This is a genomic window from Lacibacter sp. (genome assembly GCF_057361365.1).
On record NZ_JBMQSG010000015.1, the window covers coordinates 230,686 to 278,920 of the forward strand.

Here is a 48,235-nt window from a genome sequence, read left to right on the forward strand (position 1 = left end):
TCATCAGCACTGTTATTTTTTCTTCAGCATTAATTGCTTGTGAAGAACCGTCAAAAAAAAAAAGACACCCGTAATTGCTTCTTCCCGGTATGATCTTCAAAACCCTGTCGTCATTACTTTACCCGATGCATTGTCCGAAATTTCAGGCATCGTATTTTATCCCAAAGACAGTTCTCTTTTTGCTATTAAGGATGAAGCAGGAATTCTCTATAAAATATTTCTTACAAAAGAAAATGTGATCTCTCACTGGCGATTCGATAAGAAAAGAGATTTCGAAGACCTGGTGATGCTGGACAGCATTTTTTATGTGTTGGTGAGCAATGGTGATATTGAAACCATCCAGTTTGGTAAAGACAATGCTGTTACCACCAGTCTTATAACGTTTCCTGATGAGTACAAATCAAAGAGTGAATTTGAATCGATGTATTACGACGACAGTTTAAAACAGTTGATCCTTGTATGTAAAGACTGTAATAAAAATGCAGAAGATTCTGTGGCCGTATGGGGTTACAGCCTGGAAACAAAAAAATATACTTCCATGTCATCAGTGATTAATATATCACCAGTAACTGATCCCAAAGATGCGAAACTGATTAAGTTAAGGCCTTCAGCAGCCGCCATTAACCCGGTAACAAATGAGTTGTATATAGTGAATTCGATAAACAAATTATTGGTGATCACCGACCGCAATGGTAAACTTATTGCAACCCATGAACTTGACCCCGACTTATACCTTCAGCCTGAGGGTATTGCTTTTACTCCATGGGGCGACCTCATTATTACAAATGAATTTGTTGATAACGTATCTGCTAATGTTTTAGTCATAAAGAATAAAAAGAAAGGTTTATGAAAACGATCGCTATCGTATTGTTGAGTATAACGGCTTTGCAAATGACCCTTCGTGCTCAGGATAGTGTGCAGGCGAAGGTTATTTTAATTGGTGGAGGCAAACATGCCGGAGGCATTCAACCAATAATGAATGCAGTGAAAAAGAACATAGCGATTGATAAAAACACCACCATCATTTATTTAGGTAATAATTTATTTAAAGGAGGGCTGCCGGATAATTCTTCATCAACTTATGAAATTGCAAAAGAGCCACTTGATTCGCAAATACAAATAGGTGCAAATACAGAAGCAAAGGTCTTTTTTATTCCCGGTAATAATGAATGGGACATGGGTGGAGCTGATGGGTATGATGCTGTTTTAAGACTTCAATCTTTCATAGATGCTGCAGGATATAAAAATGTAAAACTGTTGCCGGGCGAAGGTTGCCCTGGTCCGTATGAAGTAAAATTGTCGGATGATGCCGTGTTGGTGGTCATGGACAGCCAATGGTGGTTACAGGAAGGCGATAAGCCGGGAGTGGAATCAGATTGTCCTTATAAAACACAGTTTGATATACTGACGGAGTTAGATGATATTCTTGCCGATAACAGGAATAAAGTTGTGTTGCTTGCATTGCATCACACATTCAGAAGCACCAGTGCACAGGCTGCCTATTTCCGGTTGAAGCAACATATATTTCCATTGACCGATCTGCGGCCCAATCTTTATCTTCCTTTGCCGGTTGCGGGTACATTATACCCCATTACAAAATCTGTTTTTAGTGCAAAGCAGGATCTGCGTCATCCATTGTATCAACGCATGATCACATCTATTGAATCAGTAGTTAAAAATTATCCTTATGTAATTTATGTTGGAGGACATGATCCTTCTTTACAAATCATAAAAGATAGTGGCTATAACTATATCACCAGTGGCGGCGGTCATAAAAATTCAAGAGTGTCAAAAGGAAGCAAAAGCTTATATGCTTCATCCGAAACAGGGTTTGTTACAGTTGAAGTGTCAAACAAAAAAAAGGTGCAGGCGAATGTTTTTGTGGTTGATGGCGATGTAGCAAAAAAAGATTTCTCCCAACAAATACTTGACTTTTCAAAACCGGTTACACTTGAGGCTGATATTACAAGAGATGTTGAATATAAATTTAAAGACAGTGTGGTACTATCGGCCAGTGAGGAATATAAAACGTCGTCGGGTTTTAGAAGATGGTTTATAGGGAATAATTACCGTAAGGAATGGAGCACACCTTTCGCAATGAGGGAGTTTAACGTACAAAAAGAGAGAGGAGGTTTTAAGATACAAGGTACCGGAGGCGGTAAGCAAACAAAATCGCTTCAGTTACTGGATAAAGATAGCTTAGAGTGGGTGATCAGGTCAATTGAAAAAGATTTGAACAAGGGTATGCCACAACATTTTAAAAATTCGTTGGCTGCAGAAATTGCGCAGGATGTTCTTTCTGCAAGTCATCCGCATGGGCCATTGGTAGTTCCGCCACTCGCAAGAGCTGTTGATATTCCCACATCGGAATATGAATTTATGTATGTGCCTGATGATCCTGCACTGGGTCGTTACAGGAAATTGTTTGCCAATACGGTAGTGATGCTTGAAAACCGAAACCCCGGCGCAGGCACAAAAGAAGTGAAGAGTACACCGAAGCTCATCAACAAAATGCTGGAAGATGATGGCAATTATGTTGACCAGGAAAAAGTATTGAATGCAAGATTGTTTGATATTCTTATTGGTGATTTCGACCGGCATGCCGATCAATGGAAATGGTTAGAGACTGATACAGGGAAGGGGAAACTTTATATTCCTATTCCAAGAGACAGGGATCAAACTTTTTTTAATTCAGATGGATTCCTGGTAAAGAAATTATCAAAGCGTTTACTTCCATCATTGCAAGGTTTTAAACCTGTCATTAAAAATGTAAACGGATTTAATTTCCAGTCGAGAGAAGTTGACCGCATTTTTCTGCATCAACTTGAAGAAGAGGATTGGAAAAGGGTTGCCGCAAACTTCACGGTGAAGATGACGGATGAAGTGATCGATAGTGCGATGAAAAAATTTCCTGAACCCATTTATGCGCTGGATGCAAAAATTATATCCGATAAGTTAAAAAGCCGTCGAGATCATCTTATTACTGATGCACTGACGTTCTACCGCTTTCTTTCAAAAACTGTGACCATACCAGGTACCGGTAAATCAGAGTTTTTCCATGTTAAAAATCATCCCGAAGGTTTACAGGTTACTGTATATAAAATGAAGGATGGCAATGATACAACGGCAGTATTATACCAACGGGTTTTTCAAGACGATGTAACAAAAGAAATCAGGTTGTTTGGCTTAAATGGCGATGATAAGTTTGAGATAGATGACAATGTTAAATCAAAGATCAAACTACGTATCATTGGTGGTAAGGGTGATGATACATTTGACTTAAAAGGTAAAGTCAAAAATTATGTGTACGATCTCTCAACGGAAGACAATAAGATCATCAATTTAAAAAGAACAAACAGGGAGTTTTCAACTGATCCTGCAATCAACGAATACAAAGGGCCGGCATTCAAATACAACATGAAAAAGTTTCCGCAGATTGATATTGGTATCAATCCGGAAGATGGCTTGTTACTTGGTGCAGGTTTTACTATAAAAACACATGGCTTTAGAAAAGAGCCTTTCGCTACCGAACAAAAACTCGTTACCCTGTTTGCACCTACAAGAGGTTCATACAAGTTGCGCTATACAGGAATTTTTAACCAGGTATTGTTTAAGAATGATCTGTTGCTCCGTGCCGAACTGGTAAATCCAACTATTGGAAACTTTTTTGGACTTGGTAATGAAACAGTTTTTGATAAGGACAAGGGATTAAATTTTCATCGTGTGCGTTACCGCTTTTTTGAAGCTGACCTGTTGATGCGTAAACGCTTCAATGAAAGTGTTTCCTTCTCTATTGGTCCAACTTATTACCAGTATTGGAGCAAGTATAAAGATAACAGCAAGCGAATTCTTGCTAATCCCGCAGTAATTGGCACAGACTCTGCAAGTATATATGGAGTAAAGGAATACCTCGGAGCCAAGGCTCGTTTCGATATTCATTTTGTGAATAATGAAGTTTTTCCCACCCGTGGTATTACATGGCTAACCGATTTTACTACACTGTACGGATTTAGAAAAAGCAGTCATAACCTCAGCAAGCTATCCTCTGATGTAACGGTTTATGCTGCTTTAAGAGATCCTGGACGCTTAGGTGCCATCTTTCGTTTTGGTGGCGGGCATATTTTCAGCAAGGAGTATGAATATTTCCAGGCTTTAAACCTTGGTGCGCATAATTTTTTAAGAGGTTATCGTAAAAACAGGTTCTCCGGTTCGTCCATGGCTTATGCAAGTAGTGAATTGAGATTAAAATTATTTAAATCGAAATCATTTGTACTTCCTGGCGATGTTGGTTTGATGGGCTTTTATGAAACAGGAAGAGTATGGCATAAAGGAGAAGATTCAAGACGTTGGCATCCGGGTTATGGTGGTGGATTGTATTTCGTGCCTTATGGAATATTTATGATGTCGTTCACGGTTGCTTTTTCGCCTGAAGAAAATATGTTGTACAATTTTTCACTGGGCACAAAAATTAAACTGGTTTTTTAATGATATGAAAACAGATTTCACTCATACGCTAAATACAGGCAAAACCGCCTTCACCTTTTGTATTCTTTTTTTATTACATGCAGTGGTTAATGCACAGGATACACTGCAGGCAAGAATTATTTTAATTGGCGATGCAGGGCAGCTCACGAATGGTAAGCACCCTGTTGTAAACTCGGTAAAGAAAACAATTCCTTTTAATGAGAAGACGACGATCGTTTACCTCGGCGATAACTTGTACAGAACGGGTTTGCCTGATAATTCAATACCAACTTATGAACAGGCAAAAGCACCGTTAGATTCACAAATTCATATAGCAGGAAAAAGCAAAGCCAAGGTATATTTTGTTCCGGGCAATCACGATTGGGCGGTAGGTAGTTCAAACGGTTATGAATCTATTTTAAGAGAGCAGGCCTATATTGATTTTTTAGGAAATGAAAATGTAAAAATGTATCCACGTGATGGGTGTCCCGGTCCTGTTGAAGCAAAAATTACCGAGGATGTTACATTGGTGATGATGGATACGCAATGGTGGTTACACCTCGGCGAAAAGCCAGGCCTTGAATCGGATTGTGCTGCAAAAACGAAAGATGAAGTATTGATACAGTTAGAAGATATACTTACCAAAAATGCAGGCAAGCTGGTAATCATCGCTTTTCACCACACATTCAGAACTTATAGTCCGCACGGTGGATATTTCACCTGGAGGCAACATATTTTTCCGTTTACTGATATGCGGGACTACTTATACATTCCATTGCCATTAGTTGGTTCTATCTATCCTTTAACAAGAGCGGTATTTGGTGTTGAACAGGATTTAAAAAGTCCTCCTTACCAGGAACTGATCACAGCTGTTGATAATGTTGTAAGAGGGCATCAGAATGTAATCTTTGCTGCTGGTCATGATCATTCAGTTCAAATAATTAAGGACAGTGGCTATAACTATATTACCAGTGGCAGTGGTGCAAAAAATTCAAGGGTATCAAAAGGTAAAAATAGTTTGTTTGCATCGCCTAAAGCAGGTTATGTAGTGTTGGATATTTCAAAGAAGAAAAAAGTTCAGGCCAGTGTTTACATAGTTGATGGTGATTCAACGGCAAGAGAATACTATGATCATATGCTTGACTTTTCAACAGTGCCTGCTTCAGCCGTTGAAAAAAAAGAAGTGGCTTATAAATTCAGGGACAGTGTAGTAGTAGCTGCAAGTGAGAAATATAAACCGAAGACAGGGTTTCAGAAATTTTTTGTTGGAAGTAATTATCAGCAGGAGTGGAGCACGCCCATTGCTATGAGAGATTTCAATATCAGTAAAGAAAGAGGCGGATTTACAATTAAAGGTTTAAGCGGTGGCAAACACTCCAAAACATTACAACTTGCTGATAAGAATGGAAAAGAATGGATACTACGGTCCGTTGATAAAGACGTTGAAAAAGTAGTGCCGCTCCAGTTAAGAAATTCTTTAGCACCTAAAATGTCGCAGGATCTTGTTTCAACAAGTCACCCACATGCGCCATTAGTGGTACCCGGCTTAGCAAAAGCTGTTGGCGTACCTGCAGCAGCACCAGAATTTTTCTATGTGCCAGATGATCCTGCATTGGGATTATACCGGAAAACATTTGCCAACACTGTTGCATTGCTTGAGTTCCGTGATCCCGGAACCGGGGTGGTTGATGCAAAAAGCACAGGTAAAATTATTAATACGATGCTGGAAGATAATGAGCATCATGTCGACCAGGAAAAAGTACTCACTGCACGTTTGCTTGATATGCTTGTTGGTGATTGGGACCGCCATGCCGATCAATGGAGATGGGGAACTTCTGATACGGGTGTTGGTAAATTATATTATCCCATACCAAAAGAAAGAGACCAGGCATTTTCTTACTCGGATGGATTCTTGGTAAAGAAAGCATCGAAAAAACTAGTTCCTTTCTTACAGGGGTTCACTTCAGATATTGAAGACATCAACGGATTTAACTATCAAACAAAAGATTTCGACCGCTTCTTTATCAATAATCTTGATGAAAAAGCATGGCAGCGAATTGTAAAAGATTTTCAGCGCAGGATGACGGATAGTGTAATTGAAAATGCGGTGAAAAAATTCCCTGAACCTATTTATAAATTAGATGCGCAAGTAGTAACGGATAAATTAAAGAGCCGAAGAGATGCACTTTATAATGATGCGCTTACTTATTACAATTTTATTTCAAAAGTGGTAACGGTAACGGGCAGTAATAAGTCAGAATATTTTCATGTAAAGAAACATCCCGAAGGTTTACAGGTTACGGTGTATAAGAAACTGAATACAACAGATTCGGCATCGGTGATGTTTACGAGAGTATTTAATGAAGCGGTTACAAAAGAGATACGTTTATTTGGATTGAATGGCAGTGATAAGTTTGCGATAGATAACGATGTTAATTCAGGCATCTTACTACGCATTATTGGAGGCAAGGGTAATGATACATTTGATCTGAAAGGAAATATTCGCAATAAAGTATATGATCTGTCGCTGGAGAAAAATGCAAGCATCAATCTTGTAAAAAGTAAAACTGAATTTTCAACCAATCCCCGTATTCATGATTACAGCATCACAGGATTTAAGTATAATGAATTTAAGTTCCCTCAACTTGAATTAGGTTATAATACTGAAGATCTGTTTTTAGTTGGAGCAGGTGTTACACTCCGCACACATGGTTTCAGGAAAGAGCCATATGCAACAGAGCAGCGGTTAAGAGCATTGTATGCTCCGGGAAGAGAAGCATTCAGAATTAAATACACAGGCAACTTTACCAAAGCCATTATGAATAGCGATCTGTTGGTTCGAGCTGACCTGGTTTACCCTACCAATAATAATTTTTTCGGATTCGGTAACAAAACTGTTTTTGACAAAAACCTGCCAATTGATTTTTACAGGGTACGGTATAAATATCTTGAAACAGATGTGTTGTTGAAGAAGAAAATGGGCAGTATGATTGAAATAGCTATTGGCCCAACTTATTACCGTTACTGGAGCGATCCAAAGGATAACAGCAAGCGCATCATGAATAATGATTTGCTGATGGGTTCTGATTCCGCTACTACTTACAGCACAAAACAATACCTGGGAGCAAAAGCAAGATTCGATATCAATTATATAAATAACGAATTGTTTCCAACACGTGGTATGACGTGGTACACCGAGTTAAGCCCTATGTATGGAATTGGAAGCAATGCTAAAAACATGGTAAGGTTTACAACCGATGCTACTATTTATGCCAGCTTAACTGATCACGCAACAATGAACGCCATCTTCCGACTTGGTGCAGGTCATATTTTCGGAAAGAACTATGAATACTTCCAGGCATTGAGCCTGGGTGCTCACAATGTTCTCAGGGGCTATCGTAAAAATCGTTTTTCAGGTTCTTCGTTAATGTATGCTAGCACAGAATTAAGAGTAAGGATCATTAAGTCGCAATCGTATGTATTGCCCGGCGACTTTGGCGTGATGGGTTTTTATGATTTAGGAAGAGTATGGCATAAAGGAGAAGAGTCACGCAAATGGCATGGCGCATACGGTGCAGGATTATATTTTATGCCTTATAATTTAACGATGCTTTCATTTACTGTTGGTTTTTCTCCGGAAGACCGATTACTCAATTTCACACTTGGTACAAAATTTAAACTTGTTTATTAATGCTCACAATCAACTCCACCGATCTCTACAAGAAGACCGAACAATATGTTACCGGTCTGTTCCAGGATCACCCACGGCATGAATTGTATTTCCATAACCTGGCGCATACAATTGAGGTGGTCGATCGCACAAAAGAAATTGCCGGTCATTATTTTTTAAGTGAAGCCGATATGCTTGCTGTGTACGTGGCTGCATGGTTCCATGATACAGGCTACCTGTTTGCAGAACCTGAGCAGCATGAAGAAAAAAGCGTGGAGCTGATGGAAGAATTTATGAAAGAAGAAGGCGGCGATGCGCAACTGATTGAAAAGATCAGGAAATGTATTATGGCTACTCGTCCTCCACGTAAAGGAAGCAATTTGCTGTACCAGATCATTTGCGATGCAGATACTTATCATCTTGGAACAAAAAAGTTTGAAGAAACAAATGAATTGGTATGGCAGGAGTACAAAACAAAAGATCCTGATCTTGACGAAAATGAGTGGCGCACTAAAACAATTGACTTTTTAAAAAAACATGAGTTTTATACAAAGTATTGCCAGGACTTACTTGATAAACGTAAAAAAAAGAATATGAAAAAGCTAACTAAAAAAGTAGAGGAAACTGACAAAGCGGAAGCAGAGCTTAGCCTTGCAAAGTTGGATAAAGACAGCTCGGGGTTAACATCAAAAGGTATTCAAACCATGTTACGTCTTACATCAACCAACCATTTTCATTTGAGTGATATGGCCGATAGTAAAGCGCATATTCTTATATCGGTTAATGCCATCATCATATCTGTTATTCTGAGTGTTCTGATAAGAAGATTGCAGGAAACACCTTATCTCACTATTCCAACCATTCTCTTCCTGGTGGTTGCTGTGTCAACAATTGTTATTTCCATTATTGCCACTAGGCCTAAAATAAGCGAGGGTACGTTTACCAGCCAGGATATTTCCGATAAAAAAACGAATCTCCTGTTCTTTGGTAATTTTTACAAAGCGACTTTCGAAGAATACAATGCGGCCATGAGGGAAATGATGAAAGATACCGATTACCTGTATGGTTCACTCATAAAAGACATTTATACGTTAGGAGTTGTGCTTGCAAGAAAATACAAGCTTGTGCGACTTGCCTATAATGTGTTTATGATCGGTATTATTGCCTCGGTGCTGGCTTTTGCGGCAGCTTATTACATGTTTCAGGCATCTTCAGGTAATGCTGTAACACCATCGGCGGTTTCGCCTTTTTAATGTTTACCCTTTATGATACATAACAGAGATATTAGTTGGTTGGGATTTAACTTCAGAGTATTGCAGGAAGCATCTGATAAAAGAGTGCCTTTATACGAACGCATGAAGTTCTTAGCCATTTTTTCCAGTAACCTCGATGAGTTTTTCAGAGTAAGGTACCCTTCCGTTATTGCGTTTTCTAAAATAAAAGAAAAAACAAGAAATAAGGCAAGCGTTGTAATGGCAGAGGATACTGCTGAAAAAATTCAGAATGAAATTAATCGCCACCTCAGGTTTTTTGCCAGCGTACTTACGGAGGAGATCATTCCCGCATTAAAGGAGAATGGAATTATTTTTTATTATAACTCAACGATACAACAGGAACATCAAAAAGAAATCAAAGAAATTTTTCTTTCTGATGTGCTGGCTTTTATCCAGCCTATTTTTTTGGAAGCTGGTTCACAATCTTTTCAACCGGAAAATAATCAACTCTATTTTGTTGTAACATTGAAAGAGCCTGATCATGGTATATTGAAGCAGGCGATCGTAAATATTCCTTCCGATAAAGTAAAACGTTTCTTCACATTAACGCCCTTGGAGGGTGAGGAGTATGTTATTTTCCTTGATGATATTATCAGGGAAAATCTTCATCTTCTTTTTCCAAAGCTTAGCATACTTAGTGTGTACAGTGTAAAGCTTAACAGGGATGCCGAACTTAACCTGCAGGATGAATACAGTGGCAACTTATTGAGTAAAATTGAAAAGCAATTAAAGAAAAGGGATATTGGTTTGCCTTGCCGTTTCGAGTTTGAAAGTGGAATGCCACGTAACCTGCAATTGTTTTTAATGTCGGCTTTTAATGTAAAACACGAAGAGATGTTTATGGATGGAAGGTATCATAACTTAAGTGATCTTTCATCGTTCCCTTCTTTTCAAAAGGAGCTGAATTACAAAAAAATGCCACCTCTTACAGCAGCTAACATCGCCGACACAGGTGATATTTTTCATGTGCTGGAACAGCGTGATCTTTTGCTGCATTTGCCTTATCAATCATACAACCCGGTGTTATCGTTTTTTAACCAGGCGGCGGTTGATGCCGATGTAACAGATATTTATATCACCTTATACAGGCTGGCTTCCGATTCGCATATTGGTAATGCATTGATCAGTGCTGCAAAGAATGGAAAAAATGTAGTGGTGTTTATTGAATTAAAAGCCCGTTTCGATGAAGCAAATAATATTCAGTGGAGTCGTATGATGGAAGCAGCAGGTATAAAATTAGTTTACAGCTTACCTCAAATAAAAGTGCATTCAAAAACTGCATTGGTAAAGAAAAAAGTGGATGGGCATGAATTGTCTTACGCTATTCTCAGCACCGGAAATTTTAATGAGGAAACAGCCCGCTTCTATACCGATCATGTGTTGATGACTTCTGACACTGCTATAATTAAGGAATTGGTAATGCTGTTCAAATTTTTAGAGAAAGGCCGCACAGAAATTGGTGATTCAACCAGGTTGAAGTTTACGGAACTATTGGTATCGCAATTTAATTTGGTAGGAGAGCTGGAGAAGCGCATTGGTATTGAAATAAGAAAAGCGAAGAAAGGATTGCCTGCTCACATCCGCATAAAAGTAAACAACCTTGAAGAGCCGGGTATGATTAAATTATTATACAAAGCGAGCAAAGCGGGAGTGAAGGTTGATCTGATCGTACGAAGTGTTTGCTGTGTTGCGCCGGGTATTAAAGACATTAGTGAAAATATCACCGTGCGTCGAATTGTCGACCGGTTTCTTGAACATACACGCATCTTTATTTTTGGCGCCGGCGATGATGCAATGGTGTACATCGGATCGGCCGATCTGATGACAAGAAACCTGTACCACCGGGTGGAAGTTTGTGCACCATTGAAAGAAACGGAGTGCCGCAAAGAAATTCTTGACTATTTTACTATCCAGTGGCAGGATAACGACAAGGCTGTAGAGTTTTTACCCGATCAACAAAGTATAGAAGTTGCAGGTGAAAATGGCACTCATGTGAATGCGCAGCAAAGTATTTATCAATACCTGCAAAATGCTTCATGAAAATTTCGGCATCATCTTATTCCTGGTTTACCGGTTTCGTAAAATATAAGCTGCGTACCGTTCTCTACATTGCGCTTGCATGGACGCTGATCGATAGTATTGTTGTTCTTCTGAAGCCCGGCGAATCAACATTTCGTTATTTCCAGGTGAGAGAAACAACTGTTTTTATTATCAGTTGTTTTACTGCTTACCTGTTTGTGTTTGCATTGCGGTACTGGTTTCGCAAACAACCACCCTTTATCAACTTCGTTTTTAAAAGTATCATTCTTATACTGGCGGCCTTTCTTGTTAACTTCCTGGTGCATTTTTTTGTGAATGTTCTTTTTCACGGCAGGGAAGTGGCAGAAACAACAAGGCTGTGGATAAATGAAAGTTTACAAACCAAACTGCTGGTTCGAAGGATAATGTATTGGTTTGTGTTGCTGCTGAGCACAAAATTATTTGTAGAGATCAATGAAAAATATTCGCCCGGTGTGTTTCTTGATATCATCCGTGGGAAGTATATGCAGCCCAAGATTGAAAAACGCATCATTATGTTTATGGATCTGAAAGATTCAACGCCAATTGCTGAAAAACTGGGTCATGTTGAAAACTTCAAATTCATTCGTGATTTTATTTATGATGTGTCCATGGCAATTATTGAACACGATGGAAGAATTTACCAGTATGTGGGCGACGAAATTGTGGTATCGTGGCTGTTTACGAAACGCAATGCAAAGAAAAGTATAAAGGCTATTATCGATGCACGAAAGAACCTGCACAACCATGGTACGCATTTTCGCAACAGTTATGATATCGTTCCTGAGTTCAGGGTTGGTTTGCATGTGGGAGAAGTAACGGTTGGGCAAATCGGCGTCATTAAAAAAGACCTTGCCATGAGCGGCGATACCATGAATACCACTGCACGTATACGAAATGCATGCAATGAACTGAATCAGAAATTTTTGATGTCGAAAACCTTTATGGACAACAGCGGATTGAAGGAGTGGCAAGGTGAGAGCATGGGAGTAATTGATCTTAAAGGTAAATCTGACCCGGTGGAATTATTCTCCATTAAGATTTAATTGCCAGCGCATGTAATGCGCCGTAATGAACATATGAAAATCAAGAGGTATGAAAAAGAATGAAACAGCAGAAGCAAAAGAAATACCCAGCACGGTAGCCCTGATAACAGCGGAAGTTATTTTTTTGGTTGTTGCCAGCCTGTTAGCTATCAGCGCCCTTGTTGTACTCATCAGGCGTATTTTCATTGTCAGAACAATGGAGTTCGATGAAAATGCCTTTGCTGCTTTTGGAACGCTGGTAACAGATACCAACACGCAAATCGCTTTGTTTATTACATTTTTCGGATCTTATGTTTTTATGGTTACTGCGTGGCTATCATTGCTTGGCTATCTTTTATTTGTTAGAAAAAGCAAGAGGCGTTTTGTCAACACACTTATTATTGCACTGAGCAATTTCGGTTTAATGGTAGGGTTAAAATTTTTCTTTAATCGCCCCCGTCCCTTAATTCCTTTGTTGCATGAAATTCCCGGTTTGAGTTTCCCAAGTGGTCATGCATTTATGGGAACAATATTTTATGGCGTATTGATCAGCAGAGTTTATCGTGATGTAAAAGTTGTCTGGAAAAAATGGTTGTTGATTTTTATCCTTTTATGTTTTATTATTCTTGTTGGTTTAAGTCGTGTGTACTTGCGTGTGCATTACCTAAGTGATGTGCTGGCAGGTTTTTCGTTTGGTACACTTTCGCTTATCATCTTTCTCTTCTTAATTAAACGTCTGGAGAAATACAATGCGGCGAAGATGGAGGTGTTGAAAAAGTGATGGGTTTATTTTCTATGCATTATGTGCTTTGACTTGCAGGAAATCTATATCAACTGTAGTTAGCAATTTTGATCAGCTTGTTTACATCCAACACAATAATTTTTCTGCCTTTCGTTTCAAGAATAGCATCTTCTTTAAATTCGGATAGTAGGCGAATGACATTTTCTCTTGCTGTGCCAACGAGATTGGCCAGGTCATCCCGTCCCATATTAATTTCTACCGGCATGCCCGGCTTAAAGTTTACTTTATATTTTTCACGCAATACAATTAGCTGCAATGCCAATCTTTCTCTTACCGATTTCTGTGCAAATAAAGTAAGGCTGTTGGCCAATACTTCAAACTCATGGCTTAAGGTTTTAAGCAGGCGACGGTTTAATAATTCAGAACGGTGTAATGCATTCAGAAAATCTTCTTTTGGTACAAATGCAATTCTGCTGGCTTCCAATGCTGCAGCAGAATCAGGATAACGGCTTTCGGCAAGTATGGCATGATAGCCCAATAATTCACCGGTGTTGGCAACATAAATAATGTGTTCTCTGCCATCTTTATCGAGTTTGTATTTTTTTACTTTGCCTTCAACAATATAAAAGATGCCCGAGGGTGAAGCTCCTTCCCAAAAAATAATTTCCCCCTTTTTATATTCCTTTTCCTTTTTATTGGCGGTGAGTAATGCAAATTCTTCGGCGGGTAAATCGGCAAGTACAGACTCACTTTTAAAGTCCCATTTGTCAATTGAAAAAATGCCTTTAATACTCATTGGCTGCAAAAATACCGGTTTTAAAAACTGATAAAACTTACTTTTTAAGCTGCAAAGGTTTACCACTACCGGTAGTAAGGTAAAATAACTTTGCAATATGCAAATAGAAAGTATTCCTGCCAGGGATCTTTATTATACAGCTGATCATGAGTGGATCGACTTCCAGGGCAAGGTTGCATACGTGGGCGTGTGCAGGTTTAAACTCACAGGTTTTAGAGAAGTACAGCAAATTATCATGAACGATCCATTAGGCTTTAAAGTGAAAGGCGATGTAATTGCAACTATCCGTTACAATGATTACCTGGTTGATGCACATATGCCGGTAGATGGAAAAGTAATACAGGTGAATGATCATTTGCTCACTGGAAATTATTCAATGCTTGCAGAACAACCCGAGCACAATGGCTGGATAGCGTTGATCATTCCTGCCGAACCGAAAGAACGAACGGATTTGATATCGCCTCAGCAATATCAAATGAGTAAATCCTACAGGAGATAAATTATTACAGGCAACTCAAGTATAAACACATGTTACTAACAGAAACAAAATCAGATTCACCAGGTTGGCAATGTTCCGATGCTGATCTCGATCGCATGTATCCGCCTGCAATCCAGGAATTAGCACGGCAGCATTTTACAAATGTGATCGTGGCCAATCGTGCTGCTGAATTTTTATCTGCGGAGCCCGGTATGCGCATTCTGGATATTGGCAGCGGGGCCGGTAAGTTTTGTTTAGCGGCAGCGATTTATCAACCCTCGGCATTTTATTATGGTATTGAACAGCGCAAAAACCTTGTGGCTATTGCCGATGCCGTGCAACAAAAAGTAGGTGTTACCAACGTAAAATTTATGTGCGGAAATTTTACACAACTCGATTTTAGCAAATACGATCATTTTTATTTCTACAATTCTTTTTACGAAAATCTTACCGGTACGAGTAAGATTGATAACAGCATCGATTATTCTTCAGAACTATACTATTACTATAATCGCTATTTGTATAAACAACTCGAACAAAAACCGGAGGGCACAAGACTGGCAACTTATCACAGCCTTGAAGACGAGATACCGCCTTGTTATCATGTTGTGCAAACAGACATGAATGAGCTGTTGAAATTCTGGATCAAAATTTAATTCGAAAAAAAGATAAACATGCCCCACACATTTGATGCACATATTACGAACCTTGTAAACGATATTCTTTGGGCTTCTTCGCAGGATGAAATAAAAGAGCTGATGGCGGCAACCATTACTGTTATTGAGCAGAAAGAAACCGATCAGCTGAAGCGTATTGCTGTTGCGGAACGATTAAAAGAAGAACTGAATTTATTTAACCCGTTCAACAAAGATGCGCAACAGTGGAGCAACATTACGTTGGCAAAAATTCTGCTCAATCGTTATCTCAATGAACAAAGTATTGTTGTAACCGAAGAATAAAAACGCCCCATGTTCCGTCCCAAATTACTCGATACACTTCAACAATACAGCAGGCAAAAGTTTGTAAAAGACCTGTTGGCCGGATTGATTGTGGGAATCGTTGCATTGCCGCTTGCCATTGCCTTTGCTATTGCAAGTGGTGTATCGCCGGAGAAAGGATTATATACGGCTGTTATTGCCGGTTTTATTATTTCCGCATTGGGCGGGAGTCGTGTGCAAATTGGCGGGCCTACTGGTGCATTCATCGTTATTGTGTATGGCATTGTGCAAGCCTATGGTGTGAATGGATTGATCATTGCCACATTTATGGCCGGCGTTATGCTGATCGTAATGGGCTTTGCCCGTCTCGGCGCCGTTATCAAATTTATTCCGCATTCGCTCATCATTGGTTTCACCAGTGGAATTGCAGTGCTCATCTTATCTTCTCAGCTAAAAGATTTTTTCGGTTTACAAATGGGAGCGGTACCTGCAGATTTTTTGGAAAAATGGAAAACCTACCTGCAACACGCATCATCGGTAAATTATTATTCGCTTGCAGTTGCGGCGGTAACCGTTGGTATCATTTTTTTATGGCCGAAAATTTCTCACAAAATTCCGGGTTCATTAATTGCGATTCTACTCAGTGCTATCATTGTGCAGGTGTTTCACCTGCCGGTTGAAACCATCGGAAGCAGGTTTGGAGCAATTTCTTCGGCCTTACCCTCACCTGTACTGCCTGCATTGGATATGACTACGATAAAAAGTTTGATACAACCTGCGTTTACTATAGCATTGCTGGGAGGTATTGAATCGCTTTTGTCAGCTGTTGTTGCCGATGGTATGATAGGTGGTAATCATAAATCAAATACAGAATTGATTGCGCAGGGAACGGCTAATATTTTTTCATCGTTATTTGCTGGTATACCTGCAACAGGTGCTATTGCCCGTACTGTAACGAATGTAAAAAATGGTGGCCGAACGCCGGTGGCAGGTATTATACATGCATTGGTATTGTTGCTCATTATGTTGTTTGCCGGCAAATGGGCGGCATTAATTCCTATGCCAACACTGGCTGGTATATTGGTGGTAGTAGCGTATAATATGAGTGAGTGGGAAAGTTTTGTAGCAGTGTTGAAAGGCCCACGAAGTGATATTGCAGTAATGCTCACAACTTTTTTTCTAACCGTAATCATCGACCTTACTGTAGCCATTGAAATAGGTATGGTGTTAGCTGCATTTTTATTTATGCGGAAGATGATACAATTTAGCGATGTAAAGATGCTCACCAATGAAATAGATGATAAGAATAGGAAAGCCGATGACGATGCCATCGGCAATTACAGCATTCCTGAGAATATAGAAGTATTTGAAATTACTGGTCCTTTATTTTTTGGCGCAGCGTATAAATTTAAAGACGCTATTAAGTTTATTGAACGAACTCCAAAAGTGTTGGTCATTCGCATGCGGCATGTGCCTATCATTGATGCAACCGGCATAAAAACTATTGAAGAAGTATATAAAGAGTCGAAGCACCGTGGCACAAAACTTATTTTAAGTGAAGTGCACAGCAATCGTGTAAGAGATGAATTAAGAAAAACACGTTTGTTGTTTGCCATTGGCAAAGCCAATGTTACTCATACGTTTGCGGAGGCGTTGGAAAGAAGTAAAACGGTTATAAACGAAATGTGAGTATGCTTTTGAAAATAATTTAATTCAAGTTGCTAATGAACCGATACCCCACGCCGGCTTCCGTCAATAAATAAACAGGCTTGTTAGGATCGTCCTCTATCTTCTTTCTTATTTGTGCAATGAATACTCGCAGGTATTGCGATTGATTGATATAACCCGGTCCCCAAATTGCTCTTAATAAATATTGATGCGTAAGTACTTTGCCTTCGTTACGGATAAGTAAAGACAGCAAATTATATTCTGTTGCTGTGAGTTTCAGCAGCTGGTCTTTTTTCCAAACAGATCTTGTTGTGAGATCAAATTTTAAATCGCCAAATGCCAAGCTGGTATCTCCCTCGTCGGTATTGATACTTCGAAGTGCAGAACGGATACGTGCCAGTAGTTCCCCTGTGCGAAATGGCTTCGACAGATAATCATTTGCACCATTATCCAGTGCTTTAATTATATCCGATTCATTTTTTTGAACAGAAAGAATAATGATGGGCTTGGTGTACCACTGCCGGAGTTTTTGTAAAACATTGTGGCCGCTGTCGTCAGGCAAACCAAGATCAAGTAATATCAATTCAGGCGGGTGGTTTTCCGACATGATCAATCCTTCTTTTGCAGATGCTGCGGTTTTAGAAAGATAACCATTGCTCTGTAATGTAATGTCCAGCAACTTCCGCATTTGTGGCTCATCATCGATAATTAATATTTCGGACTTGTTCATTCTTTAATGGTTTCAAACCTGTTTGATTTAACCGGAAATGATACAGTAAATTTTGCGCCTCCCAGTATCGACTTTTCTAATTCAACATTCCCTTCAAGTGCTTCTGTAAAACCTTTTACAATAGAAAGTCCAAGGCCTGATCCTGTCGTTTTACTTTTACTGTCCCTTGAAAATTTATTCAGGATGTCTTTTGCTTCTGTATCAATAAAGGTATGGCCACTGTCTTCGATGATGATCTGTAAAATATCGGCATGGCAAACAGCTGATATTGTAATACTGCAATTCGCTGCAGTGTGAATGGCCGCATTATTTAAAAGATTGTATAGTATTTGTTCCAACATGCCTTTGTCAATGCTGCAAAAAGGCAAGCCCGGTTTGATGCTCACTTTCACTTTACGGTTCTTGTTATTTTCTTCCACCGACTGCACAACCAGGTAAATTAATTCTTCTATGTCGCACCAATCGTATTTGGGTTGTATATGCCCCGATTCAAGACGGGAAATGTTAAGCAGGTTTTCTACTTGCTGGTTTAAGCGAAAGGCAGCTTTTGAAATTTCGGTAATAAGCTGTTCACGATTTTCCGTAGAAAGATAATTGTTTGATTGTAAATTATCTGTTGCGCCAATGATGGCAGCAATAGGTGTTCTTAACTCATGTGAGAGTGAATTAAGAATAGTGTTGTAAAGTTTAACGCTATTGGCTTTTTCTTCTTTTAAACGGGCATCTTTTTCAATCTGCCGGATTTTATATGTGAGCACTGCATTAATTAAGGCAATCACAAAATACATCGCAAGGAGAATGCTGTCTTCCGTTGTATCAACATGTATAGTGAACCGTGGTGGTATAAAAAAGAAATCCCAGATTAATGCACTTAATGCAGCTGAAAATAATACAGGCAACACATCAAATATCATGGCCAGTAGCGACACGGTAACAAGTAATACCAATGCGGCCACACGATAACCCATAAAATCGGAGAACAAAAAACAGATCGCTGCCACGATAGCGATCACTGCAATACTTAACAGGTATTGTTTTGATTTTGACACTGTATTGAAGATCAGCTTATTCATTTAGAAGTTCAAATATAGCATGCAGCTGTGTTGAATGAAGATAATATGCATAGGAACAGTGTAAAGATTTTATAAGGATTTTGGCAGGTTTTCCTATCCGCTGATTGCCCGTACTAATTTTGGTTTTCAAAATTAAATGATAAATGTCATCGCATAACAGGGTAAGTGTCGCTGGGTTATTAATTGCATTGGGAATTATTTTTGGCGATATAGGAACGTCACCACTTTATGTTTTAAATGCTATTACAAGTGGCAAAACCATTTCAGAAGAATTGATCATTGGTTCACTCTCACTCATCATCTGGACGCTTACCCTTCAAACAACAGTAAAGTATGTTATTCTTACATTACGTGCCGATAACAAAGGGGAGGGTGGTATCTTTTCTTTGTTTGCACTTGTGCGACGAAGAAAAAAATGGTTGGTATTACCTGCAATGGTGGGTGGTGCTGCGTTACTCGCCGATGGTATGATAACACCACCCATTTCCGTTACATCCGCTATTGAAGGTTTAAAGCAAATACCAGCTTTTCATAATATTGATCAATGGACAGTGATCATTATCGTCATTAGTATTTTATCTCTGCTTTTCTTTTTGCAACAGTTTGGATCAGCCTTCATCGGTCGCTCCTTCGGGCCAGTTATGACGGTTTGGTTTGTGATGCTTGCTGCTCTTGGGGTTTCACAATTGTTGCAAGACCTGTCGATCCTAAAAGCATTCAATCCCTATTATGGTATCAAATTATTGATGGCCTATCCCAAAGGATTCTACATTTTAGGCGGTGTGTTTTTATGTACAACAGGTGCGGAAGCATTGTATTCGGACCTGGGGCACTGTGGCAAATGGAATATTCGCTACTCATGGATATTTGTAAAAACCTGTCTTATTCTGAATTACCTGGGCCAGGGTGCATGGTTGCTATTAAATCATAAAGGGGAAATCATTAGCGCTTCCTTGATCGAAGATGGCTTTAATCCTTTTTACGGTATCATGCCGCATTGGTTTATTTACTTCGGTATTTCCATTGCAACAGCTGCAACTATAATTGCCAGCCAGGCACTTATTTCCGGATCATTTACGCTGGTGAGTGAAGCAATGCGGCTTAACCTTTTCCCGAAATTTAAAGTGAATTACCCCACAGAGGCAAAGGGTCAACTATATATACCTGCTGTAAACCTGTTATTGTTTACAGGTTGTATTGGCATTGTATTATATTTTAAGAAAGCATCGAATATGGAAGCTGCATATGGTTTGGCCATTACGGTTACGATGATTGCCACATCCATCCTGTTTGCAAATTATCTTGTTACAAGACGTATAAAGTCGGGATTTATATATTTATACCTGTCGGTTTATTTCGCCATTGAATTCAGTTTCTTTTATGCCAATCTTGAGAAGTTTCCGCATGGTGGTTATGTTACGTTATTAGTAGGCGGCCTGTTATTCTTTGTAATGTATGATTGGTTTAAAGCCAGGAAGATCAAGAATCGTTATGTCGAATTTGTACGTCTTGATCATTACCTACAAAAATTACAGGAACTGAGTAACGATCCTACAGTACCTAAACATGCAACGCATCTTATTTATCTTACAAGCGCAGATAACCCCAAAGAGATTGAACATAAGATCATTTATTCCATCATGAACCGCAAGCCGAAGCGGGCTGATATTTACTGGTTCATTCATGTTGAAACTGTTGATGATCCTTATACAACGGAGTATAGTGTTATCCATATTATTCCCAATGATATTATCAGGATCGACTTTCGCTTAGGCTTCAGAGTGCAAACGAGAATTGATAGTATGTTTCGTAAAGTGGTGAAGGATCTGGTAAACAATCGTGAAGTGAATGTAACAAGCAGGTATAGTAGTCTTGAGAAAAATCATATTGCCGGCGATTTCCAATTCATCGTTATGGAAAAATATTTAAGTCAGGATAATGAACTTCCTTTCCTGGAGAGGATATTCATGAAGTTTCATTTCTGGTTAAAGGAAATTTCATTGTCGGAAGAAAGAGGTTTTGGATTGGACGCCAGCAATGTGACAGTTGAAAAATTTCCGCTCATTGTTGCACCTGTCACCAACCTTCGGTTAAAGCGTGTAGAGGAGTATGAAGGATAAAAAAGAACATATTGTTTCTATTCTGATTATTGCTGCAGCGTGGTTGATATCTATTACACTATTAGTTTTGGTATGCATGAAAATATTGTACTTACATACATAACCTTTATTAAATGAAAAACAAGGAGGCTGCTATTAACGCAGCCTCTTTGTTTATTAACTGCTCGCTTAATTCCATCCGCCTCCCAATGCTTTGTAAATATTTACTTTGGCGTCGAATTGTTTTAGTTTGATCTCGATCAGTTCAATTTTTGAATCCAATGCTTCACGTTGCGTTAACAGCACTTCAATATAATCGGCCCTTGCGGAGCGAAAGAGATTATTTGAAATGGAAACTGACTGTGTGAGTATATCAACTTCCTTGGCTTTCGTTTCATAGCTTTTGGTGAAGTTGTCCATTCTTGACAATTGATTCACCACTTCAATATGCGCATTCAGAATTGATCGTTCGTAATTATAAACGGCCTGTACCTGTTTTTCATTTGCATTGAAGTAAGTTGCTTTAATCGCATTCTTATTGATCAACGGAGCAACAAGATCGCCGGCCAGGTTATAAAGGATCGATTCGGGCCTGATCAGATACACGGGATTGAAAGCCTGTAAACCAACACCCGCCGTAAGACTAAAGGACGGATAGAAATTCGCTCTTGCTACCTGTACATCTAATTTCGCTGCAGCAAGTTCTAACTCTGCCTGTCGTATATCTGCACGATGGGATAGTAGTTGAGATGGAATACCTGCATAGATGGGATCGGGCACAAGGTTATTGAACGCTGCTGAATTACGCACAACCGGCTGCGGAAAACGTCCTGCCAAAAAATTGATCTTGTTTTCAGTTTCAACAATCTGCTGTTGAATTTCGTACTGCAGGTTTTTTGTGTTGAGCAATTGCGCTTCAAAACGGTTAACAGCTAACTGCATAACCTTGGCTGCATCTTTCTCCAGTTTCACAATTTGCAGGGCATTGCTTTGCAATTCAATATTCTGTTGCACGATTGATAGCAAATTGTCAAGCGCCATCAATTCATAATAGGAGCTGGCAATTTCTGCAATGATATTTGTGATCATGAAGTTTTTGCCTTCGATGGTAGAAAGGTATTTCATGACTGCCGATTTTTTTGCAGTACGTAATTTCTTCCACACATCAAGCTCCCAGGTAAAGAAAGTGCCCACCATAAAATCACCAACATAGCTGTGGCCTTTGTCAGGACTTGTTTTCCAGTCTTCTTCTGAAAAACCATCCCATGTATATTTACCTGCCCTGTCAACTGCCGCACCGCCTTTTAAATGCAGGAACGGCAGGTATTCTCCCTTTCTTGCCATGATCTCATTCTTGCTCATTTCAATTTCACGCAACACAATATTCAACTCCTGGTTGTTGATAAGTGCTGTGTCAATGAGTGCAATAAGATGGGCATCAGTAAAATATTGTTTCCATTTTATTGCTGCTGAATTGATCGTGTCCTGCGAGTTAGTATAAGCGTCAGGTGTAAATTTATTTTCCTGTTTACTGCTAACAGCGGGTGCTTTACAGGCACCAAGCCATACTATGCAGGTAACAAGTGCAATGTATTTAGCTGTTATCTTCATTTTCATTTGTGTTTGTATTTCTGATTCGTTTAATTAATTTTTTGATCTTATTCGTGAGGGCTGCATCAGAACGGCTTTCAACAAAATCTTCACTCAACGGATTTTCATCTTCATCCCTGATGAGATGTTTGCCTTCAGATAGTTTGCCGAATATGAAATAGAGTCCCGGTACAATGATGACACCGAACACCGTTCCGAACAACATACCTCCCAATGCAGAAGCGCCAATGGTATGATTACCCACAGCACCCGGGCCTGTTGCAAGTACCAACGGAATTAGACCTGCAATAAATGCAAACGATGTCATGAGGATTGGACGGAAACGTGCTTTTGCACCTTCTATAGCCGCTTGCAGAACAGTGGTTCCTTTGTTATGTTTCTGCACAGCAAATTCAACAATCAACACCGCATTCTTTCCAAGCAAGCCCACCAGCATAATGAGCCCCACCTGTGCATATACATCATTTGCTAAGCCCATGCTTTTTAATAAAAGGAATGAACCAAATATACCCGGCGGAAGAGAAAGCAATACAGCGAAAGGCAATAGAAAACTTTCATATTGTGCCGCAAGAATTAAATACACAAAGAAGAGTACCACGAGGAATAGATACAGTGCTTCATTTCCTCGTCTTGCTTCGTCGTATGAAAGACCTTCCCATGCAATATCATAACCACGTGGTAATTTTTGCGCCGCTACTTCTTTAATAGCATTGATTGCATCGCCTGAAGAATATCCTTTAGCAGGAATACCATTGATGAGCGATGAAATGTATAAGTTGTAACGTGCAATTTCATTGGGTCCTTGCGTCTTTGTTATTTTCATGAAGGCAGAGTAGGGAACCATTTCGCCATGATCATTTTTAATAAACATGTTGAGAATGTCGGATGGTTGTTTCCTGAACTCAGGCCCCGCCTGTGTATAAACTTTATAATAGTTATTAAAACGAATAAAACCCTGCTCGTAGGTACTACCGATCATGATGTTGAGGTTTTCCATTGCATCGCCAACAGAAACTCCTTTCTGCATTGCAAGTTCATTATCCACTGTAATTTCATATTGCGGATACTTAGCTGAGTAGAAAGAAAACAAACCGGTGAGTTCTTTTCTTTTTTTCAACTCAACTAAGAATTCTGCATTCACCCTGTCAAATTCCTGGTAGTCCACATCACTGCCTTTATCTAACAAACGAAGGGAGAAACCATCCGATGTGCCATAACCCGGCACAGCAGGTGGTTCGAAGTATTCAATGTTTGCAGGAAGATCTTTCGATTCTTTCTCCAACTCCTCAATTACTTCTTTTACCGATTGTTTACGTTCCGACCAATCTTTTAAATTGATCAAACAAGTACCGGCATTTGATCCACGACCTTCCGTAAGAATTTCATAACCTGCCAATGACGTAACAGATGAAACACCTTCGATCTTTCTTGCAATCTCCTGCAGTTTTCTTGAAATTTCATTTGTACGTTCAAGTGTAGTGCCTGGAGGAGTTTGAATGATGGCATAAATCTGTCCCTGGTCTTCACTCGGGATAAAACCAGCGGGCAATACTTTGTTGATGCCCATAATGCCAAATGCAAATGCAATTAAAATTCCGAACGTGAGCACCCTTCGGTTTACAATAAGTGTCAGGAATTTTGTGTATTTACCGGTAACACGTTCAAAGCTCCGGTTAAACCAATCGATAAACATGCTGATGGGTGTTTTACGTTTTGGTTTACCATGCGTATTCTTTAATAAGATGGCGCATAACACAGGCGTAAGCGTAAGTGCCACAAAACCGGAAATAAAAATTGCGCTTGCCATAGTGAGTGAAAACTGGCGGTAGAGTACACCAACAGGCCCGCTCATAAATGCAACGGGAACAAACACCGAAATCATCACCAATGTAATGGCAATGATGGCACCGCTGATTTCTCCTACTACTTTTTTAACGGCAGCAAAAGGGGAGAGGTTATCTTCTTCCATTTTTACATGCACGGCTTCCACCACCACAATGGCATCATCCACCACCACGCCAATTGCAAGTACCAACGCAAACAACGTAATGAGGTTGATGCTTAGTCCAAAAAATTTCATGAGTGTAAATGCACCAATGAGCGATACCGGTACTGCAAGAATGGGAATGAAGGTGGAGCGCCAGTCGCCAAGAAAAATAAACACCACAATGGCAACAAGAATAAATGCTTCCACCAATGTGTGGATCACTTTTTCAATGGATGCATCCACAAATTTTGATACATCATAGTTGATCTCGTAATCAATACCCGGAGGAAAATCTTTTTTCAATTCCTCCAGTTTTGCTTTTACTTCATCAATTACAATACTGGCATTACTCCCGGGATTTTGTTTCAGTACAAGTGAAGCTGAAGGATGTCCGTCTTTGTTTGAATAAATATCTACAAACTCACTACCTACTTCCACTTCAGCAATATCTTTTAATTTCAGTATCTCACCATTAGCATTTGCCTTAATAACAATGTCCTGGTATTGCTCAGGTTTATTGTACCAGCCTTTGTAAGTGAATACATATTCCTGCGACTGTGCAGTTTTACCGGAGCTAAGACCGACACGACCCGGTCTTGCCAATACACTTTGTTCATCAATGGCTTTCAATACTTCATCAGCTGAAATACTATACGCTCTCATACGCTCAGGATTCAACCACACACGTATGGCAAACGAACGACTACCAATTGCCTGTGCAAAGCCCATCCCTTTTATACGTTGCAGCTCGGGCAAGATGTAGGTGTTGGCATAGTTGAATAAAAACTTTTCATCAACATTTTTTTCTTTGCTGTACAGGTTTAAGTACATCAACATACTTGGCTGTAAAGGAGAAATGATGACACCTTCACGTTGCACAAGCGGAGGTAAGTTGGTCATTACCTGGTCCACTCTTGATTTCACTCTTACTGCTGCAAGAGTTGGATCGGTACCGGGTTCAAAAATTACTTCAATGCTTGCTTCACTTGCACTGGTGGCATCACTTAAAATATATTGCATGCCCTGCACACCATTGATAGCCCGCTCAAGAATGGTGAGTGTTGATTTTACCAATACATCGGCATTAGAGCCGGGAAACTCAATAAAAATATTTACCCTCGGTGGTGCTATCTCCGGGAATTGTGCAACCGGTGAGGTTTTAATTGCCAGCAGCCCTGTGAAAACAATCACGACAGATAGGGCAATAGCAAGAACCGGCCTTTTAATAAACTTATTAAACATGGTTGTATTATTTTATGGTTCCTGCGCTATTCGGCATGTATGTTATTTAACTCGGCCAGTTCTTTTGCAAAAGGCACAAACTCGTAAGTGATTTTCTCGTTGTTCTTCACTTTGCCTAAACCTTCTGCAAGAATTTTATCTTTTGCACTAAGCCCCGATGCAACGATGTACAAGTGCGGCAATTCCTGTGCAATGCTGATTTGTGTTGCTTTCAACACATTGTTTTCATCAACGATGTACACAAACTTTTTATCCAACACATCGAAGGTTGCCTTTTGTGGAATGAGGATGGCGTTTTTTAAGTTAACGGGCATCATAATATTGCCAGTTTCGCCATGACGAAGAATTCCTTTTGAATTTGGGAATGTTGCCCTGAAAGCAATGTTGCCGGTTTCATTATTAAAATCGGCTTCTATTGTTTCCACAACACCGGGCACATCAAACAACTCTTTGTTGGCCATTTGCAGTTGCACCATTTGTGCTTCTTTCGATTTTGCTTTTCTTACATAGTCTAAATATTCAGCTTCGGGTACATTAAAGTAAACCCACATGCGGCTGTTATCAGATAGTGTTGTAAGCAATTCGCCTTCTTCTATCAGGCTTCCCAATCTTTTATAGAAGCGATCCATGATGCCATCGAAGGGCGCACGTATTTCAGTAAAACTTAAATGTGCCTGTGCTAATGCCAGCTCAGCTTTTGCTTTATCGAGTTTGGCTTTGGCCAATGCCAGTTCGTTAGGAGATACTACATTGTTATCGGTGAGACTCTTTGTGTTTTTGTATTCAATTTCAGCAAACTCCAGTTCAGCTTTTGCTTTTGCTACTTCGGCCTGGTAAATAAGCGGCATGATCTTGAACATCAATTGCCCTTTCTTTACAAACTGCCCTTCATCAACATATATCTTTTCGAGATAACCTCTTTCCTGTGATCTTAATTCAATATGACTTGATGATTGAACCTGTCCCACATATTCTTTGTAAACGACAGTGTCCATTTCAATTGGACTTGTTACTAAAAATTTTGTTTCTGCTTCTTTCTCATGCTCTTTGTGTTTGCAGGAAGAAAAAATAAATACGGTTGCCGCAATGACGGGAATAAACATCCTCTTCATTAAATTTCAATTTAGAATTGGTGAATAAAAACAAGCACCCGGTAAGCATAGTCGGGAATGCTTCAATACGATGATGGCTATATGGATCGATCCATATACTGCAAACGTTAAACTGTTACGACAGGATTATGCGAGGTAACCTTTCCAGGAATGATGTAGAATAAAAAGGGGAACAGAAGAGCGCTTGTTGGCGGAAGATGCCAGTTGAAGATAGCGGCTCTTTAAAAAATTAGCAGGGTCACATTCAGTTGATGAGTGTCTGCTTACGAAATAATCGCCGCAAACATCGCTGCTGTTTTTTCGTTCGTTGTCATCTTCTTCCTCAAACACCTCCATTTCATATGGCAAAATGTTGGCGTCGAAGGGTAGATGATAAGAAAGCTGTGTGCTGTTAAATAAGTGTTGTGAATGAAGAACGGGGCTGTTTTCTTTATTGCTGTTTTCGGCAAGCTGTGTGTAAGCGAATGCGGAAAACTGTTGTAAAGAGAACGCAAATGTAAAAAGCAGAAGAAGGCAGTAGTTGAAAACAACCTTCAGTGATGAATAAAGTTTGTGGGTAGCTTTTATGTACGTGCTTTTTCTCTGCATTGAGGGTGCGAAAGTACAAACAGATTGCTAAATGCGAAAGAAGTGGAGAAAATTAACAGGTTAACGTGTGTTAGGAGACGGAGAATTTTCTGCAATTCAATCCAAACTCTTGCTTGGTTGGGGTTGTACAAAGTATAACTTATCGTTTTGTAAGTTATTGCCTCTTTAATTGTTCAAGAAAAGAACCGGCATTCATTACTTCCCAGTCTTCAATTATTTTGCCCTCTTTTATCTGGTGCAAAAGCATAATGGGTGCACCGGCTTTCCTGTTTGTTGCCGGTATGCCTGCAAATTCATCACGGTGTGTGCCTTGTCCACTTAAGAGAACTGATACATAATCGCCTTCTGCAACTACATTGATGGGGGTTAATTTCCAATCGGGAAAAGCTTTTAGCGACATTCTATATCCTTTCTCAAAACCATTCCATGAGGTAACCCCAAATCCTGTGTCCTTAACAAAATGATGTTCAAAATTTTCATCAACTAAAGTCTTTGCTAAAGCCCAATTAGTATCGTTCAATGCCTGGTATAGTTTCAACACTAAGGCTTTATTGTTTTGAAGCTGTTGATTGGTTGTGTCTGTTGATAAACTATTTGCATCATTGTTTTGTTTTGAATTTGCATTTTTACATGCTGTAAACAACATGCAGGAAGCAAACACAAAATATAGTTGTCCATATTTAATTCTCACGGTAGTTGTTTTTTAGAAAAAGTTGAAGTTTATACTGCAACAGTGCAACTTATTGTCTATTTGCTAGGCGGATATTCTTGTTTTCTTCTGTTTAATGTATAACTGAAATTTTCGTTTCCTACAAGTAAATGACCATCAGAGTCGATAAAAAACAAAATATTGTCGTCGCCTTTCAACAGGTTGAGAGGACGGGTCCATTTATCGGAATACAACTGGTACACAATGCGGCCTTTACTTTTTGTTACTATTTTCCACGAACCTTTTGCCATAGTTTCTTTTCGATATCCCATGCCGCCCATCAGGAAGTAAGAAGGCTTGCCCGTTGCAGTGTCAGTATAAAAAAGAAAATACCATTTCATTTTATTGCAAGCCGGGCTTTTATTCAACCCAAGAAGGGCGGGCAGGTCACTACAGGGCGTTCTTCCTTCGAAAACCAACGGACTCTGAGTGTGGGTTGAGATAGCCGGGATGTTGAACTGATCTGCTTTAACAGGATTTATATTATTTAAAGCACAACTGTATCCACCGTTTCCGATAAGCAACTGATTATTGTCATCAAGGAAATGCAACACGTTCGTATTCACTTCGAGCATAGAAACACTTTTGCTTTTATTTTTTAAAATATAAACATTTCGTGATTTGCTCAACTGCCCGGTAAACGCAATGCTTTCTTCATTTGAAAACCCTGGCGTTCCTGGTTTTGCAAGTCCATACCGGCACATAATTTTATAAGTGCCAGCATTCAACTCTATGCGCCAACGGATGAAGTCTATTGAATCGGTTAAAGAAATTTGAAGAAACTCCCTTGTTACATCATGCGCCGGTGTACTGCCAACATAGGTTTGCGCTGTTGCGTGGCCAACGAAACACAAGAACGTCGAAATCATCAAGGAAAAATAAAGTTTCATATCTTTTGCTCACAATGTAAATAGTACTTTAAATGTTTCCTTTCATATTACACCTGTTGCTATCTTTTCTTGACCAACCGATTGCTACAGCAAAAAGAAAAGGCCGATGTTCCGGCCTTGGTTTTGGCAAATACTTTTGTTGCCAAATATTTATTTAAAATATCTTCTTAATGTCCAGGCCATTTTTTCATGACCTACCATCAGGTTGGTCAAAAAATCGGATGTTCCTTTGTCTGAATATTTTTCATCCGTATCGTCAACTGCCTGTCTTAAATTTTTGATGATGGTTTCATGATCACCGAGCAATTCTTTGATCATATCAAGATTATTGCTGGGGTTTTTTCCCGGGCTTTCTTTCAAAGAAGAATGTTTTGCAAATTCAGAAGTTGTACCAATAGCGTCGCCACCTAGTTGACTGATTCTTTCAGCAATTTCGTCAATCGCTTCCTGCACCTGCTCATAATGACTTTCAAACAACTTGTGCAACTCCATAAAATTGTCGCCCTTCACGTTCCAATGAAATTTGCGGAGTTTAAAATAAATCAAATGAGAGTCGGCCAGGCAGTTCGTTAAAACGGTGCAAATCGATTTTAAATTTTTGTCTGAAATTCCAATGTTTGGTTTCATGTGTTTTATTTAAAGATTAGATACTAAAGTTAGGTTTATTTAGTTCGGGTATGGCTGCATGTTGCTGGCAACACACTAATATCGGGAACTTCAGCGGGAATTAAGTTAATCAACATTCTGATTCTTATCAAAAAAAGAGCCACTGCTTTCGCAATGGCCCTTTCTACACAAAAAACTATTTATTTTAACGATGAACACCCGATGGCTATCGATCACCCTTCGAGTGAGCAGACATCCATCAACTCTTAAATCGAAACACCACACTTCCGTTCTTTTTATCATCGGCACTTAAAAATACTTTGTGGTATTGTTCGCCATTCTGCACACGCATAATTGCCGTGTTAGGTGGTATGCGACCCTGGTTTTCGGCATACATGGTAAGTGTGTTGTCTCTTCCACGAATGGCTTTCAGTTTTACAGTGATGGGTTTATCACTCAACGTTTTTTGAGCAGCCACCACTTCGCCGTTAAACAGTACAGTAATAATATCGCCATCGATCTCTGCATTATCATATAAGTTAACGGTGATCTCTTCTTCTTCAATAGGTATTGTTTCAAACACTTTTGTTTCCCGTTTCTCTAAGCCATTGGGCAATTTGGGAGCAGGTATCGGGTTTACTTTTACTTCATTTGTTTTTGTTTCCGTTTGGTTGTCAACCTTAGTAATAGCCGGGCCTGTGGTTACAGGTGTTTCTTTTTTCGGTTCTGTTTTTACAACGGCCGGTTTATCTTTTGGAGGAGTAGTTGTTTTTGTTGTTGGCTTTTGTTGTTGTTGAACAGGCTTGGGATTTGTACGTACTGTATTGTTGTTTTGTGGGGGAGGAGTTGTGATGATATTTTTCACCAACTGCTTACGTGAAAGAACAGTTGTGCCGCTTCCGCAATTGCTGGCTTCAACAGCGCCTTTCCAGCTTCCTTCCAATTCTTCGGTGTCGCCTTTTTTAAAGTAAGTGAGTGTGTGCACCTGGAAACAATCTTTAAACCATTGAGGCGTATTGGCCTTTACACGTTTTGTTTCTTTAGCGGTAATGGTTTTGCTGCTGGGATCAAGATTGCCTTCAATAGCACAGATGGTATAAAAGCGTTTGCCTTCAATCATAAAATAAGTAGTGGATGTGCCTTCCACTTTATTTCCGTTCACTTCAAGCTCAAGGAAATATTCTGTGCGTGAGCCACCAGGGTCGCCTTTCGCATCAAAGCTGCCGCTCCATTGTCCGCTGTACTTTTGGGCAAAACCTGTTGCTGAACAAAAAAGGAAAGCCAGTAAAATGATCTTCTTCATAATGTAAGTGCTGTTCAAATACAGCTGCAAATTACAGCTTTGAAAAAAAAGGGGTAGCGAAAGGCTTTGTTAATTTTCCTTCGGCAATGATTCGTTACCTTTGTCCACCAAAAAAATCAAACGAAGTTCATGAAGATCAGTTTTCCCGATGGTGCAGTGAGAGAGTATGAGCAAGGTGCATCAGCCCTCGACATCGCCAAATCAATCAGCGAAGGATTAGCAAGAAAAGTATTGGCCGCAAATGTGAATGGACAGGTGTGGGACCTCACACGCCCCATTAACACGGATTCTACTTTAAAGCTGCTGACGTGGGATGATGCTGAAGGAAAGAACACGTTCTGGCATAGCAGTGCTCACCTGATGGCGGAGGCTGTTGAAACATTATTCCCAGGTGTAAAATTCTGGGTTGGACCTGCATTGGAAAAAGGTTTCTATTATGATATGGACCTTGGCGACAAAAAGATGAGTGAAGAAGACCTGGCCATCCTTGAAAAGAAGATGAATGAACTGGCGAAGAAAAACAATCCTTATCAACGCAAGGAAATTTCAAAACAAGATGCCATTGCTTATTTTTCTGATAAAGGCGATGAATACAAGCTCGACTTGTTGCAAAACCTGGAAGATGGTGGTATCACTTTTTATTCGCAAGGCGGTTTTACCGATCTCTGCCGTGGGCCACATATTCCGCACACTGGATTTATCAAAGCAATCAAATTAACTTCTATTGCCGGTGCGTATTGGAAAGGCGATGAAAAAAATAAACAGCTTACACGTGTCTATGGTGTAACCTTCCCTTCTCAAAAGGAGTTGGATGAATACCTGGCAATGTTGGAAGAAGCAAAGAAAAGAGATCACCGTAAGCTCGGTAAAGAGTTGGGTATTTATACAATGGATGATGATACCGGCCCGGGTTTAGCCTTATGGTTACCTAACGGCACAATCATTATTGAAGAGCTGGAAAAGCTGGCGAAAGAAACAGAAGCTGCTGCAGGCTATAAGCGTGTAGTTACTCCACATATTGCAAAAGAAAGCATGTACCTCACCAGTGGTCATCTGCCTTATTATGCGGATAGTATGTTCCCGCCCATGGAAATGGACGGTGAGAAATATTATCTCAAGGCGATGAACTGTCCGCATCATCATAAAATATTTGATGCTGAACCAAAGAGCTATAAAGATCTTCCATATCGTATTGCAGAATACGGTACCTGTTACCGTTATGAACAAAGCGGTGAATTGTTTGGCTTGATGCGTGTACGTTGTTTGCATATGAACGATGCACATATCTATTGTAACCGTGAACAGTTTGCTGATGAGTTTCGTGCGGTAAATGATATGTACCTGAAGTATTTTAAGATCTTCGGCGTTGATAAATATGTGATGCGTTTGAGTTTGCATGATCCGGCCAAGTTGGGTCAGAAATATGTAAACGAACCTGAACTGTGGCAGGAAACAGAAGCGATGGTACGCAAAGTTCTCATCGAATCAAATATCCCGTTTGTTGAAGTGCAGGATGAAGCGGCATTCTATGGTCCGAAGATTGATGTACAGATATGGAGCATCATTGGTCGGGAGTTTACGCTTGCTACTAACCAGGTCGATTTCAACAGTGGTAACAAATTCAAACTTTCGTTTACCAACCAAAGCAATCAACCTGAAGTGCCATTGATCATTCACCGTGCGCCATTGGGTACACATGAGCGTTTCATCGGTTTCTTGCTGGAGCATTACGCAGGTAAGTTTCCTTTATGGCTGGCGCCATTGCAGGTGAAAATTTTACCGATCAGTGATAAGTTCATGGATTATGCAAAAACCCTGTTGAATAAACTGAAAAAAGCAGATATTCGTGCAGAGATTGACGACCGCAGTGAAAAGATTGGCAAGAAGATCAGGGATACCGAACTTGCAAAAGTTCCATACATGCTGGTAGTGGGTGAAAAGGAAGTGAACGAAGGAAAAGTGGCGGTTCGTAAACAAGGTAAAGGCGATGCGGGTGTGTTTGATGCAGATGAATTCATTGCGGCTGCGGCACACGAGATCAGTGAACGTAAATCAGATTAAAATAATTTCCCTGCTACCCCTGCAGGGAATTTTAAACACAAAATGAACAGTTGCTTCCTTTAAGGGGATGGGAGCAGAACTAATATGGCATTTCCATCAAGACCTCCAAGGGGACGTTTTATTCCCCGTAAAGAGCCAGAACATCGCATCAACCACATGATCCGTGTACCGGAAGTACGTTTGGTTGGTGATAACGTAGAAGTGGGTGTTTATCCTACACAAAAAGCATTACAAATTGCACAGGACTTAGGTTTAGACCTCGTGGAGATCTCTCCGCAAGCGGTGCCACCGGTTTGTAAAGCCATCGACTACAACAAATTCCTTTACGAGAAGAAGAAGAAGGAAAAGGAAATGAAGTCGAAAAGTAAATCGGCCGAACTGAAAGAGATTCGTTTTACGCCGAATACTGATGATCATGACTTCGATTTCAAAGCAAAACATGCGGAAAACTTCCTGAAAGAAGGAAATAAAGTGAAGGCTTACGTACAGTTTAAAGGTCGTGCCATCCAGTTTAAGGAAAGGGGAGAATTGGTTCTGTTGAAATTTGCTGAACGCCTGAAAGATTCCGGCCAGGTAGAAGGATTTCCGAAACTGGAAGGAAAGCGGATGCTGATGATCATTGCGCCAAAAACGGCCAAGAAGAAGAAAGAAAACGCTGAATAAGTATAGAACCGCTTCATTTCGAGGCGGTTTTTTCTTTGGAGTCTTTGCTTCTTTGCTCCGCTGGGTTCTTTGCGAGATACTTTCACCCTCACCTCTCAAGAAAAAAGCTCGGGGGATGTCCTTATTTTTCACACATATTCCCTACATTTGCGCTCCCAAATCGGGAGGCTGGAAACAGCCGGTATTGCCCAAACGGCCCCCTAAGTGTTCTGCCTGAGCAGAGCCGCCAGCCGGGTATCATTCTTAAAGCGCATTAACATGCCAAAGGTAAAAACCAATTCAAGTGCCAAAAAAAGGTTTAAAGTAACCGGCACTGGAAAGATAACTCACCAAAAGAGTTTCAAACGTCACATCCTCACAAAGAAGTCAAAAAAGCGTAAGCGTAACATGCGTCTGGACGGCGAAGTAGCACAATCTCATGTACACTTTGTAAAACGTTTATTGCGTCTTAAATAAGATGCAGCTGTAAACCCAATTTATAATTTAAAAACATTAAGATATGCCACGTTCAGTAAACGCAGTTGCATCAAAGCAACGCCGCAAAAGAATTCTCAAACAAGCCAAAGGCTTTTATGGCAAACGTAAAAACGTATATACCGTTGCCAAAAACGTAGTTGAAAAAGGTATGACCTACTCTTACGTGGGCCGCAAATTAAAGAAGCGTGAATACCGTGCACTGTGGATTGCACGTATCAACGCAGCAGTAAGAGAAGAAGGATTGACTTACTCTGTATTCATTAACAAACTGAAAGCAAAGAATATTGATCTTGACCGTAAGATCCTTGCTGATTTGGCCATGAACGAACCAGAAAGCTTTAAGCAACTGGTTGCATCAGTAAAATAATCACCAACTGATTTTTATACAGCCCCGGCAGAAACGCCGGGGCTTTTTATTTTCTGCATTTCGTCGTTGTGAAGCTCTGTGTTTTGCTGTAGTCGTGGTCCAAAAAATCTTCATGCCCCTGCATTTGTTTTTACAATAAGTTTGTGCAAAATTTTAAAGGTGACAAACGACCCACGTAGTTATCAACTGACCAACCAAACATACACCGACCTGGTGCATCAAACGTTCAACTTCCCGCAGGAAGATTTTCATTTGCAGAATGGCTATTTACAGTTTAACCATCTTGATCTGAAAGCGCTGATCGATAAATATGGTACACCCATGAAGCTTACTTATTTGCCAAAGATTGGGATGCAGATCAAAAAGGCCAAGAAGATGTTTGATACAGCGTTTAAAAAGCACCGTTACGAAGGCAAATATTTTTATTGCTACTGTACGAAAAGTAGTCACTTTTCATTTGTAGTGGAAGAGGCATTAAAGCACGAGATTCATCTTGAAACTTCTTATGCTTATGATATTGAGATCATCAACAAACTTTATCAAAAGAAAAAGATCACAAAGGAAATACAGATCATTTGCAATGGCTATAAACAGAAGCCTTACATTGCCCGTATTGCTAAATTACTGAACACAGGTTTCAAAAATGTAACACCCATTCTTGATAACAAAGAAGAACTGCAGCAATATAAAAAAACGGTGAAGGTTCCATTTAAAGTAGGTATTCGTGTAGCTGCGGAAGAAGAACCCAACTTTCCTTTTTACACGTCACGCCTCGGTATACGTGCAAGAGATATCCTCGAGTTTTATGTAGATAAGATCGAAGGCAACGAAGATCGTTTTCAATTAAAGATGCTGCATATCTTTTTGAACAAGGGTATTAAAGACGATATCTACTACTGGAGTGAACTTAACAAAGTAGTGAATCTCTATTGCCAGTTGAAGAAGATATGCCCTGAATTGGATTCAATTAATATCGGTGGCGGTTTTCCTATTAAGCATTCACTTGGTTTTGAATACGACTACCAATTCATGATCAATGAAATTGTAGCTACCATTAAAAAGACCTGTAAGAAAGCAGGCGTACCAATGCCCAACATTTATACAGAGTTTGGAAGTTTTACGGTTGGTGAAAGCATGGCGCATATCTATTCGGTGCTGGGACAAAAAACACAGAACGATCGGGAGAATTGGTACATGATCGATTCATCATTCATCACTACGTTGCCTGACACCTGGGGTATTGGCGAAAAGTTTTTGATGTTGCCGATTAACAAATGGGACAACGATTATCAACGTGTGGTACTTGGGGGCATCACCTGCGATAGCCATGACTATTACGATTCAGAAGAACATATCAATGAAGTGTTTTTACCCAAGCTGAATGGTGATTCGCAAGAGCCTTTATATGTTGGTTTCTTTCACACTGGCGCCTACCAGGACCAGATAAGCGGATATGGTGGTATTAAGCATTGTATGATCCCTTCTCCTAAGCACATCATTGTAGGTCATGATAAAAATGGTAAGCTGGTTGATTGGGTATATGCAAAAGAACAAACAGCGCAGAGCATGCTGAAGATATTGGGTTACTAATTGAACTCCGGATAAAGCAAAAGCCTCCCGACTAAATCGGGAGGCTTTTTATTTCAACTTCTACTACTAACAAATTATAAGTTAGGATTGCTGGTACGGCTTGGTCGCTTTCCACCGTTTTGCGGTGTGTTGTTAGGATACTGTTGAGGATAGCTTGGATACTGCGGATATTGCTGGGGATAGTTTCTTACGTTTCTGTCGTCCCAGTTTCTATCATCATCATGATTGCAATTGCAGTTCTTGTTGCCTTTACCTCTTCCTTTCGCATAATCTTTTGCATTACCACCGTATATTTTCTTCGCTTGTCCCGGAGGCAGATTGCGGTGATTGCAATTGTTGTTGTTATTGTAGCCATAGTCACCATTGCGTTGATTACGTGGATAGCTCATGCGACCATCGGGATAACGCACTGCTCCATCGGGATAACGTGTCGTACCATCAGGATACTGGACTGTTCCGTCAGGCCATTGGCGGCTACCATCTTGCCTTACAACGGGACGGTTTGTTCGGTTGCCGAAAATATCTCCGGTCTTCGGAAATATCTGAGCCGATGCTGAAGTAGTAGCTACTATCATCATCAGGCCTAATGACCATTTGTAGAATTTTAAGTTTGCCATAGTCGGTATGTTTTATACTTGTATTTCAAAACATTTGCCAAATGCGAAAAACAAAAAGTTATAAGTGCGTTCTTACGCTTTATTTAACAATACTCGTAGGTTTTAACGCTGCCGCACAAAACACAGAAGATTCGGTAAAGGCTGTTGTTAACAATATGTTTGCAGCTATGAAAAATGCAGACTCAGTTGGGTTGAAAAATGTGTTCTCTGAATGGGCTGTTTTGCAAACCATCAGTCGCACCAAAGAAGGAGCTACAGCTGTGCGTACAGAAAATATCAACGACTTTGCATCTTTTGTTGGTAAGTCAACAAAAGGAGATGCTGATGAGCGCATATCATTTGGTGCAATTCATATTGATGGTGGTTTAGCAAGCGTTTGGACGCCCTACCAGTTTTACTACAAGGGAAACTTTAGCCACTGCGGAGTAAACTCTTTTCAATTGGTCCGGGTGAACGGGCTGTGGAAGGTTCAATACATTATCGATACCAGAAGAAAGACGGATTGTTTATAACCAATTCGTGCTTATAACTGAAGAAGCCGATGCATATGCATCGGCTTCTTTAGTTATTTCTTTTTGTTGCGATACTTCTTGTTCACTTTCGGGTCTTCAAAATATTTGTTGGCATCTTTCGGATCTTCAATGTTGATCTCTTCAAGTGGCACATCGATCAACTGCAGTTGAATTTGTTTCAGATCAGCACGCATCTTGGTTGTTTTAGCAAGGATGTCGGGATCTTTTTCACCAACCAATCCATTCTCCTGCAGAATATATTCTAAACGCCTGATGCTTGTACGCACCAGTGAAACAGAGTTTTGATCATTTACTTTGTTAGGTGATACAGCTTCTTTCACAGGCACCAGTGTAACACCAACTGCAGGCAACACACGACCAACGTTTTTCTGATCTTCATTTTTTGATGTGCTCAGAATTGTTCCTGCAAGGGCAGAAGAAGAAGCGGTCATATCAAATGCTACTCTCGAATTTCGTGTTTTCTTGATCTTTTTATCCAGTGTGCGGAACGTGAATTTCAGTTGCTGGATATAGCGGTTGTAATCATTGACCAGCTTTTCGTATTCCTGTTTCTTTTGAGGATAGTTAATTGCATCTCGTACGATAATGCGTACCGATGCAGTGTCCTTGTTCCTGAATTTATCGGCACCAACAAACAACAATCGAAATTCTTTTACTTTTCCTGCATCATTATCTTTTACAAAATCATAAGGAATCCACCATACAAATTCATCCTGGCACCTGGTGATCGTTTTTTCAAGTTTGATAGGGATGCTGCTTTCAAAATTGATGTATTCAATCGGAAAATTTCCGTTCTCACAATTCAAAACAAAACGTGCAGTATCGCCTTCATCAACAGTTACGGTAGATGAAACCGATGGGCGTATTTTCGATTGAATGATCTCCGTATTAAAGAAAACGATTGTAAAAATGGTATCAGTTTTATCAACGGGATTATTCAAATTCTGAACACCAACCTGCACTTTATATTCTACATCGTATTTCAATCTCCCCGAAAGAAAATACGCCTTGTCTGCTTTGAAGGTGAGTAGACCGTTGTCTTTATTGATGCGTAATCCCACCGGTGAATTTTTCAAATACCAGAAGTAATTAATTGCTTCTTTATTGATGTCCAGTTTGTAATTAAGCGAACTATCAACGTGTAGTGTAAAATAAGGATTGAGGTTTTTGATACGCAGGCTTGTATCCAATAGTTGCGGTGTTGGATGCGTGGTATCAGGAATGTCCTGCGCTTTTACAGCGAACAAAAAAAAGAAACCAATAAGTAGGGTTAATAGAGCTTTCATGTCGATTAGGGGCGAAGATAGGCATGTCTGTGGAAAGACATGTTAAGAGAAATAAAAACCCCGTTGTGAAAACAACGGGGTAACCAAAACCAACTGCTATAAAACAAGCTATATAAATGATTACTGAATATTGATCGTTTTTACGGGTTGTTGCTGCTCTGCTTTTTTAGGCAGTAACAATTTCAACAGACCATTTTCGTATTTCGCCTGGATCGCTTCTGTGTTGATCTTCTCATCAACTGTAAAGCTGCGTTTGAAGCTTTGAAAGTTAAACTCACGACGAACTACTTTCACATCTTCATTCTTTACTTCTTCTTTCTTTTCGTAGCTGATCGTTAATAAACCTTTATCAACTGCTACATTAAAGTCTTCTTTGTTTCGCCCGGGAACATTCAATTCAAGATGATAGGCATCTTTTGTTTCTATAATATTCACTGCCGGAGAAAAAACGTTGTTCACTGTTTTACCAAAAGCAGGTAATTCATTAAAGAACTCATCAATGAAGTTGTTGATGTTCTTTTGAGCTGGGCTGTGCAATTTTACCATTGTCATAGTATTAAAGTTTTATTTGTTTTTAAATATGGTATGGAATCATCAAAGTGTATTCCAGCCGGTTTTTTTGCGCCGTGATTTCAGCTTTGAGCATTTGAGTGCGACAAAAAGTCTAGTTTTCTGCAATGATTCTGTCAAAATTTCTATTATTGCTCATTGAGCTTTCAATTCCTGTAGCTTTGCATAAATTTTAAACAGTACAACTATGTATCCAGCAGAAATAGTATTACCCATGAAAGGGGAAATGACAGAAGGGGGGTTTGATGAATTGTTATCGGCCGATTCGGTTGATAGTGCGTTAACGCAAAAAGGAACAAGCCTCGTTTTTATTAATTCAGTGTGCGGTTGTGCAGCAGGTAGCGCAAGACCAGGCGTATTGATGGCTGTTCATAACAGTGCAAAGCGTCCTGATCATTTACTTACCAGCTTTGCAGGTTTTGATATTGATGCGGTGAAAAAGATCCGTGAACACTTATTGCCTTATCCACCAAGTTCACCGGCTATTGCTTTATTTAAAGATGGACAATTGGTTCACTTTATCGAGCGTCATAACATCGAAGGACGTCCGGCACAGATGATCGCACAAAACCTCATCAGTGCATTTGAAGAGCATTGCAATTAATTCAATTATTGAATTTTTTATCTTATCCCTCAACTTCGGTTGGGGGATTTTTTATTTGACAGGTATGCCATAAATATTCATCATGAATAATTACAGCAACGTGTAATAAGTATGGCCAACTACCTCAACGTTTTGTATTTTTGCATCACTGTAAACTCAGCTATCGTTTCCCGTTTACGGGAAGAGGAAAGTCCGGACAGCACAGAGCAACGTACCGGTGAAGAGCCGGGTGTTCCGCTTTCGGCGGAGCAACAGAAAGTGCCACAGAAAATAACTACCCACTTATGCCTCGGCTATAGTGGGCAAAGGTGAAAACGTAGAGTAAGAGCCTACGGGTTATGACAGCAATGTTATAGCGGGGTAAACCTTACGTGCTGAAATGCCACATATACCGTCGCCTGAGAACGGCTCGTTCGATGACGGAGGGTAGGCAGATTGATCCTGCAGTGTAAATTGTACGGACAGATAAATGATAGCTCCGTCCACTTAAGCTAAAGCTTTGGTGGATATGACAAAATCCGGCTTACAGGTTTACAGTATTTTAAACATCAGGCCCCGCAATTGTGGGGCCTGACCTTTTTATAGGTAACGTTCTTCCAGTATTCGTTTATGATGCAGAAAATGACCAAGCGTTACAAAGCCCAAAGCATTTACGGTAATGGAATTATTATTGGCCATACCGCTTGTGTTTAATTCTTTCCATGAAAAGCTATTGAAAAGCAATTCCGTGCTTTTTCGCACCGCTTTAAACTCTTCAGCAAGCGATTGAATAGTGCGTTTGCTTACATCAGCAATTTTTGCATATTCATTTTCATCGAAACCACTGAGCGGCGCTGCACTTTGTCGGGCAAACCATAACGCACGATAAGCAAAGATGCGTTCGGCATCGATCATGTGTTGCAACAATTGCTTTATTGTCCATTTACCATCAGCATATGCATGATCAGCTTTTGATTCGGGAACGGAAGCAAAGAATGAATCGAGTAGGGGTGATTGATTCTCGAAAGCATGGCGGAGGTCATCTTCCTGCACATTGCTAACATAGTTGTGATAATAAGGATCGTAGTCGTTGGTGGTTGGTCTTGGCATGATAATCAGGTTTTGGAATAGCATAAACAGTAAACTGCTTCAGATATTGTAAACATAAAAAGAAAACCCGCTTTTCAGCGGGTTTTATATTCAAACTCTTATCCTTTTTTCGATTTCTTAACTTTTGGTTTGGGCTGAGGCTTTGGAGCAGGTTTTACTGTTTCGTTACGTTCGCCTTTTAATGTTGCAGCAACTTTCACTGCTTCATATGCATTCAATAAACCACCCGTGCGGCTAAAGTTTGCGAAATCTTCTTTTTCTTCACTGCCTGGTCTTGTTACCTGCATTTTAGGATTGATCGATCCTTTTTCAATACAATATTTTACTTGTTCAGGTGTAAGATCAGGATAGTAAGAAAGAATAAATGCTGCAAGACCAGCAACAACAGGGCTTGCCATACTTGTACCTTGTGCAAAGCCATAAGTGTTGCCACCCGGAATAGTTGAATAAATTTTTACGCCTGGTGCAAACACATCCACTTCTTTTTTACCATAGTTGCTGAAGTCAGCCGCAAGGCCACCTGTCTTGGGATCGCCGCTTGCACCAACAGTAATAAAGTTGGGCGCCTTGAATTTTGTTTCAGCATTGTTGGGATTAGGATAGTTTTCGGTGCTGTCAACATTTTTTCCATCGTTACCAGCAGCATGAACTAACAGAACACCTTTGCTTTGAGCATAGCGAACTGCATCATCAACCCATTTCTTTTGAGGCGAAAAGCTTTTACCAAAACTCATATTGATGATTTTAGCACCATTATCAACCGCATAACGGATTGCAAGCGCAATGTCTTTATCATGCTCATCACCATCAGGTACTGCACGAATGCTCATGATGCGCACATCAGTTGCTACACCATCAACACCAATACCATTATTACGTGCTGCAGCAATAATACCTGCAACGTGTGTACCGTGGAAAGGAGTGTTGGCCATTACATCGGGGTTGCCATAAAAGCGATCGTTGAAATCGTAATAATTATCTTTTACAATTTCACCACGGTAATCCTTTGGTGCAATGGTTGGTCCTTCTGCTTTTTTCTCCTGGCCTTTATAGTAGCTGGAAAATTCTTTAATGATGAATTCGTTGTTGGCATCCATCAGTTCAAAACCTTTGAACAAAGCAAACATGGTTGATTTCGCATCAGCCTCTTTTGAATTAGCAGGTTTAAATGATGCAAGATCGTTACCTGTATATTCCGGTTTGAATTTTATTTTCAGGATGCTGTCAGCAACAGTTGATTTGTTGAACAAGCCACGAAGGAAGACAACCTGTGCCTGCGCCTCAGTTGAACCATGTTCAATATCGCCCTGTGCTTTTTTGAAAATTCGGTATTCTTCTTTTTCAATCGCAGATAATTTGCTTTCATCCACAGTGCCACCATATTTTGGTTTCAGCGCATGATACAAACGTGCTGCTTCGTAAGAATCTTCTTTTACGTTGCGGCCATCTTTACCACCGAGAAAGTTCCAGCCGAAATAATCATCTACATAACCATTCTTGTCATCATCAATACCGTTGTTTGGAATTTCTTTTGGATTACGCCATAATATTGGTTTCAGATCTTCGTGCAATGTATCGATGCCACTATCAATAACAGCAACGATTACGGTTGTGCTTTTCCGGTTTTTCACAAACTCCATCGCCTGTTCTAAACTGATGCCATAAAAACCATCGGTTGATTGATTTTTAAGATGCCATCCTTTAAACTGATCTTCTTTTACGGAAGCCTGGGAAAAGGCACAGATTGAAGAGAGGGCGAATACGGATGTGACAAACAATACTTTCTTTAACTGCATATCTTTTTGTGATTTTAAACGATTTGTAAAGTTGCAGCATGTTGGGCAAATAAACATACCGTTTACCCACATTTTGCAGAATTTTTAAAATGAAACAACCGTCCTCATTACATTTCAGACGGTTGATGATTAGTCGTTAAAAAACAGGCCAGAGGCTGTTAATGCTTACTTAAATATCGAACTTAATACCCTGAGCCAGAGGCAGGTTTGTTGAGTAGTTGATGGTGTTGGTTTGCCGACGCATATAATTTTTCCATGCATCGCTGCCACTTTCACGCCCGCCACCGGTTTCTTTCTCACCGCCAAAGGCACCGCCTATCTCAGCGCCGCTGGTTCCGATATTTACATTGGCAATTCCACAATCGCTGCCGGTAGTTGATAAGAACTGTTCAGCTTCACGCATGTTCAAAGTCATGATGGAAGAAGATAAACCCTGCGGAACACCGTTTTGAATGGCAATAGCTTCATCAATGGTTTTATATTTCAACAGGTAAAGAATAGGAGCGAAGGTTTCATGCTCCACAATTTTAAATGTTGGTTTTGCTTCAGCAATACATGGCTTTACATAACAACCGCTTTCATAACCTTGTCCAGAAAGAACTCCGCCTTCAACAATAAAGTGACCACCTTCTGCTTTGCACTGTTCAATAGCTTTACTATAAGCATTCACTGCATCAGTATCGATCAACGGACCAACATGATTGCTTTCGTTCAAAGGATCACCAATACTTAATTGTTTGTATGCTGAAACAAGTTTTTCTTTAACTGTATCGTAAATAGATTCATGAATAATTAAACGCCGGGTGGTAGTGCAACGTTGTCCGGCTGTACCCACCGCACCAAATACTGCACCTCGAATTGCAATGTTCAGATCGGCATGCTCACTGATGATGATAGCGTTATTACCACCAAGTTCTAATAAACTTCTTCCTAAACGTTGACCAACAGCAGCACCAACCGCTTTGCCCATACGTGTACTTCCTGTTGCCGATACCAATGGAACTCTTGTATCATTACTCATCCATTCGCCAACTTCCCGGCCACCCTGCATCAAGCAACTTACACCTTCGGGCACATTATTTTTTGCAAACACTTCTGCAACGATATGCTGACAAGCAATACCGCACAAAGGTGTTTTTTCGGAAGGCTTCCAGATGCAAACATCACCACAGATCCATGCAAGCATCGTATTCCAGCTCCACACAGCTACTGGAAAATTGAATGCTGAAATAATTCCAACAATACCTAACGGATGCCACTGTTCATACATGCGATGCAATGGACGTTCACTGTGCATCGTTAATCCATGTAATTGGCGGGAGAGGCCAACAGCAAAATCACAGATGTCGATCATTTCCTGTACTTCACCATAACCCTCCTGCAAACTTTTGCCCATTTCGTATGAAACCAAACGACCCAGTGGTTCTTTTTTTGCACGTAATGCTTCGCCGATCTGCCGAACTATTTCACCACGCTTTGGTGCAGGCCAAGTGCGCCATTCCGCAAAAGCTTTTTGTGCAGTGGCGATCACTTTTTCATAACTGTCTTTATCGACCGCAGTAACTGATGCAATTTCTTTTCCATCAACAGGAGAGGAGGAGCTGATGGATTCGCCTGTTGAGATTAACCAATTTACACCTGTTGAAACACCCTTATTCTGTTGTTTGATACCAAGCTGTTGAATGAAATCATGCATACGATCAATCGTTTTTGTGGACTGCAAATATCCACAAAATAGTTATGCAAAAGAGAAAGGGTGAATTTTATGAATTCACCCTTTCAATTATTATTTAGATATTAAAGTTAGAAATTGACCTTTACGCCACCCATTACCCAACGTGTAGGCATAATGCTACCGAGCAAATCGCTGTAACGACGGTTGAAAATATTATCTGCCTGCACAAATGCTGCAAATTTATCTTTCAGTAAAAATAAATCTACACGTGTATTCAATACAAAATAGTCTGAACTGATCGGCACAAACGGTGCAGCAATTGGTTGTGGTCTTCTCGCTTTAAACATACCATTTGTACTCAGCGCAATTTTTTTGTAACGGTACATCACATTAAAATTGATCAATTCTCTTGCATGATTTGAAACATAAAGCGAAGGAATGGTATCACTGCTTCTGCTACGCATCCAAACGAAACCAAGACCACCGGATAAAGAATGTTTATCGCCCAACTCATGCGTGTACTGCAAATCCGTTTCAATGCCGGTTGTGTTTACTTTATCAATATTGTTTGCAAGAAAATAATTGCCGCCGGCAACCAGGTTTACCTTGCGTGGCATATCTGCATAAGGCGTGAAGATGTAATCGATCAGGTCTTGCTGAAAACGTTCGAACCAGGTAGTAGAAATTTTTAATGAAGAGTTAAGATAATAATCAACACCCACCTCGTAACTCAATGATGATTCAGAAATCAGGTCAGGATTGCCCATACGTTGTCCTGAAGGAACAGGGTTACGCTGGTAGTTATTAAAACGTTCCGTGAAATCGGCATCTCTTGTAGTGCGGCCAACACTTCCACGAAACAGAAAATCTTCGTAACGATAAGATGCATTCAGTTGCGGAATTAATTCCCAACCTGCACGTTCATTCCAGTCAACACGCAATGCCGGATTCAATTGCAATGCATTCCCTATCTTTTGATTCAAAACTACAAATGCTCCTGCATTCGAGACTTCGTGATTACCTCTGTCGTTAGAAACAATTTTGCGGCTGATGAATTGTACACCGGATGTAAAGGTTGAGTTATCATTGATTTTGTAATCGTGTAAAGCAAGTGCCTGGAACAACGATGAATTGTTCACGTTTGCACTAACTGCTTTGCGGAAACGATACACATCGTTTGCTTCTTTATAACCTGCATCAAAAGAAACACTGTGTTTGTTTTTTTTGTGCTGAAATTTGAGATGATGCCAACGACTGATCACTGATTCTGTGGCCGTATCACTTAAAAAAGTAGTGTAAAAATTCTGTGCATTAAAATCACGATCATCGTAACCAAAACGATAAGCAACACTTGTGTTTTCAGAGAATGCCTGTTTAACAGAAGCAGAAACAGTTGTGAGGTTGAAATAACCTTTTGTGCCACGCAATTGTTGACCTTTGGTGTTATTGGTGATTACGCCCACAGATGCGGTGGTATTTTTCTGATGAATAAATGCACCTGCCTGCGCATTAAATAAACCAAAATCACCGGCAGTTAGTTGCGCATTGATCTTATGCCCATTTGTATGTTTTCTTGCAGCAAATGTTTTGCTGATGATATGGATTACTCCACCAACTGCTTCAGTGCCATAAATAGCAGAAGAAGCACCTTTTAGTACTTCTATGCGATCGATCTCTGCAGGTGAAATAGGAATATATGAACTGAAGTGACCAGTTAAAGGGTCATTCAAACGAATGCCATCAAGGATCACCAACACTTGTTGAAACGTACCACCACGAATAGTAAAATCTGCTTGCGCACCCATTGGTCCACGACTTTGCACTTCAACACCTGGCACATAGCGCAGCAATTCATCAATTGATTGTACCGGAAGTTTTTGTATAGCGTCGCCTTTAATAATCAAAATATTACGACCGGTCTTTGATGCACTAACCGGAGTTAAAGAAGCAGTAACAGTAATAGGGTCGAGTTCAATTTCTTTTTGTTGGCCATAACTATTGGAGAACATACTCACGAGGGTAAGACCCGCGAGTGAGAGTTTTAGCAGTTTCATTCGTTTTAAGTTTATAATCGTCGCAAAGATATAGGTAGTGAAAGTGTAAATGACTGATTTTTCTCAATGAAAAATACTAATGAATGAGTGTTATTGCAACAATCATTCGATGCAATCGGTTGAATAATGAATTATTATTTTCAATCAATTTTAGTGGAGCACCTCTTCATTCTTAGCTTAGCAAGAGTCGAATACCGGTTTCTTGAAAATATTTATGTGTCGTCATAACGACGAAGTAGTTATCTCTACTATCTTATCGAAAAAATAATTGGAGTGCAACGTTGTTTCAAACATTTCCTGATCTCAGATTTTTTTAGAGATGTCTTCTTTGTCGATATGACGTGAGTCACTGCAAATTAAAATGCCCCGCATCAAACGGGGCATTTTCTTATTTTTTCTTCGCAGCTTTCTTCGTTGCTGCTTTTTTTGCTGCGGCTTTTTTGGGAGCAGCGGCTTTCTTTTTTGTGGCTGCTTTCTTAGCAGCAGCTTTCAGTTGTTTATCAAATGCACCAGGCATTTGTGCAACAATCATTTTTTTAATTTCTTCAACCGGCATTTGTGCTACTTCTTCAGTAGTATATTTTTCGCCGTCTTTTTTCTTATCGATCTTCAGCATCTTTTTACCGAAGCGAATGAAAGGTCCCCAACGACCATTCTCTACAGCAATATTTTCATCGGGCCAACGCACAATAAAACGATTGGCTTCTTTCTCCACTTTTGCTTCGATCAATTCATTGATATCGTTTCCAGAGAGATTATCAAAATCATAACGGCGTGGTACATTAATAAACAAACCATCCCATTTGATATATGGACCAAAACGTCCTTTGCCTTTTGTTACAGGTTTGTTTTCAAACATCGCAACAGGAGCATCGGCAGTTTGTTTTTCTTTAATGAGTTCAACGGCACGATCCATTGTTACTTCCAATGGTTCTTCACCACGGGGAATAGAAATGAATTGCTCACCAAATTTTACATAAGGTCCAAAGCGACCAACATTCACGCTAACTTCTTCACCTTCAAATTCTCCCAATGTTAATGGCAGTTTGAAAAGATCCATCGCTTCTTCATAAGTGATGGTTTCAATACTTTGATTTTTACGCAATGCCGCAAAACGTGGTTTCTCTTCATCACTTACATCGCCGATCTGCACCATTGGTCCAAACCGACCCATACGTGCAACGATCTTTTTTCCTGTTTCAGCTTCAACACCCAGCTCACGTTCACCTTTAATGCGTTCTGCATTTTCAATGGTGTTCTCAACATCTTTTTTGAACGGCTTGTAAAATTCCTGAAGCATTTTGTTCCACTTCAACTTGCCTTCAGCAACTTCATCAAATTCATTTTCGATCTTGGCGGTGAAGCCATAATCCATGATATCATCGAAGTATTGCTTCAGAAAATCAGTTACCACCAAACCAAGATCGGTAGGGAAGAGCTTCGATTTTTCTGCACCTGTATTTTCTACTTCAGTGAGTTTACTCACTTTATCTTTTTGCAACTTCAACACACGGAATTCACGCTGCACACCTTCTTTATCTCTCTTTTCCACATAACCTCTTTTCAACACAGTTGAAATTGTTGGAGCATAAGTTGAAGGACGGCCAATGCCCAACTCTTCTAGCTTTTTCACCAGCGATGCTTCGGTGTAACGTGGAGCAGGACGAGTAAAACGCTCTGTTGCATTCATTTCAATAAAAGGCAATTGCTGTCCAACTGTTAATGGTGGCAACATACCTTCCTGCAAATCATCTTCATTCACATCATCATCATCCCTGTCTTCACGATAC

38 protein-coding genes and 1 other RNA gene are annotated in these 48,235 nt (G+C 40.0%); 20 read left to right on the forward strand and 19 right to left on the reverse strand.

The window, feature by feature from the left end; genetic code table 11:
* The first annotated feature begins 130 nt into the window (after window positions 1-130).
* The 7 genes from ACO1QW_RS14790 to ACO1QW_RS14820 are packed head-to-tail and all read left to right on the forward strand — an operon-like array spanning window position 131 to window position 13,272.
* The gene (locus ACO1QW_RS14790; RefSeq protein ID WP_486259809.1) at window positions 131-850 is read left to right on the forward strand and encodes a hypothetical protein; all 720 of its coding nucleotides are present in this window, start codon (window positions 131-133) and stop codon (window positions 848-850) included.
* Window positions 847-4,485, forward strand: coding sequence for a BamA/TamA family outer membrane protein (locus ACO1QW_RS14795; protein WP_486259811.1), 3,639 nt, complete (start codon window positions 847-849; stop codon window positions 4,483-4,485). Before ACO1QW_RS14790 ends, ACO1QW_RS14795 begins: the two co-directional genes overlap by 4 nt.
* Before the next feature lie 4 nt (window positions 4,486-4,489).
* Window positions 4,490-8,155 carry a BamA/TamA family outer membrane protein gene (locus ACO1QW_RS14800; RefSeq protein ID WP_486259813.1) on the forward strand — a complete coding sequence of 1,222 codons (3,666 nt, stop codon included), beginning with the start codon at window positions 4,490-4,492 and terminating at the stop codon, window positions 8,153-8,155.
* Window positions 8,155-9,387: a Pycsar system effector family protein gene (locus tag ACO1QW_RS14805; RefSeq protein WP_486259815.1), complete on the forward strand. Its 1,233-nt coding sequence runs from the start codon at window positions 8,155-8,157 to the stop codon at window positions 9,385-9,387. Before ACO1QW_RS14800 ends, ACO1QW_RS14805 begins: the two co-directional genes overlap by 1 nt.
* Before the next feature lie 12 nt (window positions 9,388-9,399).
* Complete coding sequence (gene ppk1 / locus ACO1QW_RS14810; RefSeq protein ID WP_486259817.1) at window positions 9,400-11,448, forward strand: polyphosphate kinase 1; 2,049 nt, start codon at window positions 9,400-9,402, stop codon at window positions 11,446-11,448.
* The gene (locus tag ACO1QW_RS14815) at window positions 11,445-12,512 is read left to right on the forward strand and encodes an adenylate/guanylate cyclase domain-containing protein (RefSeq protein ID WP_486259819.1); all 1,068 of its coding nucleotides are present in this window, start codon (window positions 11,445-11,447) and stop codon (window positions 12,510-12,512) included. Before ppk1 ends, ACO1QW_RS14815 begins: the two co-directional genes overlap by 4 nt.
* A gap of 49 nt (window positions 12,513-12,561) precedes the next feature.
* Entirely contained in the window at window positions 12,562-13,272 is a 711-nt protein-coding gene (locus tag ACO1QW_RS14820) for a phosphatase PAP2 family protein (protein ID WP_486259821.1), read from the forward strand.
* 49 nt (window positions 13,273-13,321) lie between these two features.
* Here ACO1QW_RS14820 and ACO1QW_RS14825 read toward each other — a convergent pair whose 3' ends face one another.
* Window positions 13,322-14,029 carry a Crp/Fnr family transcriptional regulator gene (locus tag ACO1QW_RS14825; RefSeq protein ID WP_486259877.1) on the reverse strand — a complete coding sequence of 236 codons (708 nt, stop codon included), beginning with the start codon at window positions 14,027-14,029 and terminating at the stop codon, window positions 13,322-13,324.
* 97 nt (window positions 14,030-14,126) lie between these two features.
* Between ACO1QW_RS14825 and ACO1QW_RS14830 the strand changes: the two genes are divergently transcribed.
* The 4 genes from ACO1QW_RS14830 to ACO1QW_RS14845 are packed head-to-tail and all read left to right on the forward strand — an operon-like array spanning window position 14,127 to window position 17,134.
* Window positions 14,127-14,528, forward strand: coding sequence for a glycine cleavage system protein H (locus tag ACO1QW_RS14830; RefSeq protein ID WP_486259823.1), 402 nt, complete (start codon window positions 14,127-14,129; stop codon window positions 14,526-14,528).
* Between the two features lie 29 nt (window positions 14,529-14,557).
* Window positions 14,558-15,163: a methyltransferase domain-containing protein gene (locus ACO1QW_RS14835; RefSeq protein ID WP_486259825.1), complete on the forward strand. Its 606-nt coding sequence runs from the start codon at window positions 14,558-14,560 to the stop codon at window positions 15,161-15,163.
* A gap of 18 nt (window positions 15,164-15,181) precedes the next feature.
* The gene (locus ACO1QW_RS14840; protein ID WP_486259827.1) at window positions 15,182-15,466 is read left to right on the forward strand and encodes a hypothetical protein; all 285 of its coding nucleotides are present in this window, start codon (window positions 15,182-15,184) and stop codon (window positions 15,464-15,466) included.
* A gap of 9 nt (window positions 15,467-15,475) precedes the next feature.
* Entirely contained in the window at window positions 15,476-17,134 is a 1,659-nt protein-coding gene (locus tag ACO1QW_RS14845) for a SulP family inorganic anion transporter (RefSeq protein WP_486259829.1), read from the forward strand.
* A gap of 19 nt (window positions 17,135-17,153) precedes the next feature.
* Here ACO1QW_RS14845 and ACO1QW_RS14850 read toward each other — a convergent pair whose 3' ends face one another.
* Window positions 17,154-17,843, reverse strand: a complete 690-nt coding sequence (locus ACO1QW_RS14850; protein WP_486259831.1) for a response regulator — start codon at window positions 17,841-17,843, stop codon at window positions 17,154-17,156.
* Entirely contained in the window at window positions 17,840-18,916 is a 1,077-nt protein-coding gene (locus ACO1QW_RS14855; RefSeq protein WP_486259833.1) for a sensor histidine kinase, read from the reverse strand. Before ACO1QW_RS14855 ends, ACO1QW_RS14850 begins: the two co-directional genes overlap by 4 nt.
* Before the next feature lie 143 nt (window positions 18,917-19,059).
* Here ACO1QW_RS14855 and ACO1QW_RS14860 point away from each other — a divergent pair, with 143 nt between their 5' ends.
* Window positions 19,060-21,036, forward strand: coding sequence for a KUP/HAK/KT family potassium transporter (locus tag ACO1QW_RS14860; protein WP_486259835.1), 1,977 nt, complete (start codon window positions 19,060-19,062; stop codon window positions 21,034-21,036).
* A gap of 168 nt (window positions 21,037-21,204) precedes the next feature.
* On the opposite strand, the gene ACO1QW_RS14865 is transcribed toward ACO1QW_RS14860, so the two are convergent.
* From ACO1QW_RS14865 to ACO1QW_RS14900, 8 genes are all read right to left on the reverse strand, one after another.
* Entirely contained in the window at window positions 21,205-22,626 is a 1,422-nt protein-coding gene (locus ACO1QW_RS14865) for a TolC family protein (RefSeq protein WP_486259837.1), read from the reverse strand.
* Complete coding sequence (locus tag ACO1QW_RS14870; protein WP_486259839.1) at window positions 22,610-25,855, reverse strand: efflux RND transporter permease subunit; 3,246 nt, start codon at window positions 25,853-25,855, stop codon at window positions 22,610-22,612. Before ACO1QW_RS14870 ends, ACO1QW_RS14865 begins: the two co-directional genes overlap by 17 nt.
* 26 nt (window positions 25,856-25,881) lie before the next feature.
* Window positions 25,882-26,967 (reverse strand): efflux RND transporter periplasmic adaptor subunit, encoded by a 1,086-nt coding sequence (locus ACO1QW_RS14875; RefSeq protein ID WP_486259841.1) that lies wholly within the window; start codon window positions 26,965-26,967, stop codon window positions 25,882-25,884.
* Window positions 26,968-27,093: 126 nt separating this feature from the next.
* On the reverse strand, window positions 27,094-27,303 hold the full coding sequence (locus tag ACO1QW_RS14880; RefSeq protein WP_486259842.1) for a hypothetical protein: 210 nt from the start codon (window positions 27,301-27,303) through the stop codon (window positions 27,094-27,096).
* A 406-nt stretch (window positions 27,304-27,709) separates the two neighbouring features.
* Window positions 27,710-28,246, reverse strand: a complete 537-nt coding sequence (locus ACO1QW_RS14885; protein ID WP_486259843.1) for an ester cyclase — start codon at window positions 28,244-28,246, stop codon at window positions 27,710-27,712.
* Window positions 28,247-28,302: 56 nt separating this feature from the next.
* Window positions 28,303-29,133 (reverse strand): hypothetical protein, encoded by an 831-nt coding sequence (locus ACO1QW_RS14890; protein ID WP_486259845.1) that lies wholly within the window; start codon window positions 29,131-29,133, stop codon window positions 28,303-28,305.
* Between the two features lie 171 nt (window positions 29,134-29,304).
* Window positions 29,305-29,781 (reverse strand): Dps family protein, encoded by a 477-nt coding sequence (locus tag ACO1QW_RS14895; RefSeq protein ID WP_486259847.1) that lies wholly within the window; start codon window positions 29,779-29,781, stop codon window positions 29,305-29,307.
* Between the two features lie 238 nt (window positions 29,782-30,019).
* Window positions 30,020-31,063: a hypothetical protein gene (locus ACO1QW_RS14900; RefSeq protein ID WP_486259848.1), complete on the reverse strand. Its 1,044-nt coding sequence runs from the start codon at window positions 31,061-31,063 to the stop codon at window positions 30,020-30,022.
* A 129-nt stretch (window positions 31,064-31,192) separates the two neighbouring features.
* Between ACO1QW_RS14900 and thrS the strand changes: the two genes are divergently transcribed.
* The 5 genes from thrS to ACO1QW_RS14925 all read left to right on the forward strand — a co-directional run bounded on the left by thrS (window position 31,193) and on the right by ACO1QW_RS14925 (window position 36,221).
* Window positions 31,193-33,124 (forward strand): threonine--tRNA ligase, encoded by a 1,932-nt coding sequence (gene thrS, locus ACO1QW_RS14905; RefSeq protein ID WP_486259850.1) that lies wholly within the window; start codon window positions 31,193-31,195, stop codon window positions 33,122-33,124.
* An 84-nt stretch (window positions 33,125-33,208) separates the two neighbouring features.
* Window positions 33,209-33,787: a translation initiation factor IF-3 gene (gene infC, locus ACO1QW_RS14910; protein WP_486259851.1), complete on the forward strand. Its 579-nt coding sequence runs from the start codon at window positions 33,209-33,211 to the stop codon at window positions 33,785-33,787.
* A 258-nt stretch (window positions 33,788-34,045) separates the two neighbouring features.
* Entirely contained in the window at window positions 34,046-34,243 is a 198-nt protein-coding gene (rpmI, locus tag ACO1QW_RS14915; RefSeq protein WP_486259853.1) for a 50S ribosomal protein L35, read from the forward strand.
* Window positions 34,244-34,286: 43 nt separating this feature from the next.
* Entirely contained in the window at window positions 34,287-34,631 is a 345-nt protein-coding gene (gene rplT / locus ACO1QW_RS14920) for a 50S ribosomal protein L20 (RefSeq protein WP_182801309.1), read from the forward strand.
* A gap of 159 nt (window positions 34,632-34,790) precedes the next feature.
* Window positions 34,791-36,221, forward strand: coding sequence for a type III PLP-dependent enzyme domain-containing protein (locus ACO1QW_RS14925; protein WP_486259855.1), 1,431 nt, complete (start codon window positions 34,791-34,793; stop codon window positions 36,219-36,221).
* A gap of 74 nt (window positions 36,222-36,295) precedes the next feature.
* On the opposite strand, the gene ACO1QW_RS14930 is transcribed toward ACO1QW_RS14925, so the two are convergent.
* A complete protein-coding gene (locus tag ACO1QW_RS14930) occupies window positions 36,296-36,838 on the reverse strand; it encodes a hypothetical protein (protein ID WP_486259857.1) in 543 nt (180 codons plus the stop codon).
* Between the two features lie 41 nt (window positions 36,839-36,879).
* Between ACO1QW_RS14930 and ACO1QW_RS14935 the strand changes: the two genes are divergently transcribed.
* On the forward strand, window positions 36,880-37,350 hold the full coding sequence (locus ACO1QW_RS14935; protein ID WP_486259859.1) for a hypothetical protein: 471 nt from the start codon (window positions 36,880-36,882) through the stop codon (window positions 37,348-37,350).
* A gap of 53 nt (window positions 37,351-37,403) precedes the next feature.
* Here ACO1QW_RS14935 and ACO1QW_RS14940 read toward each other — a convergent pair whose 3' ends face one another.
* Both ACO1QW_RS14940 and ACO1QW_RS14945 read right to left on the reverse strand, forming a co-directional pair.
* A complete protein-coding gene (locus ACO1QW_RS14940; protein WP_486259861.1) occupies window positions 37,404-38,657 on the reverse strand; it encodes a hypothetical protein in 1,254 nt (417 codons plus the stop codon).
* 120 nt (window positions 38,658-38,777) lie between these two features.
* A complete protein-coding gene (locus tag ACO1QW_RS14945) occupies window positions 38,778-39,209 on the reverse strand; it encodes an Hsp20/alpha crystallin family protein (protein ID WP_486259863.1) in 432 nt (143 codons plus the stop codon).
* A gap of 205 nt (window positions 39,210-39,414) precedes the next feature.
* On the opposite strand from ACO1QW_RS14945, the gene ACO1QW_RS14950 reads away from it, so the two are divergent.
* Window positions 39,415-39,831 (forward strand): BrxA/BrxB family bacilliredoxin, encoded by a 417-nt coding sequence (locus ACO1QW_RS14950; protein WP_486259865.1) that lies wholly within the window; start codon window positions 39,415-39,417, stop codon window positions 39,829-39,831.
* Between the two features lie 147 nt (window positions 39,832-39,978).
* Window positions 39,979-40,373, forward strand: an RNA gene (rnpB, locus tag ACO1QW_RS14955) — RNase P RNA component class A.
* Between the two features lie 37 nt (window positions 40,374-40,410).
* Here the strand turns inward: rnpB and ACO1QW_RS14960 are convergent.
* The 5 genes from ACO1QW_RS14960 to ACO1QW_RS14980 all read right to left on the reverse strand — a co-directional run.
* A complete protein-coding gene (locus tag ACO1QW_RS14960) occupies window positions 40,411-40,920 on the reverse strand; it encodes a DinB family protein (protein WP_486259867.1) in 510 nt (169 codons plus the stop codon).
* 98 nt (window positions 40,921-41,018) lie between these two features.
* Entirely contained in the window at window positions 41,019-42,716 is a 1,698-nt protein-coding gene (locus ACO1QW_RS14965; protein WP_486259869.1) for a S8 family peptidase, read from the reverse strand.
* Window positions 42,717-42,885: 169 nt separating this feature from the next.
* Window positions 42,886-44,412, reverse strand: a complete 1,527-nt coding sequence (gene amaB / locus ACO1QW_RS14970; protein WP_486259871.1) for an L-piperidine-6-carboxylate dehydrogenase — start codon at window positions 44,410-44,412, stop codon at window positions 42,886-42,888.
* Between the two features lie 107 nt (window positions 44,413-44,519).
* Window positions 44,520-46,445, reverse strand: a complete 1,926-nt coding sequence (locus ACO1QW_RS14975; protein ID WP_486259873.1) for a TonB-dependent receptor plug domain-containing protein — start codon at window positions 46,443-46,445, stop codon at window positions 44,520-44,522.
* 388 nt (window positions 46,446-46,833) lie between these two features.
* The coding region (locus tag ACO1QW_RS14980) for a topoisomerase C-terminal repeat-containing protein (protein ID WP_486259875.1) at window positions 46,834-48,235 on the reverse strand (1,402 nt) is incomplete at its 5' end.

What these genes read in the sequence shown, in the direction of transcription:
- ACO1QW_RS14845 (WP_486259829.1), top strand. Translation starts at nt 15,476, where the DNA reads ATGTTCCGTCCCAAATTACTCGATACACTTCAACAATACAGCAGGCAA.
- ACO1QW_RS14795 (WP_486259811.1), top strand. Translation starts at nt 847, where the DNA reads ATGAAAACGATCGCTATCGTATTGTTGAGTATAACGGCTTTGCAAATG.
- thrS (WP_486259850.1), top strand. Translation starts at nt 31,193, where the DNA reads ATGAAGATCAGTTTTCCCGATGGTGCAGTGAGAGAGTATGAGCAAGGT.
- ACO1QW_RS14880 (WP_486259842.1), bottom strand. Translation starts at nt 27,303, where the DNA reads ATGGAGGTGTTTGAGGAAGAAGATGACAACGAACGAAAAAACAGCAGC.
- ACO1QW_RS14930 (WP_486259857.1), bottom strand. Translation starts at nt 36,838, where the DNA reads ATGGCAAACTTAAAATTCTACAAATGGTCATTAGGCCTGATGATGATA.
- ACO1QW_RS14940 (WP_486259861.1), bottom strand. Translation starts at nt 38,657, where the DNA reads ATGAAAGCTCTATTAACCCTACTTATTGGTTTCTTTTTTTTGTTCGCT.
- ACO1QW_RS14820 (WP_486259821.1), top strand. Translation starts at nt 12,562, where the DNA reads ATGAAAAAGAATGAAACAGCAGAAGCAAAAGAAATACCCAGCACGGTA.
- ACO1QW_RS14830 (WP_486259823.1), top strand. Translation starts at nt 14,127, where the DNA reads ATGCAAATAGAAAGTATTCCTGCCAGGGATCTTTATTATACAGCTGAT.
- ACO1QW_RS14960 (WP_486259867.1), bottom strand. Translation starts at nt 40,920, where the DNA reads ATGCCAAGACCAACCACCAACGACTACGATCCTTATTATCACAACTAT.
- ACO1QW_RS14825 (WP_486259877.1), bottom strand. Translation starts at nt 14,029, where the DNA reads ATGAGTATTAAAGGCATTTTTTCAATTGACAAATGGGACTTTAAAAGT.
- ppk1 (WP_486259817.1), top strand. Translation starts at nt 9,400, where the DNA reads ATGATACATAACAGAGATATTAGTTGGTTGGGATTTAACTTCAGAGTA.
- ACO1QW_RS14835 (WP_486259825.1), top strand. Translation starts at nt 14,558, where the DNA reads ATGTTACTAACAGAAACAAAATCAGATTCACCAGGTTGGCAATGTTCC.
- ACO1QW_RS14805 (WP_486259815.1), top strand. Translation starts at nt 8,155, where the DNA reads ATGCTCACAATCAACTCCACCGATCTCTACAAGAAGACCGAACAATAT.
- ACO1QW_RS14895 (WP_486259847.1), bottom strand. Translation starts at nt 29,781, where the DNA reads ATGAAACCAAACATTGGAATTTCAGACAAAAATTTAAAATCGATTTGC.
- ACO1QW_RS14870 (WP_486259839.1), bottom strand. Translation starts at nt 25,855, where the DNA reads ATGTTTAATAAGTTTATTAAAAGGCCGGTTCTTGCTATTGCCCTATCT.
- ACO1QW_RS14840 (WP_486259827.1), top strand. Translation starts at nt 15,182, where the DNA reads ATGCCCCACACATTTGATGCACATATTACGAACCTTGTAAACGATATT.
- ACO1QW_RS14975 (WP_486259873.1), bottom strand. Translation starts at nt 46,445, where the DNA reads ATGAAACTGCTAAAACTCTCACTCGCGGGTCTTACCCTCGTGAGTATG.
- ACO1QW_RS14855 (WP_486259833.1), bottom strand. Translation starts at nt 18,916, where the DNA reads ATGAATAAGCTGATCTTCAATACAGTGTCAAAATCAAAACAATACCTG.
- ACO1QW_RS14865 (WP_486259837.1), bottom strand. Translation starts at nt 22,626, where the DNA reads ATGAAGATAACAGCTAAATACATTGCACTTGTTACCTGCATAGTATGG.
- ACO1QW_RS14860 (WP_486259835.1), top strand. Translation starts at nt 19,060, where the DNA reads ATGTCATCGCATAACAGGGTAAGTGTCGCTGGGTTATTAATTGCATTG.
- ACO1QW_RS14950 (WP_486259865.1), top strand. Translation starts at nt 39,415, where the DNA reads ATGTATCCAGCAGAAATAGTATTACCCATGAAAGGGGAAATGACAGAA.
- ACO1QW_RS14850 (WP_486259831.1), bottom strand. Translation starts at nt 17,843, where the DNA reads ATGAACAAGTCCGAAATATTAATTATCGATGATGAGCCACAAATGCGG.
- ACO1QW_RS14900 (WP_486259848.1), bottom strand. Translation starts at nt 31,063, where the DNA reads ATGAAGAAGATCATTTTACTGGCTTTCCTTTTTTGTTCAGCAACAGGT.
- ACO1QW_RS14965 (WP_486259869.1), bottom strand. Translation starts at nt 42,716, where the DNA reads ATGCAGTTAAAGAAAGTATTGTTTGTCACATCCGTATTCGCCCTCTCT.
- rplT (WP_182801309.1), top strand. Translation starts at nt 34,287, where the DNA reads ATGCCACGTTCAGTAAACGCAGTTGCATCAAAGCAACGCCGCAAAAGA.
- amaB (WP_486259871.1), bottom strand. Translation starts at nt 44,412, where the DNA reads ATGCATGATTTCATTCAACAGCTTGGTATCAAACAACAGAATAAGGGT.
- ACO1QW_RS14890 (WP_486259845.1), bottom strand. Translation starts at nt 29,133, where the DNA reads ATGATTTCGACGTTCTTGTGTTTCGTTGGCCACGCAACAGCGCAAACC.
- ACO1QW_RS14800 (WP_486259813.1), top strand. Translation starts at nt 4,490, where the DNA reads ATGAAAACAGATTTCACTCATACGCTAAATACAGGCAAAACCGCCTTC.
- infC (WP_486259851.1), top strand. Translation starts at nt 33,209, where the DNA reads ATGGCATTTCCATCAAGACCTCCAAGGGGACGTTTTATTCCCCGTAAA.
- ACO1QW_RS14935 (WP_486259859.1), top strand. Translation starts at nt 36,880, where the DNA reads ATGCGAAAAACAAAAAGTTATAAGTGCGTTCTTACGCTTTATTTAACA.
- ACO1QW_RS14815 (WP_486259819.1), top strand. Translation starts at nt 11,445, where the DNA reads ATGAAAATTTCGGCATCATCTTATTCCTGGTTTACCGGTTTCGTAAAA.
- rpmI (WP_486259853.1), top strand. Translation starts at nt 34,046, where the DNA reads ATGCCAAAGGTAAAAACCAATTCAAGTGCCAAAAAAAGGTTTAAAGTA.
- ACO1QW_RS14945 (WP_486259863.1), bottom strand. Translation starts at nt 39,209, where the DNA reads ATGACAATGGTAAAATTGCACAGCCCAGCTCAAAAGAACATCAACAAC.
- ACO1QW_RS14875 (WP_486259841.1), bottom strand. Translation starts at nt 26,967, where the DNA reads ATGAAGAGGATGTTTATTCCCGTCATTGCGGCAACCGTATTTATTTTT.